Source organism: Streptomyces sp. NPDC037126 (assembly GCF_055605965.1).
The window spans coordinates 751,299-801,144 of the sequence record NZ_JBVJTD010000002.1; the positions used below are offsets into that span (position 1 = coordinate 751,299).

The following is a 49,846-nucleotide window of genomic DNA, read 5'->3' on the forward strand; positions in this document are numbered from 1 at the left end:
CAGCAACCACGGGCGAGCTGCCCACCGCCCCAGAACCCCCGGGAGTCCGCGGGCGGAAACGGCCGGACGCGGGGGGTGGACGGGCACATGGGTTTCCCCCCCGCCCCCGTCGCGTGTGATGTCCCGTCACACCGCCGGCTCGGGCTGGACTCCGCCGCCGGGGGTCTGTTCCAGTTCGGTGCCCGTGTCCCCGGGGGCCCGCTCGGCGTGCTTCGTCATGCGCTCCAGCAGCAGCAGCGCGGGTACCGCCAGCAGGGCGAGCGCCATCAGGAACAGCCACGGCCAGCCGGCTCCCAGGCCGAGCAGCACGGTCAGCAGCAGCGGGGCGACCGTCTGGCCGAAGGTCCAGGACAGCTGGTAGACGGCCAGGTACCGGCCGCGCAGGTGCTCGGGCGCCAGGGAGACCGACAGATCATCCGAGAAGGGGGTCGCCACGGTCTCGGCGAGGTTGTAGAGGAACATGCCGACGAACAGGCCGGCCACGGCGACCCAGGCCGGGGCCATGCCCAGGGCCGCGAAGATCCCGAACGCGAGGGCGTTGATCAGGCTGCCGGCGGCGATCACCCGGATCGGCCGGTAGCGTTCCAGCCGCCGGTTCACGAGTGTCTGCGTCGTCGCGACCTGCACGCTGTTGAGGACGAGCAGGACTCCGCCGATCCAGGCGGCCTGCCCGAGGCCCTCGGTCACGAAGACCGCGATCAGCAGGCTCAGGACCAGCGCGGCGAACACGAAGTTGATGTTGATGCCGACGAGCAGCATGTACCGCCGGTCGCGCAGGACGGTCCCGTAGCCGCCCTTCGCCTTCGGTGCCGCCTGCGCCTTCTCCGGCTTCGGCCGGTCCTCGGAGCGGACGGGAGGCCGCCACAGCGCGAGCAGCAGGGCCGCGAGGAGATAGCTCCCCGCGTTGGAGGTGGCGAGGACCCTCAGCCCGGTGGTGCCGTGGTAGCCGACCAGCAGGGCCCCGAGCGCGCCGCCGATCCCCAGGCCGCCGTTGCGCAGCATGTGCAGCAGCGCGAACCAGCGGGGCCGCCGCTCCGGCTCGGCGGCGAGCACCACCAGGCCGCTGCTGGACGTCCAGTACATCGCCCCGCCGATCTGGGTGAGCCAGGCCACCAGGGCGATCTGCCACAGGTCGCCCGCGAGCAGGAATCCCGTGTAGCCGACGGCGGAGACGAGATTGCCGCTCAGCGCCACCAGCCGCGCGCCGAAGCGGTCGATCAGCGGCCCCACGACCATCGCCGTGGGCACGGCCAGGAACCGGGCCAGGGTGAGCGCGCCGCCGATCGACGGCAGCGAGTGGTCCGTGGTCCTGGCGAAGTAGACCAGGATGAAGGCGAGGATGAGACCGGAGCCGATGCTGTCGATCACGGCGGCGTTGGCCAGCTTCCGGTTGCCGCGCAGGTCGGGCACGCCGAGCCTGCGCTGAAGGAAGCCCTCGCGCTCGGGAGAGGCTGTTTCGGGCACGGGTGTGGAAACCTTTCGGGCACACGCCGCTCGGGGCGGCGCACGGGACGGGGGGCAGCCGTATGAAGGGGAGACCGGCGGGACGTCGGGGCGGGCACGGCGACGAACCGCCGCGCCACGGCGATGGTGAGCCGCACACCAGCCTGCCGATGACCGCGACGTGGGCCAATGGATTTCACGTGGGTCGAATCCATGGGCCGCGCGGGGCGGTTCGGGAGGGCACGTGCTGACCCTGAGGTTCTCCGCCGGCGACCTCGCCCGCTCCCGTTTCGCCCGCTCCCCCCTGTGGGAGGTCGTCACGAGCGTGGAGTCGCTGAAGGATCCCGGCCGGCACGCCCTGCACCTGGCCTGGGCCCGGCACACCCGCGACCGGCTGGCCGCGGCCCGGGTCCGGTTCCCGCTGCTGTCCGCGCTGGTGCCGGTCCCGGCCGCGTACGTGCCGGACTTCCTGACACCGGTACCGGAGACCGGCGAGCCGACGCTGGACGAGGAGATCGGCCGGCTGCTGCGCACCGGCCCCGAAGCGGTCCGGGCCGACCTCGACCGGATCCCCGCCCCGTTCGCCCCCGAGGTCGCGGAGTTGCACGAGGCGCCGGCACGCGGTCTGGCCCGCCTCGCGGAGGAGATACGGGCCTACTGGGACACCGCGCTGGCGGCGCACTGGCCGCGCATGGCCCGCCTCCTGGACGGCGAGATCCTGCGCCGCGGGCAGCTGATCGCCCGCGGCGGCACCGAGGCCCTGTTCGCCGATCTGCACCCGGCGGTCGGCTGGGACAACGGCGTACTGCGGGTCGCCCACCCCGGGTACGACGCCAGCCGGGCCCTCGACGGCGGGCAGGGGCTGGTCCTGGTCCCCTCCGTCTTCGTGTGGCCCGGGGTCTTCTCCCAGAGCACCCCGCCGGGTCAGCCCGGTCTGGTCTACCCGGCGCGCGGCATCGGCGCCCTCTGGGAGCGGGGCGAAACCCCGGTGCACGAGGCGGTGGCGGGCATCCTGGGACGCTCCCGGGCCATGCTGCTGACGGAACTGGCGACCCCGGCCTCCACCACGGAGATCGCCGCGCGCACGGGCATGCCGATGCCGACCGTCTCGCACCACCTCACCGCGCTGCGCGCGGCCGGCCTCGCCGTCTCGCACCGCACCGGCCGCAGCGTCCTCTACCTCCGTACGGACCTCGCCGAACGGCTGCTGGGCCGGCAGCCCGACGCCCACTGAAGTCGGTGCCGCGCGGGCGGTTCACGGGCCCGGTGCGGGATGAGCCGGGTTGCCGGCGGGCGGCCGAGACCGGCCCAGCCCCCTTCTCATGGCAGGCGCAGGCACGCCCGCGTCTGCCCCCGTCCGTGCACTCGCGGACATGGCCACCGACCGCCGACCGGGGTACAGGTAGCGGGTCGGATGACCGTTTCTGGGGAGAGGACACCGTGTGCGGACGATACACCGGGGGCACGGGCAGGCGGGAGACAAGGCTCCGGGGGAGACTTCCGGCAGCTCAGCGGCGTTACCGCTGAGCAGCGCCTGGATCCGGCACATCCAGCGTGCGGCCACACCGGCGGCCGGGACGCGTGCCCCGGAGCCCGAGGCCGACCACGCTCACGTACAGCGGGCCGCCCTCGAGCTGGGGGTCAACTCCCCGGCCGAGCCGATGGAGCACGGCCTGCGCACCGAGATGGAGCAGCGCTTCGGAGGGGCGGACTTCAGCGGCGCCCTCGTGCACAAGGGGCCGCAGGCGCGGGAATCGGCGGCGGCCCTGGAGGCCAAGGCCTTCACCAGCGGTCGTCACATCGTCGTCGGCAGTGGGATGACCAAGAAGGACTGGGCACACGAGTTGGCCCACTACGAGGACCAGCAGCTGGGACCGGTCCCGGGCTCGGGCAACGGGGCGGGCGTGAGCATGTCCAGCCCCGGTGACGCGGGTGAGCGCCAAGCCGAGCAGAAGGCGGACCGGGTCATGAGTGCGCCGGCGCCCGTGCAGCGCGACGCCATCATCCAGAACCACGGCGGCGCCGAGGCCGGCAGCTCGTCCGGGCGGCCGGGAAGCGGTGGTTGTGCCGCAGGGGACGGCTGCGGTGTCGGGGGGACGGCTGTCCAGCGACTCCACGTCATCAAGGCGGGCGCCGCGAACTACCCCGTGAAGAACCCCGCTTCCGACGACTTCTTCGTCGGCCAGGAGAAGAACGATCAGCACAGCTGGTTCGACGAGCGATCGGCCACTTCTCCGCCCAAGCCCCACCTGGTGTACGCGGGCCAGGTGGACCTCGCCGTGTCGGACGCGTACGACCTGGCCGTGGAACACGCGGGCAGCGGGAGAGAACCGAAGAACTTCTTCGCCACCGACAAACAGTTCAACGAGTCCGTCAAGAGGCTTCCCGGCGCAAGGAAGGAAATGGGGATCTCCCTCTCCAGGACGGGCAGGTCCCTGGTCATCGAAAGGAAGACGAAGGAAGGGAAGGCGAAGAACGTCACACTGTACGAGATCGAGCCCAAGTACCGGAAGGAGAAGGGCGGGGAGAAGACCAAGGGGCTCGACGTCCGAGGGCCGCAGCGCTGCAATGAGATGCTGGGGTTCGTCACCGGGAAACACACCATGCACCGCAGCGCCGACGACAAGTACTGGGACGTGGTCGAGAAGTTCCTCGTGCGCATGGAACCGGACGGCGGTTGGCACGGCAAGTACGAAGAAGGCGTCGAGAAGGGCGGCGACGGGGACACCAAGGCCTTCCTCGAGATCGTGCACGCCATGAGCGGACGGTTCCAGCACCTGGTCAAGGAGTCCCCCGAGCAGGCCGAAAGGGTGCTGGAGAAACTGGGAGTCAATCAGTACGCCCCCGCTCCGAACGTGGGCGAAGGGATCACGACCATGGCACGCCCCGATGCCGAGCAGGACGCGCTCATGAGCAGCGAAGGGCGGGTCCCGTACCACTTCGGGGGTGTCGTCGCCAGGAGCGGAAAGGACTTCATCACCATGGAGAACTACTACCGCGAACAGCATGAGGACAGCATGAGAACCACCAGCGGCCATGACCCCCTGTGGTATTTCCGCATGTACGGCCAGGAGTCCGGTTCCACCTGGCACGAGCACTGGACGAACTCCGGCAGCGAATTCCTGGGGGCGACGATCACCATCACGCTACGCAACTGACCACATGGAGCCCGAAGAGCGATTACCGATAGCGAGGGATCCTGCGGATCCACGAGTCGTCGCCCATGTCCGCTCGCTCCAGCGGACCGCGGGCAACGCGGCTGTCGTACGCATGGCGAGAGGAACAAGTGCGCCGGACGTGGCGCCGGGTTCGGCCGAACGGGATGCCGATGCGCGAGGAGCGGGCGTCGGTCTCCTGGGGGGCGTCACCGATCCGCCCCATCCGCCCCGTGCGCCGTCGTGACCGCGGCTGGTCCCCCGGCCTCAGTGCCGCACCAGGCAGAACGGATGCCCCGCCGGATCGGCGTAGACCCGCCAGCACCGTTCACCGGAACCCTCGTCCAGCACCTTCGCGCCCGAGGCCAGGACCTCTTCCTGGGCCCGGTCCAAGTCCGCTACGCCGAAGTCGAGATGGAACTGCTGAGGCCGGGTCGGGTCGGGCCACCGCGGCGGCACGTGGTCGGCCACCCGCTGAAAGGCCAGGACGAGCCCGGACGGCGTGTGCAGGGTCGCCCAGCCCTCCCCCACGGCCCATCGCCGATCCTCCCGATTGACAGACCCACCGAGCAACGCCTGGTAAAACGAGGCGAGTTCCGTCGGCGCGGGGCAGTCCAACACCACACACTGCACATCAGCAATCACGAGCCGATCCTAGGCGCCGCCAGTCCGACCGGTTGCCCCGGCCGAGGAACACCCGGCTCGCCCGGGAGACCGCCTCGAACATGGTCAGTTCGGCCGACGACTTCAGGAGGCAGTATGACCGCTGATGACCACGCGGGCTTCGATCCCGCGGCCATGCTCGATCAGATCGGGGCCGCGACCGGGCATCTCATGGAAACGGCGGCCCGGTTCACCGATGCCGACGTGCGTGCGCCTTCTCTGCTGCCGGGCTGGTCACGCGGGCATGTGCTCACCCACCTGGCCCGTAATGCCGACGGCGGCCGGAACCTGCTGATCTGGGCGCGGACCGGGAGGGAGACGCCGGAGTACCCGAGTCTGGCCGCCCGGGACGAGCAGATCGAGGCAGGAGCGGGCCGTGGTACGGCCGAACTCGTGGCCGACCTGCGCAGTGCCGCGCTCCGGTTCGCCACGGAGTACCGCAAGATGCCGCCCGAGGCGTGGAGCCGGAAGGTTCGCTGGACCCGCGGCCAGGAGCGAGCCGCCGCGCGTGCCGCCGACTCCCGGTTGTGCGAGGTGCTGATTCATCACGTCGACCTGAACGCCGGCTACACGCCCGCCCAGTGGCCGGCCGGCTTCGTCCGGGACATGCTCGGCCGGGTGGTGGCGTCCTTCGGCGCTCGCGACGACGCGCCGGCGATGCGGCTGCACACGACCGACACCGAGACCGGCTACGACATCGGCACCGCACGACACGCGCCGATCATCCACGGCCCGCAGACCTCGCTCCTGGCCTGGTTGCTGGGACGCGCCCGAGGCGCCGACCTCGTCGTCGACGGAGCTTCGGAGCTGCCCGGGCCACCCTTCCTCTACTGATCGACAGCCTGGGGTGGCTTCACCATGCCCGTTGAGAGCACAGTGGCCGACTTGGGGGACTTTCGGTGGACGAGGACGAGATCAGGCGTGCGGTGGCACGGGGGATGCAGGACTACGAGAGGTCCCGTCCGAAGCCGAAGGGGATCGTCGCGGAGACGGAGAGCGCCGTGGGCGGCTGCGTGGCGATGTTCTTCGTGGCCCTGCTGATTCTGGGCATCGTTGCCACCTGCAGCAGGTAGCACGTCCCTCGTCCGCGATGCGGCGGGGACTCAGCCGGACCTCAATCGGACGGCGTCACCGGGGACCGCATGCCGAGCCACTGTTCGGCGCCCCATGCCTCGAACCGCTCCACCTCGGTGAACCCGAGTTTCGCCGCGAGGCGCATCGAGCCGGCGTTGGCGGTCTGGGTGGTGAGCACCACGGGCTCGCCGGGAAGGACGCCGTCGAACCAGTCGAGTGCCGCCGCGCACGCCTCGGCGGCGTACCCGAGTCCCCATGCCCGCGGCAGGAACAGGTAGCCGAGATCGGCCTTCCCCGCGGCAGCCGGGCGACGGTGCCCGGTCGCTCTCCTGAGCAGGATCTGGCCGATCATCGCCCCGTCGAGATCGACGACGAAACTCCCGGGCCACCGCTCGGGCACCTCGGGTGTCTCGCGGTCGAGTTCGTCACGCGGGCGGGGACCGCCGAGGTAGGTGTTCACCTCGGGCGAGGCGAGCAGCTCGATGAACGCGGCACGGTCCCGCGCCTGCGGCCCACGGAGCACCAGCCGTTCGGTCCTGATCGGCTCAGGCGGCCAAGCCGCGAGTCCCAGGTCTTCCATCCGCCGCACGCTAACAGACGGTCGAACCGGCCGAAGGTCGAGCACCCGGCTCCCCTACCGAGCGCGCGCGGGCCAGAGGCCCCGGAGGGGTCCGGGGCCTCTGGCGTTCTCCGTGGGTCACTTCAGGACGTTGAGGGTGTTGTTCGCGTCGTCGACGAAGTACACGGCGTCGCGGTCCAGGTCCACCGCGAGGCCGAAGAGCGCGCCCGCGCCGGGCGGGGAGCCGCTGTTGTCGAGCTGGCGGAAGGCCACTTGGCGGCCTGCGGGTGTGGTCTCGACGATGTTCCCGTCACCGCCGTTGACGGTCAGGATGTGGCCGTTGGGCGCGATGGCGAGGCCGAGGGGGCCGTTGAGCCTGCCACCCCTGGTGACGACCTTGCCGGTGCCGGCGCTCGTACGCCGCGTCAGTGCGCGCGGGATGACGGTGATCCGGTTCTTGACGGTGTCGGCGACGTAGAGCGAGCCGTCCTTGGCGAGGCCGACGCCGGTCGGGCCGACCACCAGGGCGGCGGGGTCGGTCCTCTGGGCCGTTCTGGCTGTTGTTGAAGTTGCTGACCAGGACGTTCCCCTTATGGCCGGCCACGTCACCGCCGGCACGCTCCTGGGCGACCTGATCGGCGACTACGAACTCGCCGTCGCCGGGCGCTGAGCCCCTGCCCGCATGCGCGGCGCCGTCCCGCCGGGCGGGGTTTCACCCCCCGGCGGGACGGCGCCGCGCGAAGGAGAGGACCGGACCGAGCGCGAGGATGACGCCGAGTACGGCGTAACCGTGGCTGAGGGTGGTGAGGGAGGCGACCGTCGCGACGAGCAACGGACCGCCCGCGTCGCCGAGTTCACGGCCGAGTTCGGCGGCGCCCATGGTCTGCCCGAGGCGCTCGGCGGGGGTGCTCGCGGCCAGGGCGGCGAAGCCGAGCGGGGTGATCAGCCCGGTTCCGAAACCGATCAGCGCGGCCCCCAGGAGGATGCCGGTGAGCCCCGGCAACACGGCGCAGCCCAGCCCCGCGGCGGCGAGCAGCAGCCCCGCCGTGAGGCCCGTACGGGTCGTGAGCCGCCCCCGGTCCAGCGCCCGCCCCGCCTTCGGCTGGACCACGGCCGCGCAGGCGGCCAGCACGGACACGGCGGCACCGGTGGCGACCGTGCCCAGACCCGCCACCCGCCCGGACACCGGCAGGAAGCCCACCCCGACCGACAGGGCGGCGGTCGCCGCGGCCAGCGCCGAGGTCGGGACGAGGAAGGCGGGGTCGGCCAGCCGCCGGGCCAGATCCAGCACCGTCTGCCGGGCCCTGGGAAGCGGGGGTACGACCGGGACGGCGAGCAGGGCCCACACGGCGACCGCCGCGCCGAGCACGGCCAGGACGGCGAACAGCAGCCGCAGGCTCCCGGCCCACACCAGCACCCCGCCCAGCAGCGGACCGAGGGTGTAGCCGACCGACTTGTAGAAGCCGTAACCGCCGAACGCGCGGCCGCGCTTGGCCGCCGGATTGAGCCGGGCGACCAGCGCCGAGGCGGACGGGGAGAACGCGGAGGCCGCCGCGCCCTGGCCGAGCCGCGCGGCCCACAGCCAGCCGGGGCTGTCCGCCACGACGTACAGCGCGGACGCGGCGGCGAAGGCGACGAGTCCGCCCAGCAGCACCGGGCGCGCGCCGATCCGGTCGGCGAGCGTGCCGAAGACCGGCTTGAGCAGCACCTCGGCACCGTCGTACAGGGCCAGCAGCCCGCCGAGCACGAGCAGTGAGGTCACCGCACCCCTGGCATGACCGCCCAGGCTGGCGGCGATCCCGTGCGCACCGAAGGCGGTGGTGAACCCCGCGGCGTACAGCGGCCACATGTGCCTGGCCGGAGCCGGCTGTTTCACCGGTGCCGTGCTCACGGTTCCCCCTCCGGGCTTTGGCGCGGGGCGGTGAAGACGCGCCCGGCGCGGTCCTCGGGGACGGCCGCCCACTGGTCGAGCCGCGCGCGGGCCTCGGCGGCCTCCGGGGTCCCGGACACGTCGCGCGCCGTCGTCTCGTAGGGCGTGCACTCGGCGTTGCGGATCCCCTCGGCGCACAGCGGCACGCCGGGCGCTCTGATCACCAGGATGAGCCGGCGGCTCGGCGTTTCCATGCTCGGCACACTCCGGAACGTAGCAGGCGGCACACCGTACGACGTCCGCGCGGCCGGACCCTGGAGGCGTCCGCAGGTCGCGCGCGGAGGTGGTGTCAGCGGCCCAGGCGGCGCAGGGCTCGCGCGGCCAGTCCGCGCCACCGCCCCTTGGTGCGTTGCCGGGCGCGGGAGTTCTGGGATGCGGTCAGGTCGGCGAACAGGTCCTCGTAGGTGTCGGCGATGCGCGCGGGGTCGTACCGGTGGGCGGCCCGGCGGGCGGCACGTCCCATGCGACGGCGGGCGGGCTCGTCGGCGATCACCTCGTGCAGCGCGGTGGCCAGCGCCTGCCGGTCGCCCACCGGGACGAGACGGCCGTCGACGCCGTCGTGGACGATCTCGGCGGGCCCGATCAGGGCCGCCCGTCGCCCCCGCACGACCGGTCGTCACCGTCGGCGCCCGCCGCTGACGACCGGTCTCTCCACGTGGGCTCAGCGGGGCTCGCCGAACCAGCGGGCGAGCGCCGGTTCGAGGTCGTCCGCGCCGGCCCAGCACACGTAGCCGTCCGGCCGGATGAGCATCGCCTCGGTGTCGGCCCCCTGCCCCGCCCGGTCCACCCGGTCCGCCCAGGGGCCGGCGATCGCGGCGAACGTGTCGGCCGGGTCCAGCAGGACGCCGCGCCCGGACCGCAGCAGTTCGTGCACCCGGGCCGGACCGAGGTCCAGGTCCGGCGCGGACCGGCCGACGAGCGGATGTGTCTCGGTGCCCGGCATCGGGTAACGGACGGCCATCCCGGACATCAGGTCCGCGAGATGGTGCTGGACGTCCGGGAGCCGGGCCAGCGCCGTGAAGATCTCCCGGGCGGCCAGCACATCCGGATCGCGGGTGCCGGCCCAGTCCATCAGCAGGCTCTGCGCCCGGACGTTGCGCAGTACGGCGGCCCCTGCCGGATGCCGTTCCGCGTGGTACGTGTCGAGCAGGTTCGCCGGTGCCCAGCCGTGCACGGCGGCGCCGAGCTTCCAGCCGAGGTTGAGCGCGTCCTGCATCCCGGTGTTCATGCCCTGCGCGCCGAGCGGAAGGTGGACATGGGCGGCGTCGCCCGCCAGGAACACCCGCCCGTGCCGGTACCGCTCGGCCTGCCGTGACGCGTTGGTGATACGGCGGGCGTAGCGCAGTTCGAGGAGTTGCACCCGCGCTCCGAACACGGTGCTCAGGCCGCGGCGGATCTCCTCCTCGGTCACCGGGACCTCCCTCGGCAGGGAGCAGCCGGGCCCACCGAGTACCAGCCGGCGCAGTTGCCTGCCCTGCGGATCGGTGCCGAGCGGGAACAGTGCCGCCCAGTGCCCGTCCTCGTTCCAGGTGTGCGACGTGGACGGCCCGACGCCGCCCAGCCGCACGTCGGCGGCGGTGATCGTCAACGTGCCCGGCTCACCGGGGAATTCGGCCCGCAGCAGGGACCGTACGGTGCTGTGGGCCCCGTCGGCGGCGACGAGGTAACGGGCGCGCAGGCCCGCACCGTCGGCGAAGGTCGCGGTCACCCCGTCGCCGTCCTGGGCGAGGCCGACCAGTTCGTGGCCCCTCCGGGCGTGGAGGCCGCGCGCGGCGAGGTGCCGCTCGAAGAAGCCCTCGATCACCACCTGCGGCACGGACCGCCAGGGCGGACGGTGCCCGTTGGCATGGAGCGGGAGAGGTATGCCTGCGAAGTGGCCGGTGGTGACGGGGTGGTCTCCGGTGGCCAGCAGGGGCTCCAGCAGCCCTCGTTGGTCGAGCCCCTCCAGTGTGCGGGACTGCACGCCGCCCGCCTTGGACAGATCGCTGCGCTGCGACAGCCTGTCGACCAGCACGGTCGGCACCCCCGCCGTCAGCATCTCGTTGGCCAGCGTCATTCCGGTCGGGCCGGCGCCGACGATGAGCACTTCGGTGTCCACGGACTCTCCTCTGCCGTGTCGATCAGGACGCAGGCAACGCTCCGCCGGCCGAGCCGCCCGAGCCAGCGACCGTCACGATTGCGTCGGTATCCGACACCGGCTAGCTTCAGCCCGGTGGAATCCGACTACGACGAGCTGGATCGGCGGCTCGTGCACGCCCTGCAGATCGACGGCCGGGCCCCGTTCAGCGCCATCGCCGAGGTCCTCGGTGTGTCGGATCGCACCATCGCCCGCCGCTACGCCCGTCTGCGGTCGGCCGGGGCGGTCCGGGTGCTCGGCGGGGTGGATCCCACCGCGCTGGGCGCCGTCCTGTGGCTCCTGCGGGTGCGATGCGCGCCCGCCGCGTCGCTCCCGGTCGCCGAGGCGCTGGCCCGACGGCCCGACACGTCGTGGGTGAGTCTCAGCTCCGGCGGCACCGAGATCACCTGCGTGGTCCGAACCGAGAGCGAGGCGGACAGCGAGGCACTGCTGCTGACCAAACTCCCCCGCACCCCGCGCGTGGAGGGCGTGAGCGCGCACAGCGTCCTGCACGCCTTCTACGGCAGCCCGGACAACCTGGTAGGAAAACTCGGGTCGTTGGACGAGGAGGCGGTCGAGCGACTGCGCCCGCCTGCGCTGCCGCGTCGACCGGGACCGGTGCGGCTCGACGACGGTGACCGCAAGCTCCTCGCCCTGCTCGCCGCCGACGGCCGGGCCGGGTTCGAGCAGTTGGCCGCGGCGACCGGCTGGTCGCCGACGACGGTCCGGCGCCGGATGGCGGAGCTGCGCGAACACGGCCTGCTCTACCTCGACATCGACGTCGACTGGCGCATGTTCGGCGTGAGCGCCCGAACCCTGCTCTGGCTCTCGGTCGCGCCCGCGCACCTGGAGGAGGCCGGCCAGGCGCTGGCCGGGCATCCGGAGATCGCGTTCGCCGCCGCCACGACCGGCCCCACCAACCTGTACGCGAGCGTGGTGTGCGCGAACCAACGGGAGCTGTACCGGTACCTGACCACCCGGGTCGCCGCGCTCCCGGCCATCGCACACCTCGAAACGGCACCGGTGATCAGGACCGTCAAGCAGGCCGCGAACCAGCCGTAGCCGCCGATCGGCCCCTGCCGTTGCCGGATCCCGTCGGCTGTGCGCGCTCACCGCACAAGGAGCCCGCCGGGGGCACTCGGATGCCGCACCCCGGCACCGGCCCGCCGTACCGGATCACGCATTCCGTCGGCCCGCGTGATCGCGATCTGCCACGAAGTCGAGTGGCACGGGAAGCAGGGGCGGTCCAGGATTGACGGGGGCCCAGCTCAGCCGAGAAGGGGGCACCGTCACCGTGATCGACACGGACGAGCTGACCAAGCGGAACGCCGGGTTCGCCGACGGCGGATCGTTCGCCGACCTCAAGCTCATGCCCAGCGGCCGTCTCACGGTCATCGGATGCGTCGACCCCCGTGTCGACCCGTCCGACGTACTCGGGCTCGGGCTCGGCGAGGCAGCGGTGATCCGCAACGTCGGAGGGCGGGTCACACCCGCGACGCTCCGGACGCTGGAGATGCTCTCGAAGGTCGTCCAGGCCCGCACGGGCGGCCCTCGCCCGGGCGTCAACCACTACGCGGTCCTGCACCACACCGACTGCGGGATCACGGACCTGGCCGCGTTCCCCGAGATGCTGGCCGACTACTTCGAAGTGGCGGCCGGAGACCTGGACGCAAAGGCGGTCGGCGATCCGGTCGCCGCCGTCCGCGTCGACGCCGACACCCTCAAGGGGAAGCTTCCGGCCGGAGCCTTCGTCTCAGGGCTCGTGTACGACGTGACCACCGGGCTCATCGACGTCGTCGTCCCGCCCGCGCCAGTGGGAGCATGACACCGCCCGCGGCCGGCGCGACAGCCGTGGGCCTGACCGGTCCGATCGGCGGGTAGGAGCTGTCCAGCATGTGCGACGATCACGGGCATTCGGCGGCGGAGGCGGCGTGGTCGGCGCCTCGCGTCGCGGAGGGACCGGCTGTCGACCCGGTGACGCTGCCCGAGGTCGACGAGGTCAGGGTCACGACGATGGTCGACAACACCTTCGACGCTTTGCTGCCCTCCGCCGAAGGCGTCACCCGGGCGTCGATGGGTGCCGGACGGACCGCCGCGCGTCTTTTCGCCGGCGGCGAGACCCTCGCGGGGCTGCGTGCCGAACACGGCTTCTCCGCCCTGGTCACCGTCCGAAGCGGAAACGCGAGCAGCACGCTGCTGTTCGACACCGGCGCATCGCCGGACGCGCTGGCGGTGAACGCCGAGCGTCTCGGCATCGACGTCGGCGACCTGCAGGGCGTCGTGCTCAGCCACGGACACTTCGACCACGCGGGCGGCTTCGACGGCCTGTCCCGGCTGCGCGGGCGCTCCGGCCTGCCGCTGACCGTGCACCCGGCGGTCTGGACCCGCCGCCGCCTGGAACTACCCGCCGGCCAGGGTCTGGAGCTGCCCACGCTGTCCCGGGGCGCCCTGGAACGCGAAAGCTTCGAGGTGATCGAGCGGCGGCAGCCGTCGCTGCTGACCGGCGGCATCCTGATCACCGGTGAGGTCGACCGCGTCACCGAGTTCGAGCACGGCATGCCGCGCGCACACCAGGCCTGGGACGGGAACGGCTGGCGACACGACCCCACCGTCATCGACGACCAGGCACTCGTCATCCACGTGCGCGGCCGGGGACTCGTCGTCGTCACCGGGTGCGGCCACGCCGGAGTGGTCAACATCGTCCGGCACGCCATGAGGCTGACCGGCGTCGGCACACTGCTGGCCCTCATCGGCGGCTTCCACCTGAGCGGCCCCGCCCTCGAGCCGGTCATCGGCCCCACGGTGGCCGCGCTCACCGAACTCGCCCCCGAACTGATCGTCCCCGGCCACTGCACCGGCTGGCGCGCCCAGCACACCCTCGCCACAGCCCTCCCGAACGCATGGGTCCAAACCAGCGTCGGAACCACGTACACCCTCAGCGCCCCACAGCCGGGAGTTGCCTGATCCCGGCTCAGTGCCTCCGCCGTCGCCGCGGCTGACGGCTGACGACGCGGTCGTGGTGGTGCGAGGACGGCTACGCCTCCGGAACGTGGCGGGGCCCGGGAGTCGTATCCAGCTCCCGGGCCCCTGGGGATGCCACCCAATTGCGCACGCCGGCGGCGTTTAAGAGGTCGGATCAGTCATCATGCCGTCGTGTTCTTCCATTGAACTACCGCACCACGTGAAAGGTGCAGGCGAGAGTCGAACTCGCACCCGACGGCGTTCGCCCGGCCTCGGTCGATCCGGCGATCGGCGGCGATGCTGAGACTGGAGCGAGAGTCTGAGACTGACCGCGGCTGCCTCTGCCAAGTTGGGCTACCCCGGCCCGTTGGTGGTGCTGTGCCGGGGGAAGGACTCGAACCTTCACTGTCACCGCGTGTTTCAGGCTGAACTTCAGTGTCAGCTTGCGCTCATCACGCGGACCGGTCCTCAATCCGGCCCACGCCTGTCGCGCACCCCCGCGCTCGCACGCGGGGGCGATCGTGGATGCTACCGCGGCCGGAGTCAGCCGAACAGGTAGCCGAACACCGCGTCGGCGACCCGATGGTCGGTGACCTCGGTGCCGTTGGCGTCCTCCCGGGCGAACTTCACCGCCTGCTGCAGCTTCTCGACCCGCTCCACCAGCTCGTTCACCCGCCGCGCCGGGAGCGCTCCGGAGAACTTCACGGTCGTCCAGTACCCGATGGGCACGTCTTCGTAGTACACCTCGACCTGCGCCGGATGCTTCTCGGTCGCCTCCGCCTTGACGTGGTTGCGCGGGACCTTCTTCGTACGGATCGTGCGGACCGGGTCCGTCTTCCACCAGTCCGTCGACGGGTCGCGGGTCCAGGACTCGGCGGCGTCGAGGGTGGGGAGCTTCCTGACGAACGTGTGCAGGTCGGTGAGCTGCTTCTCCAGGAACAGGAGGTAGCTGACCGGGACGTCGGCGACGATCGTCCGGCCGTCGACCATGACGTCCGCGCGGGCCGCACAGTTCGCCCAGTCCTTGGTGGCGGTCACGTCGAAGAGCCGGGTGAGGGAAGCGGACATCTCCCGCAGCACGTCCTCGGCCTGCACCTGCACACGCGTCGACTCGGGCGGCAGCTGCTCGCCCTCCTCGTCCTTCGGCTGGTACGTACGCGCGATACCGGCCAGCAGCGCCGGCTTCTGCACCTTGTGGTGCGCTGCGGTGATGTCCTGGAGCGACTTGCTCTTGACACCCTTCTCGACAGCGATGATCTGGTTCAGTTTCGCCACTTCGGGCCCCCCTTCCGAACAGGCAGGAATGTATCCCAGCGGCTCGAACGCCCGCACTCCGTTTATCGCCCCACCGCCCGCGGTGCCTTCGCATGACCGTTGTGATCACACTGGTGGTGCATTAACCTGCTTTGTGGAAGGCGAACTTGCCAGGCGCCTTCCCGCCGCAACGCGGTTCAGGGTCTCAGGGTCCAGCGAGGAACATTCGCGGTACCGACCCGCCCCGTGCACGTGTTGCGGTCGAGGTGAGACTGGGGGGTTGCGGGCCCGACGTCCCGCTAGGACGCCGAGGGCGGCGTCAAGGCACTAACCGAATATGCGGCCTGGACGTCGGCAGGGCCTCAGTTGATCACTTGGACACTCGACAGGGTGCGGTGGTCGATCTGAGACCTGCCACACGCTTGCTCAGTTCGGCCACCCTCACAGAAGGGAACCGGGCAAGTGGACTCTCAGGCCGTCCTCTGGTTGCTGGCATGGGGTGGCGTACTTTCCGTACTCCTCTTCGTCCTTCAAGGTCTCGTTCAGCAGCTCAGCGACTTCCTCGACGCGTGCCGCCCCCTGATCGAGAAGCTGCGGGGCCGAGTCGGCACGGATCGCCGGACCGGTGTCTCGCACCGCAGCGGACCAACTCCGGTACGGAGGCGTTCCGCCCGCGGTCGGGAGGGTGACGAGGGTTCGTGATGTCAGCCGACGCGTCGGTGCGGACGAGTCCTTCGGGACCCGGAACGGCAGCGTCCGGCGACCGACCAGCCTCGTCCGGTTCGCGAAAGCCGGGGCTGCCGGGCGGAAGCGGCCGGCGGCAGGACGAGCCCCGCTCGGCCCGGTCTCCCGTTCCAGATGCTTGCTGCTGCAACGCGCCGCGCCCGGAGAGGGTTCGGTGCACGCCGACCACAGCGGGCCCCGATCAGCGTCGCATCAGTCGCCTGTCAGGGCCCCCTGTCACTCTCTTTCATGTGAACAGCCCCGGGACCACCGGGGCCGGGAACGAGGAGAGGTGCCCGGAGTGGTTGATCGGGGACCGACGAGCGTGTCTCTAGGTCGGATCCCAACAGGGGTCCACGCAGGTTCGAATCCTGCCCTCTCCGCACACATGCAGCCCGCGCTCGCCGCCGACCGTACGGTGGGCGCGGGCCGATCGGCGGCAGGAGGACACCATCCGTCGCCCGGACATCCGTACCGTCGGCACGAACTCCGGCGTGGCGTAAGGGGCTTCGGGCACCCGTCTCCGGCCCCGGAACCATGAGTCGGGCCGCCTGCCGATCGACTCGGCGGGCGTCACCCACCCCCCGACCTCAGCACCGACGCCGCCCGCCGCGAACCCGCCGGGCGAGCCGGGTACCGTATGCCCGAACAGCACACCGCCGGACCACACGCGGGTGTGGTCGGGACGGATGCAGAGGGCTGGTAGTAGCTATGGAAGAGCCGCGTCGCCTCGGCGGCCGGTACGAGCTGGGCCAGGTGCTCGGCCGTGGTGGCATGGCGGAGGTCCACCTGGCGCACGACGCCAGGCTCGGCCGCACCGTGGCGGTGAAGACGCTGCGGACAGACCTCGCGCGCGACCCCTCCTACCAGGCGCGGTTCCGCCGGGAGGCCCAGTCGGCCGCCTCGCTCAACCATCCCGCGATCGCCGCGGTGCACGACACGGGCGAGGACCACGTCGACGGGGTCTCGATCCCGTACATCGTGATGGAGTACGTCAACGGGTCGACGTTCCGCCAGCTTCTCCACAGTGGCCGCAAGCTGCTGCCCGAGCGCGCGATGGAGATGACCGTCGGCATCCTCCAGGGCCTGGGGTACGCCCACCGCAACGGCATCGTCCACCGCGACATCAAGCCCGCGAACGTGATGCTGACCCGCAACGGCCAGGTCAAGGTGATGGACTTCGGCATCGCCCGCGCCATGGGCGACTCCGGGATGACCATGACCCAGACCGCGGCGGTCATCGGCACGGCCCAGTACCTCTCTCCCGAGCAGGCCAAGGGCGAGCAGGTCGACGCCCGATCCGACCTCTACTCCACCGGCTGCCTCCTCTACGAACTCCTGGCCGTCCGCCCGCCCTTCGTCGGTGACTCCCCGATCGCGATGGCCTACCAGCACGTCCGCGAGGAGCCCCAGCCGCCGTCCGTCTTCGACCCCGGGATCACCCCCGAGATGGACGCGATCGTCCTGAAGGCGCTCGTCAAGGACCCGAACTACCGCTACCAGTCGGCCGACGAGATGTGCGCCGACATCGAGGCGTGCCTGGACGGCCAGCCGGTCGCGGCCACCGCGGCCATGGGTTCCGTCGGCTACGGCGGCTACCCCGCCTACCAGCCGACGACGACCCTGCGCACGGACTCCGGCGCGCGCGCGACGACGCCACCCCCGACGAACCGCCACGACGGCGGCCCCGGCCACGACGAGCGCCCGGCCCGCCGTCGGCAGAGGAAGAACAACACGTCGACGACCCTGCTGGTCGTCGCCGGCGTGCTGATGCTGGTCGGCGCGATCTTCATCGGCAAATGGCTGGGTAAGCAGTTCTAGCCTTGAACGGGCACTTTTGCCCGACGAGCCGTGTTTGAGTTTGACGGCCTTCCCTTGGACGCAGGTCACCCCTGCCAGATGTCGGCCACCGAAGGGGCCGACGCACTCGCCTGGGCGTGGCCCGCGCGGGCGGCGGCCGGCCGGCGGGTGTCGTCCGCCATGTTGCGGCCCATCATGCGGCGTGCGGCGCGGTCCGGGGACAGCAGGATGACACGTGTTCCGCCGTCGGACAGTTCCGCGGCCTGCTGCGACGCGCTCGGATGCGGCCCGACCGCCCGCGGAATCGGCGCGACCGCCAATACCCGGCGGTACCCGCGTGCGAGCTGGAGGTTCGCGGTCGAACGGCTGCCGCCGTCCAACCAGCGCCGGCCCGCCACGGTGACCGGAGGCCACACGACGGGTACGGCGCAGCTCGCCGCGACCGCTTCGAGGAGTGCGACGCCGGACTGCGAGTGGAACACCTCGGTCCGTCCGCTCTGCGCGTCGACAGCGGCGATCCGAAGGTCCCGCTCGGGCCAGTCGCGTGCGTCGCCCAGGAGCGCGCCGACCGTCTCGAAGACGTCCGACTCCGGGCCGGTCCGGGCATGCAGTGCCGCCTGCCCGAGGCGTTCGATGGACCGCTGGGGATCGCGGGAGCCGAGCGCCGCCCAGAGGAAGCGTGCCGTCTGGCGCGCTGTCACCGGTAGACGGACGGCGTCTGCTCCGGAGAGCTGGCGCTCGTAGAGATCCGCGGCCGGGACGCCGGACCGTAGCCGGGATCCGAAGACGGCACCGGCGGAGGTGCCGATCACGACGTCCGCGCTGCTGAGGTCGATCCCGGCGTCGGTGAGCCCGGCGAGCACCCCGGTCAACCAGGCGCCGCCCACCGGCCCACCGCCGCCGAGCACGAGTGCGGTGCCGAGCATGTGTCCCCCTCACCGTCAACGACTACGGACGTCCGCCCGCAGGCAGCAAAGCGGGGAGTGGTCCCCGTTTACTCGGCCGACGATAGCATCCGTACCGGGGAGCACTCCCCGGTACGGGGCGAGGAGAGGGAGACATGATGGGCGATGGTTCACGGGTGGGTCGCCGTGATGCGCTGCGCAACCGCAAGTTGCTGACGGACATGGCCCGCGAGGTCTTCGCTGAACAGGGCCTGGACGCCCCGCTGGATGCAATCGCTCGGCGGGCGGGCGTGGGCAACGCCACCCTCTACCGCCACTTCCCGACCCGCGCCGCGCTCGTCGACGAGGTCTTCCGGGATGCGCTGTCGGAGACCGCAGCGGCCGGCGAGCGGGCACGGACAACCGAGGACGCATGGGCGGGACTGACGCAGTACCTGCGTGCGGTGTTTGCGGGTCTGGCCGCAGACCGCGGCACCAACGACCTCATGACCACGAACCTGGAGGGCGTGGCCTCCCTCGAGGTGATTCACGCCCACAACCGCGAAACCATCAAGGGGCTGCTCCGGCGCGGTCAGGAGCAGGGGACCATCCGCCCGGACCTCACCACCGAGGACCTGCTCTTCACCCTGGCAGCACTGGGCAGGGCCGTTCCCGCGCTCACCACGGTCGCCCCGGATGCCTGGCTCCGCCCGCTCACCCTGCTCCTCGACGGCCTCCGCACCACCCCGGCCGCGCCCCCTCTGCCCGCACCGGCCCTCACTTCCGACCAGCTCGGCGAGGTGCTGCTCAACCTGGGTCCACACAGGCGGCATTGAGGCGCTCGCTCCTGCACAAGGCGTTCCAGCGCCGCCGTGCCCGCGCGTCGGACTGTGCGCGGGCGGCGACCACCCCCTCGTGGCGCGCGTCGCTCCTCCTGACCTGCTCGACGGCCGGCTCTACCCGCCGATCAATCTCTTCTATCACTTCGGCCGCAGGGGCCAAGCAGGGTTCAGCCCGGCCCCGGTCAAGGCGCTGAAGACCGTTGATCGCACGCGGCCGGCCCACCCTTTCGAAGGCTCCGTAACCGCAGAGGTCACCGCATCCCCCAAGACGGAGAGGCGGCTGTTCGTCCGCACGCAGCCCTATGGTCCGCCTCCCGGCCCGCTCGGTAGCGTTTTCGCGCACGGTGAGGGCAGTTGAGGGCGGTCGTACCCGCGCTGGGGGCGGCCGGAACGGGGGTGCGGGAACCATGGATCCGTTAACGGCGATAACCGCAGGCCGAGCCGCGGCGGGGCGCCGGTTCGCGTTCTACCTGGCCGTGCAGCTGACCTCCGTGCTGGTACCCGGCCTGGTCGCCGTGACCTGCATGACCGGGCTCCTGCTGCACGCACGCCATCCGCAGCACCCCGGCCAGGCCGTCGAGAGCGCCCTGCGCACGCTGCACGGACCGGCCATGATCCTCGTCGACGTGACCTGGCTGGCCGCCGCGTACGTGATCGGGTACGTCGGCCGGCAACTGGCGTTCCGCGTACTCGGCATCGTCGAGCGACTCAGTCGTCGGCGCCGCGACGTACTGGGTGCGCTGCGCACGGAACTCGAAGCCGTCTACGGAGCACCGGCGCTGCGTCGCTGTCTGAGCACCCACCCCTTACTGGCCCACCTGCTGAACGCAGCGGGCCACGCCGCCACGGTCTCTCAGACCATGCGGCAGCCGGAGGGCGCGCTGCGCGTGGGCAACGCCTACGAGGCCTTCAACTACGCCAAGTCCTGGCTGCGCACGCACAGTCCCGGGCTGGCGCCGGACGCCATCGAGGCGGAGATCAACGTGCTGCTCTCCACCCTGATGCCGATCGTTCTCGGCGCCTGGACCCTCATCGCCCTGGCGCCCCTGGGCGTCACGGCCGCCCTGGCGACCGCGCTGGTCGCCGGAGCCGTGACCGTCCTCACCTTCACCCAGTTGCTGCGTCTGCGCCGCATCGAATGCTGGGAGGCGCTGCGCAACCTTCTGGAGGACCACGAGATGCGGCTGGCCGCCGACCGGCTGCCGACGACCGTCGACCCAGGCTTGGCTGCGCCTACCAGCTCCGCCGGAGACGTTCAGCCGAGCGGAGCGGCGTAGTGGCGCAGATCCGCCAGGATGTCCTCGCATACCGGCCCGGACAGTGAGCACAGCGTCAGGGGTACCCCCCGGTCGGCCATCAGGTGTGCGGCCACTGCCCGGTGATTCCCGTCCAGCAAGATGTGCAGGCCCTCGCCCACCCGGTAGGTCGGGAGGGTGAGCGCCACAGGCCCGGCCGCTGCCGCGAAGGACCGCGTCAACGAGGCGACGGCACGCCTGCGGCGCTCGGGCCAAGCTGGCAGGCTCTGCCCGGCCGTCGCAACGCGCAGCGGTCCGGCTCCCCGTCGCGTCCCACCTGCTCTCGGACCCTGCCTCATCGACCTACCAGACGGTGAACAGCTCCGCCAACCGCCGCCTGCCACAGCCCCGTCCAGCATCTCCACCCCGGCCTCAGCCCACGCCCCGGCCAGCCGCGCCCAGCCGAGCTGCACCCGAGGTCCGGAGAGACGGGAAAACGAGTCCGGCAAGCCGGTCGGGTGTGCTGGCAGACGCCTACCGGCGCGGCGCTGCAGCCGAGAGCCGTCGGCGCTCCGGTCGGTTATCAACCATACGAACTGCCCCATTCGAGAGGGGCTTTGAAGTGGTGATGTCAGTCATGACGGGCGCGCGGGAGCGGGCGCACACCCGGTGCGTACGCCTGCCATGCTCCAACGACCCCGTGGCTGTCCGGGAAAGGGCCTGACGATGGTCATGGGCGCGGACAATACTGGCGACGTTTCGCCAGCTGGACGACAGGCGCCCATGGCGGGCAGGGCCTTCCTGCTCACCCCGTCTTTCCTACTTCGTTCGGAGCGGTGTGGCCGTTCCGGACATCCCACGAGGAAGAGGAGCTTTGTCATGCGTCGTATCCGCTCGTTCGCCGTCGCCTCGGTCGCTTTGGCTGCTGCCCTGGGCGTCGTGCCCACAGCAACCGCGGCCCCTGCCCACGCGGCGGCCTACAACTGCACCTCCGGTTACTTCTGCATCTACGACAACTGGAACGGTGGGGGAACCCGTTGCCAGTGGTCACAACGCAGCAAGGCGAACACCGCCGACGACTGTTCCTTCATCCAGAAGGGACGCAATGTCCGCTCCGTGTGGAACGGAACCGGTCACCGGGTGCAGTACTACACCCAGACCAACTACCACTCACGTGTCGGGTCCACGGGCGCCGTAACGGGCGGCAACCTGCAGGGCAGCTACCAGATCCGCTCCTTCAAGCCCCAATAGGCTTCTGGCGGAGCGATGTTCCAGCTGAGAGCAGGCAGCGTCTTCGCGAATGCGCCGAGCCGTGTTCTCAGCTGGACGACAGGCCCAGCCACTTGGCCCATCCAGGCGGTACACGGCGTGGAACTCGGCGCCGAGCCCGAAGACCGCCTGGCCGTCAAAAGGCTGCCCAGAGGGTGCGTGAGCACGACTGCTCCCAGACATGCCGGCTTCTGCCCCCTGCGCATGGGCCCTATAGACCGTGCGCAGAGGACAGAAGGCCTGGCATGACGAAGCGGGACCGGCCGAGTCGCTCGCGAGGTCAGTAGTTCAGGTGCGGCCAACCAGTCGACGTGCCCGACCTCTGGTTGGGTACCCGACAAGCCCTCCTGACGTGCTGATCACTCGGAGGACCTGATGGCACCTCACCTGCCGACGGACGTCGGCGCGCACCACCATGTTCACCCCAGTACAGAACGCTGCCGGCGGCCAGGGCAAGGCCGATTCCCGCGCCCACCAATGCACCGAAGACACCTCCCGAGGCAAAGCCCAGCACGGCTCCGGTCAGCAATCCCACCAGCGAGGCACGGATGAAGTACCTGCGAATCCTCTCGTCCACAAAATCACCGCCTTTCACAGACCCCTTTGCCCCGCACCACGGCGAATAACCGGCGACTGGTCACATAGGGTGAACCACCCTCAGTTTCGTCAGCCCCGGCTTGAGTCAGGATCCGGGAGGACGACTCGAGCAAGAGGCTCCAGGGCGCCGTAGAGGGCGATCTGGCGGGCGGCGGTGTGAGTTGCGCGGGCACTCTCACCGAAACCGGCTCCTCCTCGGACGGGGTCTACCTCCTCCCGCCTCGCGAAGCCATGCCGCAAAAAAGGCCCCGCAGACAGTCCGCAGCGGCCGGCCCCGCGGACAGGAGGAGCAGGGTTCCACTGCTGAGCCCGCGGGGCCGGTGTATGGCTCACGTACCCTGCGGTGCGCCCGATAAGCCCGATCCCTCCCAACCGCCGTAACAGAGGGCGTTTTTCAAGCCAGTGGGCCCGGCCGTGTCGGCCGGGCCCACTCATGCTCGCGCGAGGCGCTCCTCGCGCCGGGTGCCTTTCGTCTACCAGCGGTACCAGCGGCCCCGACGGCCTCCGCTGTCCGCGGACCGGACGACGAAACCCAGTACCCACACGATCAGCACGATCACCGCGATCCACCACAGTGCCTTCAGCGCGAAGCCCGCGCCGAAGAGGATCAGAGCCAGCAGAAGAACCAGAAGCAGGGGAACCATAGTTATCAACCTCCTGGCCACCGGATGCCCTTACTTCAGCCCTACAAGCGCTCAAGATATGAGTTACTTTCAAGGAACGCGGGGCATATGCGCGCCGCACGCCGTGGACGGTTCCCCCTAGCCGGCCGGTCCCGCAGCACCAGAGCCGGAATGCCTCCGCTGGCGCCGCCTGCCCCCTGGGCACGGGATCCCCTCCCCCGATCGGAGGAGGGGCGGACCCCGATCGGCCGAGGCCCCGTTCAGGACGGTCATCGCCCGGTCGGGCCGGGCGGCGGGCCGATCGAGCGGCCTAGCCTCGATGACTGACCACCTCGTGACGACATAGGAGGACGGCGTGTCCGGTGACTTCGCACGTCTGGCGCGGGGAGAAGCCCCAGGCCGGGCGGACGGCCCCGGTGCGGCCCGCGCCGAGACCGGCGGTGAGGGCCGAGTGGCCCGCCTCGTCACCGATCCGGTACTCGTCACCCCGCTGCTCGTCCCGCACACCCCGTGCGACCCGCCGGGCCCGCTGAGCGCGGCCCGCATGCCGCACACCCGAGTACGTGGGAACGGACGATGAGCAGGACCGGGACAACGACCCGCACGTGCGTCGGCGCGGCGATCGCAACGCTGCTGAGCACGGGTCTCGGCATCGCTCCCGTGGCCGCGGCTCCTCTGGGGCAGGCCATGTCAACTCCCGCGGCGAGCGGCGGTCACGACACGATCACTCCGGTGACCGCGTCCCCGACCACGGTCCCGGTTCCCGTACAAGGCTCGGACGGCAGAACGCACCTGGCGTACGAACTCACCGTGGTGAACGAGAGCCCGCTGCCCGCCACACTGACCGGCGTGACCGTGCGGAGCGACGGCAACGGCGGCCACACCCTGCTGAAACTGGTCGGCGACTCACTCAAGGCGCACTTCCGCCCGTCAGGATCCACCCCTGACGCCGCACCCACCGACCAGCTGGCGCCGGGCCGGCAAGGACGGGTATGGGTCGACGCCGTCGTTCCCACCGGCACCCGGTTCCCGCTGGAACTGCGGCACTTGATCACAGTCAGCTACCCCAAGCCCGTCGGCATCGTCCCCCAGAAGGTGACCGAGTCCGTCGCAGCCATCAATGTCGCCGATCGGCATCCCGTCGTCCTGCATCCGCCGCTCGCCGGAGCGGGCTGGCTCGACGGCAACGGCTGCTGCGAGCAGGTGACCCCACATCGGGCTTCCGGATCCCCGTTGAACGGCACGACCCGGTTCGCCGAGCGTTTCGCCATCGACTTCGTGCGCCTGGACCCCGGCAACCGGCTCTACACGGGAGCCGCGGACAAGGTACGCAGCTACCCGTACTACGGCGTGCCCGTCAGGGCGGCCGCAGCAGGGCAGGTCGTCTCGGTCGTCGATGACCTGCCCGACTCGACACCGGGCCGTAATCCCACCGGCCTTCCACTGGGCGACTACGCGGGCAACCACGTCGTCGAGAAGCTGCCCGGCGGCGAGTTCGTCCTCTACGCCCACCTGAAACCGGGATCGACCAGGGGGCGCGTGCGCGTCGGCCGGCGGGTGTCGACCGGAGCGCAGATCGGGCAGCTCGGTGACTCGGGCAACAGCGACGCCCCGCACCTCCACTTTCAGGTGATGAACGGACCGGACCCGCTCTCGTCGGACGGCCTGCCGTTCGTCTTCTCCCGCATGCGCCTCGAAGGGAACCTCCAGGGGTCGCCCGACGCCCTCTTCGGCGGCAAGGCGGCCGAGATCAAGCCGGTTGGGGAAGGCCGTTGCGGCGCCGACAACACGATGCCCCTCTATCTCGACCAAGTCGGCTTCCCCGGCCGATAGTCGGGCATCGCGGACGACTGCCGCCCCACATCGACGAGCAGGCCCTCGTCCGCGCCAGCCGCCGCCGCTCGGTGCGCCTGCGCGGCCCTGTCCCGCAGCCTCACCGAAGTGGGCGCGGCCTACCGGGAGCAGTTGGACCACCACAACACCCGGGAAACGCCCTCACGGAGAACACAGCGGCAGCAACACACCGGGGCACCGCCCCGCCCCAGTACCGCCACAGCAGGACACCCGCTCCGAGCACAGTGCCGGTCCACGGAGGCGAAGCCCTTACTCCCCCAGCACCAGCCGCTCCAGCGCGGCTCGTGCCCGCGCGTCGGACTGTGCGCGGGCGGTGACCGCGACCGCGAGTTCTCTCACCCACTCGTCGAGCGCCACCGGGCGCCGCGAGAGCACCACGCCGCGGACCTCTTTGCACACCTCGCCCCTGGGACGTCCGTCCGCGAGGTCGAGCACGAGCCGCTGCTCGCCGAGGAACACCTCGACCCGGCCCACGCGGCCCTCGCGACCCGCGAGCCGGTCCGCCATGCTCCGCTTGCGCTCGACGACGACGGAACCCGGCGGCAGCGCCTCCGACAGCGTCCCGGTCAGCACCTGTGCGTAGACCTGCAGGTCGGCCGCGTCCCTGCGCAGCGCGGCCGTCAGCAGGTCGATGGAGTCCGACTCCCCGTCGGGCTCAAACGGAACGGGGTCGTGTGCCGAGGTCATCGCGGGGCCTCTCAAGGTGTGCGGGTTGGTCCGAGTCTGCGCGGCCGAGTGCTCAGCCGTCCAGGCCGAGCACCATCGTCGGGCGCTCGATGACGTGGTCCTCGCGCAGCGGCCGTACCGCCGTGCCGATCGCGAAGAACTCGGTGGTGTGTCCGCCCCAACGATGGTTGTGCGCATTGAGCTGCACTCCGACGACGCCCTCCGCCCGCAGCTCTTCCGCCTCGTGCTGCATCCGTGCCATCGCCAGCTCCCGGGCGTCGTAGAGCGCCTGCGTGAACTGCTCGATCTCCACGTTCTTGCCGATGTTGGACAGCATCTGCCCCATCCGCTGGTGCGCGATGTGGTAGACACAGGTGCCCATCACCATGCCCAGCGGGGCGTAACCGGCGCGGATGAGCGTCCAGAAGTCCTGGCCGTTGAGGTCCGAGGTGAACGGCTGCCCCTTGAGGTTGCGCCAGCTGCCACCGTTGCCACCGGGCGCGGGATGCTCGGCCTTGACGGCGGTACCGATGGCGATGAACTCCGCGATGTCGTTGCCGAATTCGCGGGCCTCGACGCTCAGCCGCACACCGACGATGCCGTCCGCGCCCAGCTGAGCCGCCTCCGCCTCCATACGGGTCATCGCCAGCTCACGCGCGTGGTACATCGCCTGGCTGAGGGTCGTCAGCTCCTGGTTCTTGCCCCAGCGGCCCAGCTGGATGCCCACGTGGTAGATGGAGCTGCCCAGAACGAGGCCGATGGGCCTGAATCCGGCCTCGCGCACCAGCAGGAACTCATTGACCGACAGGTCACTGGTGAAGATCGAACCCGGCTTGCCCGGCTGCAACTCGGCCAGTCGCCGCATCGCGTCGGCCGGCACGCCCTGGGCGGACATTCCCTCAGGGGTTCCGCCGGCGGCATTGAAGACGGTCATGAACGGGTTCCCCTCATCGCATATCGGTGGCGGTGCGGCGCATGCTCCGCCGACGTCGTTCCGGGTCGAGCGGCATCACGGTGAGTGTGCGGGGCGGCTCTTCACGTACCGTGAACCGGGCGACGGTGGTACCCAGCAGTGTCGCCTCGGCCACGTGATCCCTCTGGTCGTCACTGCTCCTGCGGGTGCACGACTCCCCCCAGACGCGCAGGCCGCCCGCGGAGAGGATCACGCCGTCGCCGCCCCGCCGCCGTGTCTGCGCCGACAGGTGCGCGCGGGCGTCGGCGCGCACCGCCTGGACCAGCTCGCTCCATCCGCCGACCTCGGTATTGCTCCACGAGCGCGACTGCGCGCGGATGCGGTAGTCGTCGTGGCGTACGCCGATGGACATCCCGTAGAGCAGTTCCACCGGGACCCACCCCGCGGTCACCAGTTTCGCGAACCCCTGGCCGTCGAGGTGGCAGGTGAAGGGCTGCGGCGCCCGCACTGCCCCAGCCGCGCGCACCGCGGTGCCGATCACCTGGAATTCAAGGCAGTTGGGCTGCGCCACGAAGGGCGCCACGGTCAACTGTGCCGCGACCACTCCGTCGCCGCCAAGAGCCGTGCACTCCGCGGTCATTCGCTCGAGGGCCGAGCCACGCGCCCGGTCGAGCACCTCGACGAGCCCGGCCGACGGGGCGCCGCGTCCGGAGAGGGCGATGGGCGCCGGGGCGCTGCTGAAGGCGTACTGCACGCCCCCGTAAAGGCAGTCGTGATAGCCCCAGTACCTGCCGCTGCGCCCCACGTGGTAGACGGCCGAGCCCATGACCTGGCCCACCGGCTCGAACCCCACGGCGCGCAGTGCGGCGAACTCACCTGTGGACAGCGCCGAGGACCACGTCCCGCTGCCCCGCACCTCCGCCATACGCGCGGCTGCCGCCGGGGGCAGCCCAGCCCCCGTCCAGTCCCCGCTCATGGGTACCAACTCCCCCCTCCACGCACCGCCCGAGGCACAGCCCTAAGAGTCTATGCCCGGCCGCCGGGCACACTCGGGGGAGGCCGACGCCGGAGAGCCTGGTGGCATCGACGACCAAGGACCTCCGGGACCCGATGCCGCCAGGACCTCTCCCCCGCCCGCACCCGATCCCTGATCGCACCCGTCGTTCTGCCGGCCCGCCGGGAAAACCCGTTGCGAGTGACCCGCAACGGATGTCTGATTGACCGGCCACCGATCAGGGGAGGGAACATGAGGACGTCGCTGCCCACCCCCTCGTTGCACACCGCTCGCCTTCGGCTGCGTGCCTTCGAGGACGCGGATGCCAACGACCTCTTCGCACTGCACAGCAACGCCTACGTGCTGCGCTACTGGGACGCGCCACCGTGGAGCGAACGCGTGCGCGCCGAGAAGTTCATCACCGCTTGCCGGCAGATGGCGCAGGAGGGCACCGGGGCGCGGCTGGTCGTGGATCGTGTCTCCGACGGGGCGTTCATCGGCTGGTGCAGCCTGAGCAGGTGGAATCCGGACTACCGCAGTGCATCGCTCGGCTACTGCTTCGACGATGCGGCGTGGGGCCACGGCTACGCGACCGAGGCCGCGCGCGCTCTGCTGCGGTGGGCCTTCGACACCTTGGACCTCAATCGCGTCCAAGCCGAGGCCGATACGCGCAACGCGGCCTCCGCCCGCGTGCTGGAGAAGCTCGGCTTCGTGCGTGAAGGGACGTTGCGGGAAGACTGCGTCGTCAATGGCGAGGTCTCCGACTCGTGGGTCTACGGGCTGATCAGGCGGGACTGGCAGCCGTCGTCCGAGCCGGTTCCCGCCCCCTGAGTTCCGTCGCCCGGCACCCCGTATCGGCTCCCCCCGAGCAACTGATCACTGCGCCTCATCCACACACAACGGCTGAAGCACTGTGCCGGACGACCCGCACGGTGGTCACCGGGCGCTGTCCTGGGGAGTGAGGTCGAGGTCGGCCCGTACCCTCCAGCCGGCGCCCGCGGGACCGACGCTGACCTGGCCGCCGTAGAGCGCCGCTCGTTCTCGCATTCCCACCAGGCCGTGTCCTTCCTCGGTCGCCGCGCGGGGACGGCCGATCGGGGTGACCGGCCCGGAGTCCTGGACGGTGAGGGTCAGCCGCGTGTCCTCCAAGACGATCGCCAGGTTGGCCCGCGTGCCGGCGCCGGCATGCTTCAGGGTGTTCGTCAGGGCCTCCTGCACGATGCGGTAGACCGTCAGCTGCACCCCGCTGTCGAGGCCGTCGATGTCTCCGGCCGTACGGTAGACGACCTCCAGGCCGGCGGCGCGCACGCCTTCGCACAGCGCGTCGATGTCCATGAGACCGGGCTGCGGGCTCAGTTCGGGCTCGCTCCGGGGGCCGTCCGCCTCGCGCAACACACCGAGCACCCGGCGCAGTTCGCCCAGGGCCTGACGGCCGGTGTCCCCGATGAGGTGCAGGGCCTCTTCTCCCCGCTCCGGGGCGGTGGCGGTGGCGTAGGCGCCCGCGTCGGCGAGTGTGATGATGACGGAGAGATTGTGGCCGACGATGTCGTGCATCTCGCGTGCCACGCGTGCCCGTTCGGCGGCGACGGCGAGTCTGCCGCGCTGGTCGCGCTCGATCACCAGCCGCGCAGCACGCTCGCGCAGCCCGGCCAGCTGGGCTCGGCGGATGCGGATCACGAGCCCGAGCGCGAGCGCGGCGGTCGCCGTGCTGAGCAGGAAGAAGAGCGCGTCCCAGACCGACATCGCCGCCGACACCCGCGCCGCGACCAGGCCCAGCGCACTCGCGGTGACCGCGCAGGCCCACGGCAGCTGTCGTAGCCGTCCGTGCAGTGCCAGGCTGTACAGGGCGACGAAGAGGGCGACGTCCGCGCGCAGCGCGGCACCGAGGGACCACTGGAGGACGAACACCGCCGTGACGACGCCGAAGGCGGCGGCGGGCGCCCGCCGCCGCCACAGCAGCGGCAGTACCAGTCCGGCCTGCAGGGCCGGCATGACAGCCACGGGCAACCGGGTGAACGCGAGGCGGAAGCGCCGCGGGCCGTCGCCGTCGCCGTCCCCGCCGATCGCGCCGGCCGCGTGCAGCAGGTCCGGCAGACAGAACATCAGGAAGACCACGGCCACCACCGCGGTGTCCAGCACCCATGGGTGGGCGCGGTCGGCCTGCTGCAGCCGCTGGCCGGCCCGGCCGAGCCGGGCGACCAGCGGCCCCATCCCGCTGAGATCTTCGGTGGTCACGGAGGTCACCAGGCCATGATGCGGGTGCTCGCCCCTCAGACGTCGCTGCGCAGCAGCCGGTACGCGGCTCCGGCCAGCGCCAGAGCGGTCCAGCCGAGGAAGACCAGAAGTCCGGCACCCGGCGACAGGGTGGTCGAGTCGTGGGTCAGGGCGAAGATCGACTCGCCCGCGTGGCTCGGGAGGTAGGGGTCGATGTTGCCCTGCCACGAGCTGGGCAGCAGGGACACCAGCCCCGGGACGAGCATGAGGGCGGCGACGAGGACCGAGATGCCGCCGGCCACGGACCGCAGCAGTGCGCCCAGGGCGGCGCCGATCACGCCGACCAGGCCGAGGTAGAGCCCGGCACCGAGCAGGCTGCGGACGACTCCGGTGTGACCCAGACCCATGGCGGCGGGCGTGCCGGACACGATCTGGCTGCCGATGAGGAAGGCGACGAACGTGCCGACGGTCGCGACGACCAGGGCGACCACTCCGTACACCGCCGCCTTGGACCACAGCACGGGCAGTCGGCGCGGTACGGCCGCGAGGGTCGAGCGGATCATGCCGGTGGAGTACTCCCCCGCCGTGACCAGCACGCCGAGCACCCCGAGTGCGAGCTGGGCGAAGTTGGTGCCGAAGAGGGACAGGCTCACGGCCGTCGCGGTGGCGAAGTCGCGGTCCATGTGGCGGCCGGAGTCGAGATTGGACTTGTAGTGGCTCGCGGCGATGACACCGAAGGCGACGAGGAACAGCAGGCCGAGGCCGAGGGTGATCCAGGTGGAGCGCAGGGACCAGAGCTTGGCCCACTCCGACGCCAGCACACGCCGTCCGGTCACCCGGTAGGCGGGCCGCGTCCGTGCGGCCGGTGCGGTCTCGGGGGTCTCGGGGGTTGCCGTGAGGGTGCTCATGCCGCGCTCCCGGAGGTCTCGATGCCGGTCGTGGAGCCGTGGTACTCCACGGCGTCCCTGGTCAGTTCCATGAATGCCTCCTCCAGCGACACCGCCTTCGTGGTCAGTTCGAACAGGGGGATCCCGTGTTCGGCCGCCTTCAGCCCGATCTCGCGGGCGCCTATCCCGGTCACCTGCAGTTCCTCGGAGCCGATCCGGCCGGTGATCTCCACCCCCGGGCCGGCCAGGACGTCCCGCAGCCGCGCGGGGTCGTCCGTCGCGACCTTCACGGTGTCGCCGCCCGCCTCGCGGACCAGGTCCTGCACGGTCGTGTCGGCCAGCAGCCGGCCACGACCCACGATGATCAGGTGGTCCGCGACGAGGGACACCTCGCTCATGAGGTGCGAGGAGACGAACACCGTGCGCCCCTCGGCCGCGAGGGAGGTGAGCAGGTTCCGGATCCACAGGACGCCTTCGGGGTCCAGTCCGTTGACCGGCTCGTCCAGCATCACGGTCTGCGGATCCCCGAGCAGGGCCGCCGCGATGCCGAGCCGCTGTCCCATGCCGAGGGAGAAGGCACCGGCCCGCTTCTTCGCCACGGTGCCCAGACCGGCCAGCTCGACGACCTCGTCGACCCGGCGGTGCGGGATGCCATGGGTCAGCGCGAGCGCCCGGAGGTGGTTGTAGGCCGAGCGGCCCGGGTGGATCGACTTCGCCTCCAGCAGCGCGCCCACCTCCTGCAGCGGCGCCTGGTGACGGGCGTAACGCTGTCCGTTCACCGTGACGGAGCCGCTCGTCGGAGCGTCCAGCCCGACGATCATGCGCATCGTCGTGGACTTGCCCGCCCCGTTGGGTCCCAGGAAGCCGGTCACCGTGCCCGGCTTCACGGTGAAGTCCAGGCCGTCGACGGCCGTCTTCTCCCCGTACCTCTTGGTGAGCTGCTGTGCCTCGATCATTCGCGTTCTCTCTCTCGGACTCCGGCGCCCGACACGCCTGACGCCGCCTCCGCCACGCTAAGTCCGCGATCCGGCGGATCCGGTGGTACCCGGGGACGGAACCGTGCGAGACGAGTAGTACCGAGGTACTACGGCACCAGCGCCCCAGGGCTTCGCTCGGGTGATCAACACCGAAGGATGCTGGATCGCGGCCCCGTCCTATCGGCGGCCGCACGGTACGAGCAACGGCCTGCACGGGATGCGTTCGCCTCGTCGGCGACCATGGCCGAGCAGGCTCCCGAGGCCGCCGGACGTTCCGGTCGCCTGGGTGGCTTCTCCACCAAGGAGACAGGCTCCTAGCCCACTCTCACGGCCACCGTCGAGGAATCGGCCGAGGTGGGCGCGACGGGCGTCCAGCCGTGGTCCGAGGCGCTGCTGCTCCACCGCCGGTTGTCGAAGGTGACCGTCGTGGCGTGCAGGGCGGGGGCGTGGCAGACCAGCCACAGGGCGAGGGACCAGCCTGTGGCTGTGTCGGCGACGGGGTAGTCGACCTCGTCGCCGGTCGCGGGTTCGGCGGCTGGCGGTGTGCCGAACTCCCGCCGCACCGCTGCGGCGACACCGTCAGCGCCTTCGCGGGCGACACCCGCCGTGTCACCGCGACCTGCCCCGGTGTTGTCGAGACCGCTCCCCGCGGTCTGGGTGGCAGGCGGCTTGCTCTTGGTCACCCCGCTCACCACGCAGGTCAGTGCCGGTCCCTCCCGCCCCGTCAACGCGTCGGCCAGAGTTGACGCCATGGCCTCATGTTGTGCGTAGGCCTCCGGGTAGCCGCTGTGCTGGACGTCCTGCGCGGCGACGGTGACCGGCAGATCGACGTAGCCCGGCACCTTGACCAGGGCGTCGAAGAACCTGCCCGACGCGTGGACGGGGTCGCGGAGTTGGGCGGGGCTGCCCCACCCCTGGGACGGGCGCTGTTGGAACAGGCCGATGGAGTCCCGGTCCCCGTCGGCGAGGTTGCGGAGTTCGGACTCCTGGATCGAGGTCGCCAGCGCTATGGTGACGGCCCGTTCCGGCAGGCCGCGCGCATGGGCCACGGCCGCGATCGTCGCGTGGGCTCCTCCGCACTTGGATGGTCCGCGGCAATGAACTGCGGCAGTTCGCGTTTCTGGAGCCGAACGAGGAGGACGAGGGCTTCCACCTGAAGGGGTGATCTGGGCTGGTGGTGACATCCCGGCCGACTCACCAGGTGATTCAGCCCATGTGCCCCGGACGCTCAAGCCGACCCCTACGAGCCGACGCTCCAGCGCCCGTTCACTCGGAGACCATCCGCCCCGACCTGCGAGCCGCCAGGTCAGTCACCGACCTTTTTGCCGAACCAGCCGAGCGACCGGACCACGGACGCGCCGATAAAGAGGATGCCGAGAGGAACGATCGTGAACCAGACGGCATCGGCTTTCACGGCCGCGAGCAGGGCGATGGCGCCGATGGCCAGCGCCAGGAGCACGAGCATGCCCAGAAGGACGCGGATCTTGGAAACCAACGGAGGACTCTCCAATGTTCAGCTGGGCTCGATTGAGGCAGCGAGCTCCCCGGATTGACGCCACGGCTCCATCGGGAAGCTCACAGGGCGAGTCTCCCGACGCTGCCTTCTGAAGGCACCAGCAGAACTACGTAATCGAATACGTAGGTCACCGGCCGACGTGGGTTGGGTGCCGGATGTGGGAAGAGGTGACGCTCCTGGTGGATCGGTTGTCGACCACGAGCAAGCTGTCCGCCCGGAGCTTCATGTGCTCGATTACCCATCGGGGATCGATCTGTCCAGCTCAGCCTTTCGGCAGCTGTCCCGCCTGCTCAGTACCCGACGCCGTGAGCACACCTGAGCCCAGCTCGCCGCCGGCTTCGGCGTCGGGTCCAGCACGGTGCACCGTTACGTGGCCGAGACCGTCGACCTCCTGGCCGCACCCGCGCCCGACCTCGCCACGGCCATTCGAGCCGCGACACGCAAGGCGTTCGTGATCCTCGGCGGCATCCTGCGCACGGCCCCGGCATGCTCGCGGAGTTGGTCATAGGCAGGCGGGATCGACGACGATGCGCCGGCAGGCACGGTCTTTCACTCGGATCACGGGGTGTCGAGAACTTCCTGGAGGGGCACGTCATTCGCCTGCGGCGTCCTCGGCCTCCCAGCGCAGCAGGTCGCCCGGCTGGCACTCGAGCACCTCGCAGAGCGCGGCGAGCGTCGCGAAGCGCACCGCCTTGGCGCGGCCGTTCTTGAGCACCGCCAGGTTGGCGGGCGTGATGCCCACGCGGTCCGCGAGATCGCCCACGGACATCTTCCGCCGGGCCAGCATCACGTCGATGTCGACGGCGATCGGCATCAGATCACCTCGTCCAACTCGGCCTGCATCCGCGCCGCTTCGACGTCGCGCGCGACGGCCTGGGCGAGCAGCATCCGCAGCACGAGCACGATGAGCGCGACCCCCAGGATGGCCACGCCGACCCCGCCCATGATGACGGTGACGCCCGGGTCGTCCCGCTGGCCCGGCGCGTTGATGCCGGTGACCGCGAACCACACGAGGGCAGCCGCCACGATCGCGCCGATCACACCGTCCACGTACCGGAAGGCGGCGTGGGAGAACACGGTTCCGCGTCGCACCATCGCTACCAGCCGCCATACGCAGACCAGGGCCACCTGGACCGACACCATGCCCAGGATCGTGACCAGGCGCAGCGCGGTCAGCGGGAGCGACCCGTCCTCCGGATCGCTCCCGCTGACCAATGCCCACACCATCCCTGCCTGCACGAACACGGTGCCGGTGAGCACCACCACGAGCACGGCACGCAGCGCACGCACGGTCAACTTCCCCATGACCCACCCTTCCATCGAATCACGATGGAAATCTATCGGCACTCGATAGGTTGAGCAAGGACGGAACAGTGAGTGAGCGACAGTGGTGGCGGGACGTCGTACCTATGACACGGTGGTTACGCAAACCGTCTTGTTCTTGTGCTGGACATGACGCGGCGCAGAAGGAGCTCGACACGCCGCAGATCCGGCAGATCACTGAGAGCCTTGGGAGACTGCAGAGCGCACCTCTTACCGCGTCGGTGAGCAAGCCGGCACGACGCCCCTTCGAGATGGCGGGCTGAGTGGACTGGGCGGACTGCAACCGCCCCCAGCAGCGGATCGGGTTCGTTCATGCGGGCGCCAATGCCGTCGGCGTCGCCCTGTACGCCACCTCGCTCGGCACCCGCCTGCGCGGTGGGCACACTGCGCGCAAACTGCTCGGCTGGGCGGGGTTGACCGTCATCGGTGCGGGCGGCGCGCTCGGCGGCCATCTCGCCTACCGGCAGGCGGCACTCACGGGTAGCCGAACGAGCGCCACCCCACACTTGCCGGATCCGCCACAGCGACGTGCACCCATGGCCAGCCGACGGCGCCGTCAGATGCCTGCACTGCTGCGTCGACAGTCATGAGAGCTGCTGTCAGAGCCGCATGCGCGTCGCGCACTCCCGCTATCGAGCAGGGGGACCAAGCGCGGGTCCACGGGCGTAGCGTCCTGTCCCGGCTGGCCGCCTTTGGCGTCGCGGGCCCCTGTGCGTCGGCGCCGGGGGGGCGTGCCGTGGAAAAGGTGCGCTGGACGGTGACGGGGAGGCCGGAGCGGGGGCCGGGCAGGAAGGTCTGCTTCAGCGCCGCCCCGGAGTGGGGGCGCCCCGTCGCGCCGCGTCGTCGGCTTGGCCGCCGGCGCCCAGCAGCCCCGTCGGCGCGAGGCAGCCCTCGGCCTCCAGCCGGGACAGGTCGCGCCGGGACACACGCAGCACCAGGGGCGGCAGGGCGGCCCGCACCGGCTGCACCAGCCGCAGCCAGCCCGGCGCGTACACGGCGGTCCTGCGGTGCTCCATGCCCCGCACGATCCGCGCGGCGATTTCCTCGACGCCATGGACCCGGCGGGCCGGCGCGGGCATGTGGCCGCGCAGTTCCCGCAGCACCGCATGGCGGTCGGCGTCCCGGATCATGTCGGTGTCGGTCCAGTTCAGGTAGGCGATGCCCACGGCGACGCCGCTGCAGGCCACCTCCGCGCGCAGCGCGTGCGCGAAGGCCTCGACGCCTGCCTTCGACGCGCAGTAGGCACTCATCAGCGGAGCCGCCCCGAGGGAGGCGAGGGAGGCGATCTGCAGGTAGTAGCCGGCCGTGGCCCGCAGGTCCGGCAGGAAGGCCCGTGCGGTCTGTGCGCTGCCGGTGAGGTTGACCTCGATCACCCGGCGCCACTGGGCCGGGTCCGTGGCGGTGAACGGACCGCCCTGCGCGACGCCGGCGTTGGCGACGACGACGGACGGCGGCCCGAGACGGCGCCGGACCTCGCGGGCGGCCTCCTGCAGTGCCTGCACGTCGGTCACGTCCGTCTCGAGCGCCAGTGCCGGTGCCGGCAGCCGGGCGACCAGCTCGTCCAGCAGCTGCTTCTCGTGTCCGAGGAGCGCGGTACGGGCGCCTCGCCGGGCCGCCTCGTACGCGAGCGCGGCTCCCACGCCGCGGGCGGCACCCGTGACGACGACGGTCCGGTCCGTCAGGGGACTGTTTCGCACGGCCTCCGCCTTTCACTGTCGGACGCGCCCCGGCTGTCCAGCTCGCTGGCGCGGGGCGCGTACCCGTCCGGCTGCGCGTCAGGCCTCCGCGGCCGGGGGACACGCGGTGTGGTCGGGATGGCCCGGGGTGCGCCGGGCCTCCTTCAGCTCCGCCTCGTACAGGTGGTCCCGGCCTTGGGCCAGTTCCCGGACCGCACTGCGCTCCAGCTCCTGGAACGGGCGGTAGTACGTGTCGTCGTAGGCCTCGACGACCTGGAAGGTCCAGTAGCCGGGCAGGACGTTGCGGCCCAGGATCTCGTCCTGGATCTTGTCCGCCCACTCCGGGTGCCCGGCCTCGCGCAGCAGGCACACCGCCCGGTCCAGTTCCAGGTCGGCGCCGCCGGTGAGCTGGTGGAAGCCGTACAGGTGCCCACGGGCCCGCTCGACGGTCTCCAGTGCCTTCGACAGGGAGCCGAGGGCCTCGACAGTGGTGTCGTCGAGGCCCGGGGGGCGCCGGTGCCGGTGGTCGGGTCCGTCCTGGTGGTCGTTCATGGACACTCCCTGGTGCTGGGCCGCACGTCCTGTGCGGGTACTTCCCGATGTGCCGCCCCGCCGGATGCGGTCCCGGCCGGGGCGGGGCTCAGCGTTTGCGTCCGGTGCGGTCCCGGCGGGTGAGGAGGCGCTGCGCGCCGGCGAGGCCGGGCACCCTGGAGGCGCGCAGGGCGGCGCGGGCCGCGTTGGCGCCGGGGCCGCCGTGCACCCCACCACCGGGGTGGGCACCGGCGGAGGCGAGGAAGAGCCCGGCGACGGGCGTCTCCGGGCGGCCTGTGCCGGGGACCGGGCGCAGTGCCAGCTGCTGGTGCATGGCGGTCGTACCCCCGTTGATGGCGCCGCCCGGGAGGTTGGCGTCGAGTGCCTGGAGCGTGGGCGGCGCGAGGATGCGCCGGGCCCGGACGAGATGGCTGAAGCCCGGCGCGAAGCGTTCCACCTGGCGTTCCACCCGGTCCGCCATGCGTTCCTGGTCGGCGGGGCCCCAGGCGCCCGTGATGCCTTCCTCGCCCGCGTCGGCCCGGATGTCGTGGGGGACGTGCGTGTACGCCCAGGCGGACTCGGTGCCCTCGGGCGACCGGGACGGGTCCGCCGTGGTCATCTGCCCGAACAGGCAGAAGGGCCGGTCGGGCACCTGGCGCATCGCGATCTGGGCGGCGAAGAGGGTGAGTTCGTCCACGCCGTCGGCCAGGTGGACGGTCCCGGCCCGCCGGGCCTGCTCCGCCCGCCAGGGCACCGGCCCGTCGAGCGCCCAGTCCACCTTGAAGGTGGCGAAGTCCCACTGGAAACGCCGCAGATCCTCCAGTACCTGCGCGGGCAGGTGCTCGGGCCCCACGAGGTCCTGGTAAAGCGCGGGCACGGCCACATCGGCGAGCACGGCCCTGGCCGCGGGCACCGTCTCACCGGAGCCGGTGCGCACCGCGACGGCGCGGCCGGCGCGGACCGTGATCCGCTGCACCCGCTCTCCGCACCGGACGTCCCCTCCGCGCTGACGCAGCCGCCGGACCAGCGCGTCCGTCAGTGAGCCGGAACCACCGACGGGAACGGGGAAGCCGTAGGCCTGTCCGAGCATCGACATCAGCCAGCCGAAGCCACCGCTGCCGGCCGACTCGGGCGTGAGGTCCGCGTGCAGGGCGTTCCCGGCGAGGATGAGCCGGCCGCCCTCGCCGCGGAACTCCTCCTCGCCCAGTCGGCGCACCGGCAGGACGAGGGACCGCGCCGCGCGTAGACCGCCCGCCGCGCGCAGGGTCCACAGCAGCCGGGCCGAGGCCTTGACCGGCGGGAACGGAGTGAACAGGGCGTGGAGCAGGTCCGGGCCCAGCGTCTGCCACAGCTCGAACAGGCGCCGCCAGGCCGCTCCGTCGCCGGGCGCGAACGCGTCCACGGACGCGGCGGTGGCGTCGAGGCGCCGGTCCAGCACGGCGCACCGGCCGTCGCTCAGCGGATGGGCCAGCACGCTCGGCGCGTGGCTCCAGCGCAGACCGTGCTCCTCCAGTCGGAGCGTGGACAGAATGGGAGAGGCGGCGGCCAGGGGATAGAAGGAGCTGAAGAGGTCGCTGACGTAGGCGGGATCCACACCCCGGTCGTGACGGACGGCACCCCCCGGCTCGGGCTGTTCCTCGATCACCAGGACGCTCCAGCCGGCATCCGCCAGTACGTTTGCGGCCACCAGCCCGTTGGGGCCCGCTCCGATCACCACCGCGTCAGGCATCTCCGGCTCCTGGCCTGCGACCGGCCCGCCGCGCGGACGCCCGGCGGCGTCCGTTCTCCTGGTCCTCGCAGCACCGGGCGAGCCGGGCGAGCATCGAGCGGTGGCGGACCTGGATCAGCGCCTCGACACCGATGTTGTGCAGTGCGGCCCCGGCCCCTTGCAGCGGGTGCTCGTCGGCGATGATCAGACAGTCCTCGCCCCAGGTGCGCAGCTCGATGGAGAAGCGGGCCGTGCCGAGGAAGCCCGCGAGGATCTCCAGTTCCAGGGCGGAACCCGGCCGGCACTGCCGTACGACCGTCTCGTTGCCCAGCCGGAACGGTCCGAGGCGGATCTCGTAGACGATCGACGCGCCCTCCTCGGGCCACCTGCCGCGCTTCGGCCGCGACCTCCCGGTGCCCACCACCCAGTCGGCATAACGGTTGCCGTCGGCGAGGACGTCCCACACGGTGGCCGGATCGGCCTTGATCAAACGGTGACGGACCGCCATGTGCGCCTCCTGGCCATGTCCGAACAAGGGCCTCACCGGGTGCCCAGCTTCCGGCGGCATCAACCAGTCACCAACCGCGCAGCCGACATCTCCCTCCTGACCGGCGGCGCCCTGCTGCATCATCGGCGCCCTGGTCGCCCTCGCCACCGAAGCCGCGATCGACATCATCGACGAGTACGTCGTCATCCGCACCGATGCATCGTGATCAACGCCCACGGGCACTCACGGGATCAGTGGCGTCCCGGCTGGTTCCTCGACCTGCTGCGGCGTGAGGCGTGGCCCGCGCGCCCTGCGGTGTCCTCATTCTGAACGCTCGGCCGAGAGGCGGGCTCAAGAGGCCGCTCGGCACGAAGGGCAACCCGCTCGCGGCATCGAGTGGCGCGAGAGATCGGCCGGGGACACCGAGCGTGGGGCGCGCCAAGGGAAGGACACCTCCGGGCTCCAAGCGGTGAGGCACGTGTCGGCAGATGCGGTCCAGAAGGAAGCGGCCGTCGCTGCCCGTCAGCAGGCCCTCACACGCCCCGCGCCGCTCAGTGTCCGCTTCCGTCTCCGTGGCTGCGTACGACCTCCTTCACCTTGGCCACCGCGAACCCCCAACCCTGCTCGACGGACGGCTTGGCCGGCACGGCGATCTCGTCGGGATTGGTGAGGACGTCGAGCAGGACCGGGCCTGGAGTGGCGAATGCGCGACGCACCGCGCCCTCCAGTTCGGCCGCTTCCGTCACGCGGATGCCGGTGATCCCCATGGCCTCGGCGACGGCGGCGAAGTCGGGGTTGTCGAGTACGGTACCGAACTCCGGGAGCCCGGCCTGCTCCTGTTCGAGCTTCACCATGCCCAGCCGGCGGTTGTCGAAGACGACGAGCTTGACCGGTAGGCGGTGCGTCTTGAGCGTCATGAGGTCGCCGAGCAGCATGCTCAGTCCACCGTCGCCGCAGAACGCCACCACCTGGCGCTCGCGGTCCAGGCACTGTGCGCCGAGTGCCTGGGGCATCGCGTTGGCCATCGAGCCGAGATTGTAGGAACCGATCAGCTGCCGCTCACCCCGCATCTCGACGAAGCGTGAGAGCCACACCGTGGCCATGCCGGTGTCGGAGGTGAAGACGGCGTCGTCGGCGGCTACTCGGTCCACGAGGGCCGCCAACGCCTCGGGGCGGATGTCGTGGGCACGGTTGTCCAGCGCCGAACGGAGGCGCCCCACCAGGCCCTTGTCGTGTGTGGGGTCTGCCAGCCGGGCCTGGCCGCTACGCCACTGGTCGAAGCGTTCGCGCGCCTTCTCCAGGTGGGACCGGTCACGCGCGCCCTCGGTTCCAGACGGTCCGGCGGCCAGATGGCTCAGGAGGTCCCGTACGGTTGCGCCGGTGTCGCCCACCAGGCCGAGGTCCACCGGTACGCGGCGCCCGATGTGACTGGCCTCGGCGTCCACCTGGATGACGGTGCGGCCCTCGGGATACCAGTCGCGGTAGGGGAAGTCGGTCCCCAGCAGCAGGAGGGTGTCGGCGTCCTGCAGAGCCGAAGCCGCTGCGGGGTTGCCGATGAGCCCGGTCTGACCGACCTGGAACGGGTTGCCGTCGCCCTCGAAGCCCGCCTTGGCTTTGAGAGTGAGCACCATCGGCGCCGCCAGCCGGTCGGCCAGCGCCAGCACGTCCTCGCGTGCCGAGCGGGCGCCCTGCCCGACGAGCAGCGTGACGCGTGCGGCATCGTCGAGCAGTTCCGCGGCCCGTCGTACGGCGGGCTCCTCCGGTCGCGTGAGCGGAGCGTTCAGGGAGAACCGCGCGGGCCGGTCGGTACCGAGTTCACGCTCGCCCAGGTCGCCCGGCACCGTCAGAACAGCCACACCCTTGCGGCCCAGTGCGCTGCGTACCGCTGTTTCCAGCATCTGCGGGAGCTGGTCGGGGGAGGTGATGGTCGCGCGGAAGACGGACACGTCGCTGAAGAGGGTGTCGTTGTCGACTTCCTGGAAGTAGTCGCTGCCGAGTTCCGCGAGCGGGACCTGGCCGGCGATGGCCAGGACCGGGGTACGGCTCTTGGCCGCGTCGTACAGTCCGTTGAGCAGGTGGACGGAGCCGGGTCCCACTGTCCCCATGCAGACGCCAAGGGTGCCGCTGAGCTGGGACTGGGCACTCGCGGCGAACGCAGCCGCCTCTTCGTGCCGGCAGCCCACCCACTCCAGCCCCTCGGTGATGCGGATGGCGTCCGTCAGCGGATTGAGGGCGTCTCCGACGACGCCGAACACCTGGCGCACGCCGAGCTCGCTCAGCGCGTCCACAATGACGCGGGCAACAGTACGGGCCACGTAATCCTCCGGTCACAGATACAGGCAACTGGGTCACACGTACCGCTCATACGGTGAAGCGGTCCGGATCGGCGGCGTTCCAGTCCGCCGCCCAGGAGGCGGGCGGCTCGGCGAGCAACTGCCCTGGCTCGAGCCACTCGTACAGCTCCTCGTAGGAGCGTTCGGTGGTGGGGTCGATCCGTCGGTGGAGCATGTGCGGACGCAGCTGTGCAGGGTCGGTGACGCCCATGGACGCCATGATCTGCAGCGCGCCGGCAACGGTCGCTTCCTGAAACCGCTGAACACGCGGAGTCTTGTCGCGGACGTCGAGGGCGCGGGCACGCCGGTGGTCCTGGGTCGTGACTCCCGTGGGGCAGGTGTTGGTGTGGCAGCGCTGCGCCTGGATGCAGCCGACGGCGAACATCATGGCTCGCGCGGCGTTGCCGTAGTCGGCGCCTTGCACCAGCCGTTTGACCAGGTCGGCCCCGGTGGCGATCTTGCCGCTGGCACCGACCTTGATCCGGTCGCGAAGCCCCGCGCCGACGAGGGCGTTGTGCACCGTCAGCAGCCCCTCCGTGAGCGGGGTGCCCACATGGTCGGCGAACTCCAGGGGCGCCGCGCCCGTCCCGCCCTCGCCGCCGTCCACGACGATGAAATCGGGACCGGTACCCTCCGCCAGCATGGCTTTGCACACGGCGAGGAACTGCCTGCGCGAGCCCACACAGAGTTTGAACCCGGTGGGCTTGCCGCCCGCCAACTCCCGCATACGAGCGATGAAGCGCACGAGTTCGCGAGGGGTGGAGAACACCTTGTGGTAAGGCGGCGAGATCACCGTCCGTCCCTCCGGTACGTCCCGCACCTTCGCGATCTCCGCGTTGACCTTCGCTCCCGGCAGGACCCCTCCGATGCCAGGTTTGGCCCCCTGCGACAGCTTCAGGGACACGCACTTCACGTGATCGTGCGCCGCCTTCGCGGCGAACTCGTCGGCGTCGAAGTCGCCCTCGCGGGTACGGCAGCCGAAGTATCCCGTGCCGATCTCCCACACGAGGTCACCGCCCGGCCGCAGGTGGTACTCCGAGAGGCCGCCCTCGCCGGTGTCATGGGCGAAACCTCCCGCAGCGGCGCCGCCGTTGAGAGCGAGGATCGCGTTCGACGACAGTGATCCGAAGCTCATCGCCGACACGTTCAGCAACGCCATGTCGTAGGGCCGCTCGCAGTCCGGCCCGCCGATCCGTACCCGCGGTGGTGTCTCGGGGACCGGGCACGGGGCCATCGAGGGAACCAGGTACTCGTAACCGGGCCGGTACAGGTCCCGCTCGGTGCCGAACGGCTCCTCCGCATCAGTGCCCTTCGCCCGCTCGTAGACGATGCTGCGCACATCCCGGTCGAAGGGGCGCCCGTCGTAGTTCCGCTCGATGAAGTACTGCTGGAGCTCCGGCCGGATCCGCTCCAGGAGGAAACGGGCATGACCCAGCCCAGGATAGTTGCGCAGCACTGAATGCCGGCGTTGCAGCAAATCCCAGGCACCCAGCAGGCCAAGGAACGTGAGCGGTACTGCCGCGAAGAGCCAGTAGGGCGAAACACCGACGGCGGCAAGTAGAGCCGCGAGCCCGGTGAACAAGATCAGGACAACCATTCCAACGCGTATCACTCCTCGCGCATGTCCCGGCGGACGCTCTCCATGCCTATGTTCGGCTCTGTTCGTCGCCGTCGGTGCCAACCGGGCCTTCGCCCGGCCATCCTGGGGCACGAAGTCAATGGCACGGATCGACACACCCTGCTTCCGCTGTTCAGTCCCCCCGTGGTCCAGTCAGCGACGATCGCCTGCTGCGCCTGAGCCAGGGTGACCTTCCCGGAGCAGACAGCAGTGTGCAGCTTCGTCTCCACCGGGTCCTTCTTGTTGTTCACCCCGGCCCCCTTCCGGTGGCCCGGGTCTGCCGACTCCACCCACTGGTTGCGAGGATCGTTGGGGTCACCGCCCAGCTGCAGACTGATCAGGTGGTCGTACTCGGCATCTCCCACGCGGCCGGTGAAGCCGTACGAGGCGGCGTTCAGCTTCTTCTCCTTGCCGGTCACGTAGGCGGAGGGGCGCACGCCGGAGGTGTAGCCGCCCTTGCGGCAGACCGTCGATTTCAGATTCGCCTGCGTCACCGCCGGAGAGAGCGCACCCGGGGTGCACGTGTGGTCCTCCAGCGGCTCACCGCCCTCCTAGCGGTAGTGGCAACTGCCCGCGGCCGGCTGCTGCTGCACCGCCTGGAGCACCTGGCCGTCCGGGACGGGGTGAAGGAACGCCGCGCGGACACGCTCACGGAGTTGATGCAGCCGGGCGAACGCCAGCGACATCTCCCGGCGACTCAAGGAGGTCGAACGGCAGCTCCCGATGGCGGACGTGCTGGACGTGTTGCTCGCCACCAACAGGATCTCCGTAGGGGTAGACGTGGACCGGCTGGGGCTGAGGGCGGTGATGGGTCAGAGGGCGGACGCTCACCTTCTCGGCCGGGAGTGCCAGGCTGAGCGCGTCGTGCACACCATGACAGCGGGCCGGCGCCCATCGATGTCGCCGAAGGCGTGCTGTGCGTCCTGGGCGCCGTCCCACAACTTCCCCGACGCGTTGTCCACCGGGGCGGATACTGGCCGCAGCTACGCCGGGGCGACGGCGACAGTGCGGGCCCGGGCACCAGAGTGCGCCCGACCCACCCCCAGAACTCCCAGCCCGGCTCGACCTGGACTTCCAGGGCCTTCGCGGCGCAGGCGTGGTGGGCGCGCATGCACGGGCAGCAAGCCGGCACCGGCGGTAACAGCCTTTTCCGACAGCCATGTCGGCGGCCAAGGCTGGCCCCTGGCGTGCGTCGCCTGGGCTTCTCTCGCTGGCAGGTCAGTCGAGGTGGAGTGTGCTCAGTGCGGTGGTCCAGTCGGTGACGATCGACTGCTGCGCCTGGGCCAGAGTGATCTTCCCGGAGCAGACAGCGGTGTGTAGCTTCGTCTCCGCCGGATCCTTCCTGTTGTTCACCCCGGCACCCTTCCCGGTGGGCCGGATCTGCCAACTCCACCCACAAGTTGCGAGGATAGTTGGGGTTGGTCACGCTCGGCATCCCCCTACGGCCGGTGAAACCGTACGAGGCGGCGTTCAGCTTCTTCTTTTTGCCCGTCACATAGGTGGAGGGACGCACGCCGGAGGTGCAGTCACCCTTGCGGCAGACCGTCGACCTCAGACTCGCCTGCGTCACCGCCGGAGAGATCACGCTCGGCGTACGCGTGTGGTCGCCGTGCCCCACCTGAATAGCCCTGTGGGGCACGGCACATGCTATTCGAAAGTGATGGAGAAGCGCTCGGACCATCCGAAGGTTCGATCCTGTTCCTGAACTCGGAGAAGGAGATCGCGAATCTTCTCGAATTCACTCTCGCCGAGCGCTGCTCTACTGAGTTCCGAATTTGTCCAGATGATCTCGATCGGTCGTTTCACGTCTGTGGTCAGTCGATCCCACAGGGCGCTCAGATTGGCACCATAGTACTGGCCGAAATTTAGGGATCGCGACAAGAACTCGTGAACATCCTCTGCAGAGCAAATCCTTGCGCCATCGATTTCAACCCTCACGGTTCATCACTTCCAGTTCGGGAGTTGACAGAGTGGTTCCCCTCCCGCCACTTCCCGATCAACGCCGCGTGTCCGGCTGCACCTACCGAGGCGAGTCACTGCAGCCAGCACGGAGTTGAGGGGGGGGGACAGCCCCTGACGTAGCTCGGGCGGGGGCTGCAGGGGGCGCGCGGGCCGAGCAGATCGCCTGCGTCACCAGCGAACCGGCCCGGCACACCCGCGCACTGGCCCAGGTGGTCGACACGGTGGCTGCGACGTCCGGACGGCTACAAGGCAACGGCCGGTCGGCTGGGCCCGGCGGACCACGCACTCATCTGCCGATGAGCGGGCGTTTCGAGGCTTCCCGGAGACGGGTGCGGACGCGATCGGCGGGGTGGCGTCGGTGTCTGCGCCGGTCGACCGTACACCTCTGCCCGCCAATGGGGAGCGAGTGAGCATGGATCACGCGGGAAACTGCTCACCCGCCGCTTCATGTAACGTGCCTGCCTCTGGCACCCATGCCTACCGTCGTACGTGACCAGGCTCGGTACGTGCGCTCGGTGTGGCCCCTCGTCCATCGGCTCGAGGCCTATTCGGCATCGCAGGCTCTGGCCTCGGATCCAGTCGATTCCGTAGATGTCGTGCCCGTGCTTTCGCCCTTTTTGCCCGCCTCGATGGAAGCGTAGCGCCGCCGTTGAAGCTCATCGCGTTCAATGTCCGGGATCGTCATCGACTCGGCGAGCACGGCGGCAAGCGCGTCCACTTGAGTGCTGTTGATGTCAGCGTGGAAGTGCCACCGGATGTTCTCGTCGCGCGTGATGAGGTCGATCGCCAAGCGCGCGCCTTTGTCCTGTGTGGTTGCCGGACGGACGTATCGCACCCGATCGATCGGGATGACTTGACGGATCTCGCCTTGCTCAAGCAATGCGTTCGTACTGGCCGTGATGACGCGGCGATCCGTGACGGCGACTAGTGTCTTCACCGGGGCCTTGTCCATCGCTGCCGCCAACATCCCCTTCGCTCCACCGAAGATCGCAGAAATGGGATCGGAGGCATCGAGCTCGTCGGGGAAGCCGAGGACACGTAGGGTCTCCCCGTCCTCGAGGAACCATCGCAGGATGCGAAGGTACGGCTCGAGAGCCAGCGACTTGGGCGCGCAGACGACGCCGGGAGCCTCAAGTGGAGGGGCCGGCGGATGGAGAGCGTCGGCAAGAGGCTCGATCGCCTCCAGAAGACGGGCGGAGATCTGGCGGGCTGCGTTCGAGTCTCTCCGCTTCCCCGACAGTGGCAGCGTGTCGCGACCGGGAAGCTCGGCAATGATTCGTAGCTCCCGCGTCAGCGAGTCGACGAGGCTAGTCGACTCAGCAAGAGCGGAGGCGAACTCTTCACGAGAGTCGCGCGCAATGATGGCGACGAGCCGCGCCTCGCCGACGTCGTCGGGTCCAGCAGCTCTTGCCCGCGCGGCGTGGAGCGCCTGGTATCCGGTCCATGCCTTGAGGGAAGACAGAAGGGCGTTGGCGTCGAAGAAGATCGCCGCAGCATTCGTCTGGAGGTACTCACGGCGGCCATGCAGGTCGAGCTCATGGATCTGCCCGATGTGGTCGCGGACGTTGAGTCGGTACAGCTCAAGCTGCTTCTCCAGGTCCGCCTCCCTATCCGCGACCTTGTGCCACAGGGTAGTGGGGACCGATTCGACCTCTCGGGCGTGGTCGACTGCGCGATCGACGGTGGCGACGAGGCCCGTCAGTTCGGCCCACTGCTCGTTGCGGATGGTTGTCAGTACCTGGCTTGTCAGCGCGATGTTGGTCCTTACAAGGCCTGTGACCTCGCTCAACTGCATCTGAAGGCCGATCATGGCCAGCGTCGGCCCGATGGAAGCCGCGGTCTGCACCGCGCTCACCTCGGCCACGGGGATGAAGCGGGCTTGAGCGATGAAGCGGCTGGAGGAGATCACCGTTCCGAGGTTCGCGCCATCCTTGACGGCGAGCGTTGCTCCGGCCCTCAGTAGAGCCTGGGTTGCGTCGCTGATCCTGTAGAGGCCCTGCGCGCTGGCGAATGCGTTTGCGAGGTTGCCGGCCGCGCCTGCCATGTTTCCGATCGAGGCGAGGACTGTGGAGATGCGCTTGCGGTCGGCGGCAGACACCAGTCCAAAGTCGAGGAGATCGGGCTTAAGTTCCACCGGGACTTCACCGAAGACGACAGCAACCCCTGGGAGCACCTCCGCCAGGACCGTCGATGCCGTCGTTGAGTCGATGTCCGAGTCGGGTGTCGGATCGTCCGCAACAGGTGAGTCGGCAGTAAGGCTCTGACCGTTCTCCTCAGGCTCGACGATCCCCATCGAGTCCGAAGGGTCCTGCATGCGATCTCCTCCTTGCGGGGCGCGCAACGGCCAGACGTCGTCGGCGTTCACTGCCGAAGTCTAGGGCTCGGCACCCTGCGGTTCAGCCCGAATCAACCGGACTGATCTCGGACTTGCTGGTGCCAGCCATGGGTGCCTGCGGCGACGCAGAACCGCTCCCGGCGGCGCTTCTCGGCCGCTCCAAGCCGGGCATCGGCAGCCGAAAGGCCTCCCCCGCCTTGAGGCAGATTGATGACCTTTGTCAGCTGCGCGGACGGCTGCCCGCGCGTGCTCAGGACCGCCGGGGCGTGTGCGCTGGCACCGCAACCTGCTCAAGCGCCACCATGCCGCGACCTGCGTCCCGAGGCGATGCGGACGCCCATCCACCGTCCGGTCAATCCGCACCCTGGTCCTGCGCCTCGCCCGCGAAAAGGGCTCGTAGCGGTAAACGCGACAAAGAAGCAGCCCAGAAGAAACTCGACGTCCTCCCCGCCGTCACCCGGAAGAAGGAAGAACCCCTCACCGCCGACCAGATCCGGGAGATCACTGAGAGGCTCGGAGGCATCGCACAACGCATTCAGACCGCCGACGCCGAGAAGAAGGAGCCTCTCTACGAGGCCTGGGCATCACGATCACGTACGACAATGCATCGAGGTGGTGGCGCAAGGGCGACTCCACCTACACGACCTGGCAGTCAGCCGTGGATCCCACTGTGCAAGCAAGCCGTTCGCAGGGCCGCGGGCTGACGGATGAACGCCGACAGCCCGTGAGGGTTCTCGGTATGTCGGGTCCACAACTTGACGGAATGCTCGGTCATCGACCACAAAGAGTGGAGCCGGGCAAGCCCCACCCCGCCGCCATCTCAATGGACGGCTTCCGCACCGTGATCACTCCCGTGCCCCTGCGCCGAATACTTCCGGCCTGAACGCCGGTTGGCCCTGATGGCCGCTACGGGCGAGCGTGCGGGAGCTTGGTGTCGACCCGGATCGAGGCAACCGAGCCCTGTTGTCGCAGCCACGCCTGTCTGCCGCTCATGGAACTCCGTTGCATGCGCGCCTTTGAGCCCTGTCGTTTGGTCTGACGATCTCTCACGCATGTTCCCAGCCGTTTGTGAGAACTCGACGCCATTGCGGGCGATGCGCTGGGTCCTGCAGAGGACTGCTGGCGATGTCGCGACCCAACAGGGCTCTTCTGCCGTGAGCTGGCGAGTGAACTCACCAACGCGACGATCAAGATCCCTGCTGAGTCACGGCCTCGACCGTCACGCTATTCGCCCTGCTGGCAAGTCCGCGTACTGACGACGCCTGGAGAACATCATCGCCTGGCGGTGCTTCAGGGTGTAATCAGTCCTCTACATGATCTCAAGCGATGCGCTTGCGATCGCCGCAAGTACGCTGACTTGAACCGGACCTTCCACTCGGAACCAGATCAATGCCGGCAACGACGAAGAACGGCACAGTTCAAGGGGCAGTCCCTCTGGCCAAGGGGAATCGCTCGGCTCCAGCAGCGTTGCCGTCACCCGATCCAGTGGCGCGGCACCAGGGCCCGGAGGTCGTTCGACTGAACAGAAATAGACGTCGCGAAAGGAGAGCGTCATATCCGGCTTCTCCGGACCCCAGCGCAGCCCCATCTCCAGCGCGTCAAGGTCGTCGATGCGCTCAAGCGAGAGCCGATCCAGGAAGTATCCCTGGCAACGGGGGCCAGCTTCGAGGAACTTTTGAAGCGAACTCATCGGATCACCATCTCCCCAGTCTCATGGTCTTGCGTAACCTGGCCGTTCGGGTCGTACCTCTGTCGGTAATTCCTTTGATTGGGACCAGGATCGATCGAAGGACCGAGCCTCATCACTTCCCCGTTCGGCCTGATCCAAATCTGACTACCGTCCGAGTTGTCATAGCGACGGTATCCACCTTTGGTCTCCGATGTGAATGTGAAGCCTTGACTGAACAGCTCTTGCTCGGCGTCAGCGAGGCTCTTCCCCTGGAGATTGGGAACGCGTGTGACACCACAGGCACTGTTGTGTACCAGCACGGGCGTATTCCCAGCCAGGACATAGTACGTGTGGAGATCGTCGACGGTGAGGTTGTAGGTGCGGGTGTGCTGGTCGAAGGCGCGGTTGGCTTCGACGTGGACGGTGGTGCCGTGGGTGCTGAGGAGCGTGCTGCCGGGTGTGAGGTCGTGGGCCTTGACCCAGTGGTGCGCTGAGGGGCTCCAGAAGGGGTGCTCGTAGGTGGCGGTGAGTTTCCTGGGGCCGTCCGGGGTGGCGATGGTGAGTTCGTCGAAGTGCTTGTCGCCATCAGTGATGATGAGACGGCTGACCCTGCGGGCTGCGGTGCGGCCGGTGAGCGGATCGGTGGCCAGAAGGCTGTCACCGGGGTGGACGGTCTCTATATCCTTGGTATGGCTGTTGGCCATGAGGACCTTGGTGCCGGCCGGGAAGCACTGGGTGCAGCTCGTCGCGTACCGCTTGAAGCGCAAATCTTGCAGCGCTTCCATTCCGCGTTCGAGGAGTTTGAACTTGGAGCTGAGAACGAGGTCTTCGCCGAGTTGGAGGCAGGCGACGGGGTCGCCGCCCTTGCAGGAGTCGAGTTGGCCGAGGCCGAGGAGGTCCTTCTCGACGTTCCACAGCTGTTCGGCCGCGGCGCTTGCGGCGGGTGCCTGGGAGAGGATGGTGCAGAAGGTCTCGTTGTGCTGGCACCAGCGCGCCGGACGTTCGACGGCGTCGCAGCCCAGAACACCGCATCGGTAGCGGGCTTCGGCCTGGCT

General features: G+C 70.1%; 45 protein-coding genes, 1 tRNA gene and 5 pseudogenes. 18 read left to right on the plus strand and 33 right to left on the minus strand.

Annotated features, from left to right (window positions below; translation table 11 throughout):
* Window positions 1–126 precede the first annotated feature (126 nt).
* Window positions 127–1,464: an MFS transporter gene (locus ACZ7FF_RS08400; RefSeq protein WP_470810505.1), complete on the minus strand. Its 1,338-nt coding sequence runs from the start codon at window positions 1,462–1,464 to the stop codon at window positions 127–129.
* A 223-nt stretch (window positions 1,465–1,687) separates the two neighbouring features.
* Here ACZ7FF_RS08400 and ACZ7FF_RS08405 point away from each other — a divergent pair, with 223 nt between their 5' ends.
* Window positions 1,688–2,677 carry an ArsR/SmtB family transcription factor gene (locus ACZ7FF_RS08405; protein WP_470810506.1) on the plus strand — a complete coding sequence of 330 codons (990 nt, stop codon included), beginning with the start codon at window positions 1,688–1,690 and terminating at the stop codon, window positions 2,675–2,677.
* Window positions 2,678–2,885: 208 nt separating this feature from the next.
* On the plus strand, window positions 2,886–4,601 hold the full coding sequence (locus tag ACZ7FF_RS08410; protein WP_470810508.1) for an eCIS core domain-containing protein: 1,716 nt from the start codon (window positions 2,886–2,888) through the stop codon (window positions 4,599–4,601).
* A 264-nt stretch (window positions 4,602–4,865) separates the two neighbouring features.
* On the opposite strand, the gene ACZ7FF_RS08415 is transcribed toward ACZ7FF_RS08410, so the two are convergent.
* On the minus strand, window positions 4,866–5,243 hold the full coding sequence (locus ACZ7FF_RS08415; RefSeq protein ID WP_470810510.1) for a VOC family protein: 378 nt from the start codon (window positions 5,241–5,243) through the stop codon (window positions 4,866–4,868).
* 114 nt (window positions 5,244–5,357) lie between these two features.
* Between ACZ7FF_RS08415 and ACZ7FF_RS08420 the strand changes: the two genes are divergently transcribed.
* Window positions 5,358–6,095: a maleylpyruvate isomerase family mycothiol-dependent enzyme gene (locus tag ACZ7FF_RS08420; RefSeq protein ID WP_470810511.1), complete on the plus strand. Its 738-nt coding sequence runs from the start codon at window positions 5,358–5,360 to the stop codon at window positions 6,093–6,095.
* Between the two features lie 280 nt (window positions 6,096–6,375).
* On the opposite strand, the gene ACZ7FF_RS08425 is transcribed toward ACZ7FF_RS08420, so the two are convergent.
* The 6 genes from ACZ7FF_RS08425 to ACZ7FF_RS08450 all read right to left on the minus strand — a co-directional run bounded on the left by ACZ7FF_RS08425 (window position 6,376) and on the right by ACZ7FF_RS08450 (window position 10,922).
* Window positions 6,376–6,915 (minus strand): GNAT family N-acetyltransferase, encoded by a 540-nt coding sequence (locus ACZ7FF_RS08425; RefSeq protein ID WP_470810513.1) that lies wholly within the window; start codon window positions 6,913–6,915, stop codon window positions 6,376–6,378.
* Window positions 6,916–7,032: 117 nt separating this feature from the next.
* Window positions 7,033–7,503, minus strand: a complete 471-nt coding sequence (locus ACZ7FF_RS08430; protein ID WP_470810515.1) for an NHL repeat-containing protein — start codon at window positions 7,501–7,503, stop codon at window positions 7,033–7,035.
* A 103-nt stretch (window positions 7,504–7,606) separates the two neighbouring features.
* Complete coding sequence (locus ACZ7FF_RS08435) at window positions 7,607–8,743, minus strand: MFS transporter (RefSeq protein WP_470810608.1); 1,137 nt, start codon at window positions 8,741–8,743, stop codon at window positions 7,607–7,609.
* Window positions 8,744–8,781: 38 nt separating this feature from the next.
* Complete coding sequence (locus ACZ7FF_RS08440) at window positions 8,782–9,027, minus strand: hypothetical protein (protein ID WP_470810517.1); 246 nt, start codon at window positions 9,025–9,027, stop codon at window positions 8,782–8,784.
* Window positions 9,028–9,113: 86 nt separating this feature from the next.
* On the minus strand, window positions 9,114–9,431 hold the full coding sequence (locus ACZ7FF_RS08445; protein WP_470810518.1) for a glycosyltransferase: 318 nt from the start codon (window positions 9,429–9,431) through the stop codon (window positions 9,114–9,116).
* Window positions 9,432–9,485: 54 nt separating this feature from the next.
* The gene (locus ACZ7FF_RS08450; RefSeq protein WP_470810519.1) at window positions 9,486–10,922 is read right to left on the minus strand and encodes an FAD-dependent monooxygenase; all 1,437 of its coding nucleotides are present in this window, start codon (window positions 10,920–10,922) and stop codon (window positions 9,486–9,488) included.
* Window positions 10,923–11,036: 114 nt separating this feature from the next.
* Here ACZ7FF_RS08450 and ACZ7FF_RS08455 point away from each other — a divergent pair, with 114 nt between their 5' ends.
* The 3 genes from ACZ7FF_RS08455 (at window position 11,037) to ACZ7FF_RS08465 (ending at window position 13,904) form a co-directional block, all read left to right on the plus strand.
* The gene (locus tag ACZ7FF_RS08455; RefSeq protein ID WP_470810520.1) at window positions 11,037–12,002 is read left to right on the plus strand and encodes an Lrp/AsnC family transcriptional regulator; all 966 of its coding nucleotides are present in this window, start codon (window positions 11,037–11,039) and stop codon (window positions 12,000–12,002) included.
* Between the two features lie 232 nt (window positions 12,003–12,234).
* A complete protein-coding gene (locus ACZ7FF_RS08460) occupies window positions 12,235–12,765 on the plus strand; it encodes a carbonic anhydrase (protein WP_470810522.1) in 531 nt (176 codons plus the stop codon).
* 68 nt (window positions 12,766–12,833) lie between these two features.
* On the plus strand, window positions 12,834–13,904 hold the full coding sequence (locus ACZ7FF_RS08465) for an MBL fold metallo-hydrolase (protein WP_470810523.1): 1,071 nt from the start codon (window positions 12,834–12,836) through the stop codon (window positions 13,902–13,904).
* Between the two features lie 540 nt (window positions 13,905–14,444).
* Here the strand turns inward: ACZ7FF_RS08465 and ACZ7FF_RS08470 are convergent.
* Window positions 14,445–15,176, minus strand: a complete 732-nt coding sequence (locus tag ACZ7FF_RS08470; protein ID WP_470810524.1) for a DUF7873 family protein — start codon at window positions 15,174–15,176, stop codon at window positions 14,445–14,447.
* Between the two features lie 988 nt (window positions 15,177–16,164).
* On the opposite strand from ACZ7FF_RS08470, the gene ACZ7FF_RS08475 reads away from it, so the two are divergent.
* A tRNA-Arg gene (locus ACZ7FF_RS08475) sits at window positions 16,165–16,261 on the plus strand.
* Between the two features lie 328 nt (window positions 16,262–16,589).
* Window positions 16,590–17,681: pseudogene (gene pknB / locus ACZ7FF_RS08480) on the plus strand (Stk1 family PASTA domain-containing Ser/Thr kinase); the annotation flags it as partial.
* Between the two features lie 83 nt (window positions 17,682–17,764).
* Here the strand turns inward: pknB and ACZ7FF_RS08485 are convergent.
* Window positions 17,765–18,604, minus strand: a complete 840-nt coding sequence (locus ACZ7FF_RS08485) for a patatin-like phospholipase family protein (RefSeq protein WP_470810526.1) — start codon at window positions 18,602–18,604, stop codon at window positions 17,765–17,767.
* Window positions 18,605–18,741: 137 nt separating this feature from the next.
* Between ACZ7FF_RS08485 and ACZ7FF_RS08490 the strand changes: the two genes are divergently transcribed.
* The 3 genes from ACZ7FF_RS08490 to ACZ7FF_RS08500 all read left to right on the plus strand — a co-directional run bounded on the left by ACZ7FF_RS08490 (window position 18,742) and on the right by ACZ7FF_RS08500 (window position 21,890).
* Complete coding sequence (locus ACZ7FF_RS08490) at window positions 18,742–19,398, plus strand: TetR/AcrR family transcriptional regulator (protein ID WP_470810609.1); 657 nt, start codon at window positions 18,742–18,744, stop codon at window positions 19,396–19,398.
* Between the two features lie 413 nt (window positions 19,399–19,811).
* Complete coding sequence (locus ACZ7FF_RS08495) at window positions 19,812–20,681, plus strand: hypothetical protein (protein WP_470810528.1); 870 nt, start codon at window positions 19,812–19,814, stop codon at window positions 20,679–20,681.
* A gap of 837 nt (window positions 20,682–21,518) precedes the next feature.
* Complete coding sequence (locus ACZ7FF_RS08500; RefSeq protein WP_470810529.1) at window positions 21,519–21,890, plus strand: peptidase inhibitor family I36 protein; 372 nt, start codon at window positions 21,519–21,521, stop codon at window positions 21,888–21,890.
* Window positions 21,891–22,978: 1,088 nt separating this feature from the next.
* Here the strand turns inward: ACZ7FF_RS08500 and ACZ7FF_RS08505 are convergent.
* Window positions 22,979–23,149 (minus strand): hydrophobic protein, encoded by a 171-nt coding sequence (locus ACZ7FF_RS08505; protein ID WP_470810531.1) that lies wholly within the window; start codon window positions 23,147–23,149, stop codon window positions 22,979–22,981.
* 334 nt (window positions 23,150–23,483) lie between these two features.
* Between ACZ7FF_RS08505 and ACZ7FF_RS08510 the strand changes: the two genes are divergently transcribed.
* Window positions 23,484–23,708 carry a hypothetical protein gene (locus tag ACZ7FF_RS08510; RefSeq protein ID WP_470810533.1) on the plus strand — a complete coding sequence of 75 codons (225 nt, stop codon included), beginning with the start codon at window positions 23,484–23,486 and terminating at the stop codon, window positions 23,706–23,708.
* A gap of 152 nt (window positions 23,709–23,860) precedes the next feature.
* The gene (locus tag ACZ7FF_RS08515) at window positions 23,861–24,961 is read left to right on the plus strand and encodes a M23 family metallopeptidase (RefSeq protein WP_470810535.1); all 1,101 of its coding nucleotides are present in this window, start codon (window positions 23,861–23,863) and stop codon (window positions 24,959–24,961) included.
* A gap of 270 nt (window positions 24,962–25,231) precedes the next feature.
* Here ACZ7FF_RS08515 and ACZ7FF_RS08520 read toward each other — a convergent pair whose 3' ends face one another.
* The 3 genes from ACZ7FF_RS08520 to ACZ7FF_RS08530 are packed head-to-tail and all read right to left on the minus strand — an operon-like array spanning window position 25,232 to window position 27,537.
* Window positions 25,232–25,669 (minus strand): hypothetical protein, encoded by a 438-nt coding sequence (locus ACZ7FF_RS08520; RefSeq protein ID WP_470810537.1) that lies wholly within the window; start codon window positions 25,667–25,669, stop codon window positions 25,232–25,234.
* A gap of 52 nt (window positions 25,670–25,721) precedes the next feature.
* Window positions 25,722–26,582, minus strand: coding sequence for a heavy metal-binding domain-containing protein (locus ACZ7FF_RS08525; RefSeq protein WP_470810539.1), 861 nt, complete (start codon window positions 26,580–26,582; stop codon window positions 25,722–25,724).
* A 13-nt stretch (window positions 26,583–26,595) separates the two neighbouring features.
* Entirely contained in the window at window positions 26,596–27,537 is a 942-nt protein-coding gene (locus ACZ7FF_RS08530) for a heavy metal-binding domain-containing protein (protein ID WP_470810541.1), read from the minus strand.
* Window positions 27,538–27,807: 270 nt separating this feature from the next.
* Here ACZ7FF_RS08530 and ACZ7FF_RS08535 point away from each other — a divergent pair, with 270 nt between their 5' ends.
* Entirely contained in the window at window positions 27,808–28,386 is a 579-nt protein-coding gene (locus ACZ7FF_RS08535) for a GNAT family N-acetyltransferase (protein WP_470810543.1), read from the plus strand.
* A 105-nt stretch (window positions 28,387–28,491) separates the two neighbouring features.
* Here the strand turns inward: ACZ7FF_RS08535 and ACZ7FF_RS08540 are convergent, their stop codons facing one another.
* The 5 genes from ACZ7FF_RS08540 to ACZ7FF_RS08560 all read right to left on the minus strand — a co-directional run bounded on the left by ACZ7FF_RS08540 (window position 28,492) and on the right by ACZ7FF_RS08560 (window position 33,128).
* The gene (locus ACZ7FF_RS08540) at window positions 28,492–29,766 is read right to left on the minus strand and encodes a sensor histidine kinase (protein ID WP_470810610.1); all 1,275 of its coding nucleotides are present in this window, start codon (window positions 29,764–29,766) and stop codon (window positions 28,492–28,494) included.
* A 59-nt stretch (window positions 29,767–29,825) separates the two neighbouring features.
* Window positions 29,826–30,677, minus strand: a complete 852-nt coding sequence (locus ACZ7FF_RS08545; RefSeq protein WP_470810545.1) for an ABC-2 transporter permease — start codon at window positions 30,675–30,677, stop codon at window positions 29,826–29,828.
* Window positions 30,674–31,612 (minus strand): ATP-binding cassette domain-containing protein, encoded by a 939-nt coding sequence (locus ACZ7FF_RS08550; protein WP_470810547.1) that lies wholly within the window; start codon window positions 31,610–31,612, stop codon window positions 30,674–30,676. Before ACZ7FF_RS08550 ends, ACZ7FF_RS08545 begins: the two co-directional genes overlap by 4 nt.
* 335 nt (window positions 31,613–31,947) lie before the next feature.
* Window positions 31,948–32,817 (minus strand): heavy metal transporter, encoded by an 870-nt coding sequence (locus ACZ7FF_RS08555; RefSeq protein ID WP_470810548.1) that lies wholly within the window; start codon window positions 32,815–32,817, stop codon window positions 31,948–31,950.
* Window positions 32,818–32,939: 122 nt separating this feature from the next.
* Complete coding sequence (locus ACZ7FF_RS08560; RefSeq protein WP_470810550.1) at window positions 32,940–33,128, minus strand: hypothetical protein; 189 nt, start codon at window positions 33,126–33,128, stop codon at window positions 32,940–32,942.
* Between the two features lie 247 nt (window positions 33,129–33,375).
* Between ACZ7FF_RS08560 and ACZ7FF_RS08565 the strand changes: the two are divergent.
* Window positions 33,376–33,621: pseudogene (locus tag ACZ7FF_RS08565) on the plus strand (transposase family protein); the annotation flags it as partial.
* A gap of 120 nt (window positions 33,622–33,741) precedes the next feature.
* Here ACZ7FF_RS08565 and ACZ7FF_RS08570 read toward each other — a convergent pair.
* Entirely contained in the window at window positions 33,742–33,963 is a 222-nt protein-coding gene (locus ACZ7FF_RS08570; RefSeq protein ID WP_470810551.1) for a helix-turn-helix domain-containing protein, read from the minus strand.
* The gene (locus ACZ7FF_RS08575) at window positions 33,963–34,454 is read right to left on the minus strand and encodes a DUF2975 domain-containing protein (protein ID WP_470810552.1); all 492 of its coding nucleotides are present in this window, start codon (window positions 34,452–34,454) and stop codon (window positions 33,963–33,965) included. The genes ACZ7FF_RS08570 and ACZ7FF_RS08575 overlap by 1 nt, the downstream gene beginning before the upstream one ends.
* 281 nt (window positions 34,455–34,735) lie before the next feature.
* Here ACZ7FF_RS08575 and ACZ7FF_RS08580 point away from each other — a divergent pair, with 281 nt between their 5' ends.
* Window positions 34,736–35,062 carry a hypothetical protein gene (locus tag ACZ7FF_RS08580; RefSeq protein ID WP_470810553.1) on the plus strand — a complete coding sequence of 109 codons (327 nt, stop codon included), beginning with the start codon at window positions 34,736–34,738 and terminating at the stop codon, window positions 35,060–35,062.
* A gap of 210 nt (window positions 35,063–35,272) precedes the next feature.
* On the opposite strand, the gene ACZ7FF_RS08585 is transcribed toward ACZ7FF_RS08580, so the two are convergent.
* The 7 genes and pseudogenes from ACZ7FF_RS08585 to ACZ7FF_RS08615 form a co-directional block, all read right to left on the minus strand.
* A complete protein-coding gene (locus tag ACZ7FF_RS08585) occupies window positions 35,273–36,169 on the minus strand; it encodes an SDR family oxidoreductase (protein WP_470810554.1) in 897 nt (298 codons plus the stop codon).
* A gap of 78 nt (window positions 36,170–36,247) precedes the next feature.
* Entirely contained in the window at window positions 36,248–36,700 is a 453-nt protein-coding gene (locus ACZ7FF_RS08590) for a hypothetical protein (RefSeq protein WP_470810555.1), read from the minus strand.
* 88 nt (window positions 36,701–36,788) lie between these two features.
* Complete coding sequence (locus ACZ7FF_RS08595; RefSeq protein WP_470810556.1) at window positions 36,789–38,408, minus strand: phytoene desaturase family protein; 1,620 nt, start codon at window positions 38,406–38,408, stop codon at window positions 36,789–36,791.
* Entirely contained in the window at window positions 38,401–38,895 is a 495-nt protein-coding gene (locus tag ACZ7FF_RS08600) for an SRPBCC family protein (RefSeq protein WP_470810557.1), read from the minus strand. The genes ACZ7FF_RS08595 and ACZ7FF_RS08600 overlap by 8 nt, the downstream gene beginning before the upstream one ends.
* A 530-nt stretch (window positions 38,896–39,425) precedes the next feature.
* Entirely contained in the window at window positions 39,426–41,189 is a 1,764-nt protein-coding gene (locus ACZ7FF_RS08605) for a thiamine pyrophosphate-dependent enzyme (RefSeq protein WP_470810558.1), read from the minus strand.
* A 46-nt stretch (window positions 41,190–41,235) separates the two neighbouring features.
* Entirely contained in the window at window positions 41,236–42,804 is a 1,569-nt protein-coding gene (locus ACZ7FF_RS08610) for an FMN-binding glutamate synthase family protein (protein ID WP_470810612.1), read from the minus strand.
* Between the two features lie 164 nt (window positions 42,805–42,968).
* A pseudogene (locus tag ACZ7FF_RS08615) lies at window positions 42,969–43,418 on the minus strand (hypothetical protein); the annotation flags it as partial.
* Window positions 43,419–43,421: 3 nt separating this feature from the next.
* Between ACZ7FF_RS08615 and ACZ7FF_RS08620 the strand changes: the two are divergent.
* Window positions 43,422–43,641: pseudogene (locus ACZ7FF_RS08620) on the plus strand (hypothetical protein); the annotation flags it as partial.
* 402 nt (window positions 43,642–44,043) lie between these two features.
* Here ACZ7FF_RS08620 and ACZ7FF_RS08625 read toward each other — a convergent pair.
* The 3 genes from ACZ7FF_RS08625 to ACZ7FF_RS08635 all read right to left on the minus strand — a co-directional run bounded on the left by ACZ7FF_RS08625 (window position 44,044) and on the right by ACZ7FF_RS08635 (window position 47,152).
* Window positions 44,044–44,178: a hypothetical protein gene (locus ACZ7FF_RS08625; protein ID WP_470810618.1), complete on the minus strand. Its 135-nt coding sequence runs from the start codon at window positions 44,176–44,178 to the stop codon at window positions 44,044–44,046.
* Between the two features lie 294 nt (window positions 44,179–44,472).
* Window positions 44,473–44,763 carry a barstar family protein gene (locus ACZ7FF_RS08630; RefSeq protein ID WP_470810560.1) on the minus strand — a complete coding sequence of 97 codons (291 nt, stop codon included), beginning with the start codon at window positions 44,761–44,763 and terminating at the stop codon, window positions 44,473–44,475.
* A gap of 568 nt (window positions 44,764–45,331) precedes the next feature.
* On the minus strand, window positions 45,332–47,152 hold the full coding sequence (locus ACZ7FF_RS08635) for a hypothetical protein (protein WP_470810562.1): 1,821 nt from the start codon (window positions 47,150–47,152) through the stop codon (window positions 45,332–45,334).
* 226 nt (window positions 47,153–47,378) lie between these two features.
* Here ACZ7FF_RS08635 and ACZ7FF_RS08640 point away from each other — a divergent pair.
* Window positions 47,379–47,519 (plus strand): annotated as a pseudogene (locus tag ACZ7FF_RS08640) (integrase); the annotation flags it as partial.
* A 912-nt stretch (window positions 47,520–48,431) separates the two neighbouring features.
* Here the strand turns inward: ACZ7FF_RS08640 and ACZ7FF_RS08645 are convergent.
* Both ACZ7FF_RS08645 and ACZ7FF_RS08650 read right to left on the minus strand, forming a co-directional pair.
* On the minus strand, window positions 48,432–48,812 hold the full coding sequence (locus ACZ7FF_RS08645; protein ID WP_470810563.1) for a hypothetical protein: 381 nt from the start codon (window positions 48,810–48,812) through the stop codon (window positions 48,432–48,434).
* Window positions 48,809–49,846 (minus strand): polymorphic toxin-type HINT domain-containing protein (locus ACZ7FF_RS08650; RefSeq protein WP_470810565.1); only part of this gene is annotated, 1,038 nt, incomplete at its 5' end. The genes ACZ7FF_RS08650 and ACZ7FF_RS08645, both read right to left, overlap by 4 nt.

Excerpts from the sequence above, each read along its gene's own strand:
- ACZ7FF_RS08595 (WP_470810556.1), bottom strand. The coding sequence starts at position 38,408 with ATGCCTGACGCGGTGGTGATCGGAGCGGGCCCCAACGGGCTGGTGGCC.
- ACZ7FF_RS08520 (WP_470810537.1), bottom strand. The coding sequence starts at position 25,669 with ATGACCTCGGCACACGACCCCGTTCCGTTTGAGCCCGACGGGGAGTCG.
- ACZ7FF_RS08425 (WP_470810513.1), bottom strand. The coding sequence starts at position 6,915 with ATGGAAGACCTGGGACTCGCGGCTTGGCCGCCTGAGCCGATCAGGACC.
- ACZ7FF_RS08465 (WP_470810523.1), top strand. The coding sequence starts at position 12,834 with ATGTGCGACGATCACGGGCATTCGGCGGCGGAGGCGGCGTGGTCGGCG.
- ACZ7FF_RS08575 (WP_470810552.1), bottom strand. The coding sequence starts at position 34,454 with ATGGGGAAGTTGACCGTGCGTGCGCTGCGTGCCGTGCTCGTGGTGGTG.
- ACZ7FF_RS08525 (WP_470810539.1), bottom strand. The coding sequence starts at position 26,582 with ATGACCGTCTTCAATGCCGCCGGCGGAACCCCTGAGGGAATGTCCGCC.
- ACZ7FF_RS08540 (WP_470810610.1), bottom strand. The coding sequence starts at position 29,766 with ATGGGGCCGCTGGTCGCCCGGCTCGGCCGGGCCGGCCAGCGGCTGCAG.
- ACZ7FF_RS08495 (WP_470810528.1), top strand. The coding sequence starts at position 19,812 with ATGGATCCGTTAACGGCGATAACCGCAGGCCGAGCCGCGGCGGGGCGC.
- ACZ7FF_RS08420 (WP_470810511.1), top strand. The coding sequence starts at position 5,358 with ATGACCGCTGATGACCACGCGGGCTTCGATCCCGCGGCCATGCTCGAT.
- ACZ7FF_RS08530 (WP_470810541.1), bottom strand. The coding sequence starts at position 27,537 with ATGAGCGGGGACTGGACGGGGGCTGGGCTGCCCCCGGCGGCAGCCGCG.
- ACZ7FF_RS08490 (WP_470810609.1), top strand. The coding sequence starts at position 18,742 with ATGGGCGATGGTTCACGGGTGGGTCGCCGTGATGCGCTGCGCAACCGC.
- ACZ7FF_RS08645 (WP_470810563.1), bottom strand. The coding sequence starts at position 48,812 with ATGAGTTCGCTTCAAAAGTTCCTCGAAGCTGGCCCCCGTTGCCAGGGA.
- ACZ7FF_RS08535 (WP_470810543.1), top strand. The coding sequence starts at position 27,808 with ATGAGGACGTCGCTGCCCACCCCCTCGTTGCACACCGCTCGCCTTCGG.
- ACZ7FF_RS08600 (WP_470810557.1), bottom strand. The coding sequence starts at position 38,895 with ATGGCGGTCCGTCACCGTTTGATCAAGGCCGATCCGGCCACCGTGTGG.
- ACZ7FF_RS08610 (WP_470810612.1), bottom strand. The coding sequence starts at position 42,804 with ATGGTTGTCCTGATCTTGTTCACCGGGCTCGCGGCTCTACTTGCCGCC.
- ACZ7FF_RS08505 (WP_470810531.1), bottom strand. The coding sequence starts at position 23,149 with ATGGTTCCCCTGCTTCTGGTTCTTCTGCTGGCTCTGATCCTCTTCGGC.
- ACZ7FF_RS08485 (WP_470810526.1), bottom strand. The coding sequence starts at position 18,604 with ATGCTCGGCACCGCACTCGTGCTCGGCGGCGGTGGGCCGGTGGGCGGC.
- ACZ7FF_RS08590 (WP_470810555.1), bottom strand. The coding sequence starts at position 36,700 with ATGAACGACCACCAGGACGGACCCGACCACCGGCACCGGCGCCCCCCG.
- ACZ7FF_RS08550 (WP_470810547.1), bottom strand. The coding sequence starts at position 31,612 with ATGATCGAGGCACAGCAGCTCACCAAGAGGTACGGGGAGAAGACGGCC.
- ACZ7FF_RS08435 (WP_470810608.1), bottom strand. The coding sequence starts at position 8,743 with ATGTGGCCGCTGTACGCCGCGGGGTTCACCACCGCCTTCGGTGCGCAC.
- ACZ7FF_RS08570 (WP_470810551.1), bottom strand. The coding sequence starts at position 33,963 with ATGCCGATCGCCGTCGACATCGACGTGATGCTGGCCCGGCGGAAGATG.
- ACZ7FF_RS08500 (WP_470810529.1), top strand. The coding sequence starts at position 21,519 with ATGCGTCGTATCCGCTCGTTCGCCGTCGCCTCGGTCGCTTTGGCTGCT.
- ACZ7FF_RS08545 (WP_470810545.1), bottom strand. The coding sequence starts at position 30,677 with ATGAGCACCCTCACGGCAACCCCCGAGACCCCCGAGACCGCACCGGCC.
- ACZ7FF_RS08555 (WP_470810548.1), bottom strand. The coding sequence starts at position 32,817 with ATGTCACCACCAGCCCAGATCACCCCTTCAGGTGGAAGCCCTCGTCCT.